Annotated in this window: 27 protein-coding genes and 6 pseudogenes; 17 read left to right on the top strand and 16 right to left on the bottom strand. The window is 63.2% G+C overall.

Annotated elements, in window-relative coordinates; all coding sequences use genetic code 11:
* Positions 1-98: 98 nt before the first annotated feature.
* The 4 genes from ABE459_RS17020 to ABE459_RS17005 all read left to right on the top strand — a co-directional run bounded on the left by ABE459_RS17020 (position 99) and on the right by ABE459_RS17005 (position 4,863).
* Positions 99-734 carry an RluA family pseudouridine synthase gene (locus ABE459_RS17020; protein WP_110996259.1) on the top strand — a complete coding sequence of 212 codons (636 nt, stop codon included), beginning with the start codon at positions 99-101 and terminating at the stop codon, positions 732-734.
* Between the two features lie 124 nt (positions 735-858).
* Positions 859-2,148, top strand: a complete 1,290-nt coding sequence (locus ABE459_RS17015; protein ID WP_258705907.1) for a M18 family aminopeptidase — start codon at positions 859-861, stop codon at positions 2,146-2,148.
* 349 nt (positions 2,149-2,497) lie between these two features.
* Complete coding sequence (locus ABE459_RS17010) at positions 2,498-2,665, top strand: hypothetical protein (protein ID WP_167409870.1); 168 nt, start codon at positions 2,498-2,500, stop codon at positions 2,663-2,665.
* A gap of 44 nt (positions 2,666-2,709) precedes the next feature.
* Positions 2,710-4,863, top strand: a complete 2,154-nt coding sequence (locus tag ABE459_RS17005) for a mechanosensitive ion channel family protein (protein WP_323833031.1) — start codon at positions 2,710-2,712, stop codon at positions 4,861-4,863.
* Between the two features lie 25 nt (positions 4,864-4,888).
* Here ABE459_RS17005 and ABE459_RS17000 read toward each other — a convergent pair.
* Positions 4,889-5,590, bottom strand: a pseudogene (locus ABE459_RS17000) (UTRA domain-containing protein); the annotation flags it as partial.
* A 327-nt stretch (positions 5,591-5,917) separates the two neighbouring features.
* On the opposite strand from ABE459_RS17000, the gene ABE459_RS16995 reads away from it, so the two are divergent.
* The 11 genes from ABE459_RS16995 to ABE459_RS16945 all read left to right on the top strand — a co-directional run bounded on the left by ABE459_RS16995 (position 5,918) and on the right by ABE459_RS16945 (position 22,806).
* On the top strand, positions 5,918-6,976 hold the full coding sequence (locus ABE459_RS16995; protein WP_258645393.1) for an ABC transporter substrate-binding protein: 1,059 nt from the start codon (positions 5,918-5,920) through the stop codon (positions 6,974-6,976).
* Positions 6,977-7,103: 127 nt separating this feature from the next.
* On the top strand, positions 7,104-7,910 hold the full coding sequence (locus tag ABE459_RS16990) for an alkaline phosphatase family protein (RefSeq protein ID WP_110996264.1): 807 nt from the start codon (positions 7,104-7,106) through the stop codon (positions 7,908-7,910).
* Complete coding sequence (locus ABE459_RS16985) at positions 7,907-8,746, top strand: ABC transporter permease subunit (protein ID WP_125857765.1); 840 nt, start codon at positions 7,907-7,909, stop codon at positions 8,744-8,746. The genes ABE459_RS16990 and ABE459_RS16985 overlap by 4 nt, the downstream gene beginning before the upstream one ends.
* Complete coding sequence (locus ABE459_RS16980) at positions 8,736-9,530, top strand: ABC transporter permease (RefSeq protein WP_125463042.1); 795 nt, start codon at positions 8,736-8,738, stop codon at positions 9,528-9,530. Before ABE459_RS16985 ends, ABE459_RS16980 begins: the two co-directional genes overlap by 11 nt.
* Position 9,531: 1 nt before the next feature.
* Positions 9,532-10,521 (top strand): ABC transporter ATP-binding protein, encoded by a 990-nt coding sequence (locus ABE459_RS16975; protein WP_110996267.1) that lies wholly within the window; start codon positions 9,532-9,534, stop codon positions 10,519-10,521.
* 13 nt (positions 10,522-10,534) lie between these two features.
* Positions 10,535-11,188 (top strand): HAD family hydrolase, encoded by a 654-nt coding sequence (locus ABE459_RS16970; RefSeq protein WP_125463040.1) that lies wholly within the window; start codon positions 10,535-10,537, stop codon positions 11,186-11,188.
* A 147-nt stretch (positions 11,189-11,335) separates the two neighbouring features.
* Positions 11,336-13,657, top strand: a complete 2,322-nt coding sequence (locus tag ABE459_RS16965) for a hypothetical protein (protein WP_323833029.1) — start codon at positions 11,336-11,338, stop codon at positions 13,655-13,657.
* A complete protein-coding gene (locus ABE459_RS16960; RefSeq protein WP_323833027.1) occupies positions 13,654-15,486 on the top strand; it encodes a hypothetical protein in 1,833 nt (610 codons plus the stop codon). The genes ABE459_RS16965 and ABE459_RS16960 overlap by 4 nt, the downstream gene beginning before the upstream one ends.
* 20 nt (positions 15,487-15,506) lie before the next feature.
* The gene (locus ABE459_RS16955; protein WP_323833025.1) at positions 15,507-16,469 is read left to right on the top strand and encodes an Ig-like domain-containing protein; all 963 of its coding nucleotides are present in this window, start codon (positions 15,507-15,509) and stop codon (positions 16,467-16,469) included.
* A gap of 26 nt (positions 16,470-16,495) precedes the next feature.
* Positions 16,496-18,184, top strand: coding sequence for a hypothetical protein (locus tag ABE459_RS16950; RefSeq protein ID WP_323833023.1), 1,689 nt, complete (start codon positions 16,496-16,498; stop codon positions 18,182-18,184).
* On the top strand, positions 18,181-22,806 hold the full coding sequence (locus ABE459_RS16945; RefSeq protein ID WP_323833021.1) for a hypothetical protein: 4,626 nt from the start codon (positions 18,181-18,183) through the stop codon (positions 22,804-22,806). The genes ABE459_RS16950 and ABE459_RS16945 overlap by 4 nt, the downstream gene beginning before the upstream one ends.
* A gap of 9 nt (positions 22,807-22,815) precedes the next feature.
* On the opposite strand, the gene ABE459_RS16940 is transcribed toward ABE459_RS16945, so the two are convergent.
* From ABE459_RS16940 to ABE459_RS16925, 4 genes are all read right to left on the bottom strand, one after another.
* Positions 22,816-25,074, bottom strand: coding sequence for an autotransporter outer membrane beta-barrel domain-containing protein (locus ABE459_RS16940; protein ID WP_323833019.1), 2,259 nt, complete (start codon positions 25,072-25,074; stop codon positions 22,816-22,818).
* A 217-nt stretch (positions 25,075-25,291) separates the two neighbouring features.
* Entirely contained in the window at positions 25,292-27,292 is a 2,001-nt protein-coding gene (locus ABE459_RS16935; RefSeq protein ID WP_323833017.1) for a hypothetical protein, read from the bottom strand.
* A gap of 111 nt (positions 27,293-27,403) precedes the next feature.
* Positions 27,404-29,344 carry a hypothetical protein gene (locus ABE459_RS16930; protein WP_323833015.1) on the bottom strand — a complete coding sequence of 647 codons (1,941 nt, stop codon included), beginning with the start codon at positions 29,342-29,344 and terminating at the stop codon, positions 27,404-27,406.
* 163 nt (positions 29,345-29,507) lie between these two features.
* A complete protein-coding gene (locus ABE459_RS16925) occupies positions 29,508-30,470 on the bottom strand; it encodes an NAD(P)H-quinone oxidoreductase (RefSeq protein WP_323833013.1) in 963 nt (320 codons plus the stop codon).
* A gap of 141 nt (positions 30,471-30,611) precedes the next feature.
* Between ABE459_RS16925 and ABE459_RS16920 the strand changes: the two genes are divergently transcribed.
* Positions 30,612-32,693, top strand: a complete 2,082-nt coding sequence (locus tag ABE459_RS16920; RefSeq protein ID WP_167409811.1) for a carboxy terminal-processing peptidase — start codon at positions 30,612-30,614, stop codon at positions 32,691-32,693.
* Between the two features lie 108 nt (positions 32,694-32,801).
* Positions 32,802-34,007, top strand: a pseudogene (locus ABE459_RS16915) (EAL domain-containing protein); the annotation flags it as partial.
* A gap of 200 nt (positions 34,008-34,207) precedes the next feature.
* Here the strand turns inward: ABE459_RS16915 and ABE459_RS16910 are convergent.
* The 11 genes and pseudogenes from ABE459_RS16910 to ABE459_RS16860 form a co-directional block, all read right to left on the bottom strand.
* Complete coding sequence (locus ABE459_RS16910; protein WP_110993079.1) at positions 34,208-34,576, bottom strand: hypothetical protein; 369 nt, start codon at positions 34,574-34,576, stop codon at positions 34,208-34,210.
* Positions 34,573-34,917 carry a helix-turn-helix transcriptional regulator gene (locus ABE459_RS16905; protein WP_125857761.1) on the bottom strand — a complete coding sequence of 115 codons (345 nt, stop codon included), beginning with the start codon at positions 34,915-34,917 and terminating at the stop codon, positions 34,573-34,575. Before ABE459_RS16905 ends, ABE459_RS16910 begins: the two co-directional genes overlap by 4 nt.
* Positions 34,918-35,016: 99 nt before the next feature.
* Positions 35,017-35,457, bottom strand: a complete 441-nt coding sequence (locus ABE459_RS16900) for a DUF1232 domain-containing protein (RefSeq protein ID WP_110993077.1) — start codon at positions 35,455-35,457, stop codon at positions 35,017-35,019.
* A 282-nt stretch (positions 35,458-35,739) separates the two neighbouring features.
* Positions 35,740-36,468 carry an FKBP-type peptidyl-prolyl cis-trans isomerase gene (locus tag ABE459_RS16895; protein WP_125463028.1) on the bottom strand — a complete coding sequence of 243 codons (729 nt, stop codon included), beginning with the start codon at positions 36,466-36,468 and terminating at the stop codon, positions 35,740-35,742.
* 247 nt (positions 36,469-36,715) lie between these two features.
* A complete protein-coding gene (gene pcaQ / locus ABE459_RS16890; RefSeq protein WP_125463027.1) occupies positions 36,716-37,648 on the bottom strand; it encodes a pca operon transcription factor PcaQ in 933 nt (310 codons plus the stop codon).
* A gap of 163 nt (positions 37,649-37,811) precedes the next feature.
* Entirely contained in the window at positions 37,812-38,276 is a 465-nt protein-coding gene (locus ABE459_RS16885; protein ID WP_323833011.1) for a hypothetical protein, read from the bottom strand.
* A 566-nt stretch (positions 38,277-38,842) separates the two neighbouring features.
* Positions 38,843-39,316, bottom strand: a complete 474-nt coding sequence (locus ABE459_RS16880) for a hypothetical protein (protein ID WP_323833009.1) — start codon at positions 39,314-39,316, stop codon at positions 38,843-38,845.
* A pseudogene (locus tag ABE459_RS16875) lies at positions 39,313-39,501 on the bottom strand (polymorphic toxin type 24 domain-containing protein); the annotation flags it as partial. The pseudogene ABE459_RS16875 and the gene ABE459_RS16880, both read right to left, overlap by 4 nt.
* Before the next feature lie 183 nt (positions 39,502-39,684).
* Positions 39,685-40,735, bottom strand: a pseudogene (locus tag ABE459_RS16870) (RHS repeat-associated core domain-containing protein); the annotation flags it as partial.
* 317 nt (positions 40,736-41,052) lie between these two features.
* Positions 41,053-41,277 (bottom strand): annotated as a pseudogene (locus ABE459_RS16865) (polymorphic toxin type 37 domain-containing protein); the annotation flags it as partial.
* A 63-nt stretch (positions 41,278-41,340) separates the two neighbouring features.
* Positions 41,341-43,873 (bottom strand): annotated as a pseudogene (locus ABE459_RS16860) (RHS repeat-associated core domain-containing protein); the annotation flags it as partial.

The following is a 43,873-nucleotide window of genomic DNA, read 5'->3' as shown; positions in this document are numbered from 1 at the left end:
TGGTACACTGTGTGGGAGGGGCCGGCCCGCGCTAGGCCCTTCGCACCCTCCCGCGGGGCCCCCCCGCTCCCACAATGCTTTGCAGAGAACGCCCGAACATGCCGCTGTCGAACATCCAGATCCTTCACGAAGACGCCGCCATCCTAGTGATCAACAAGCCGACCCTGCTGCTGTCGGTGCCGGGCCGTGCCGATGACAACAAGGACTGCCTGATCACCCGCCTGCAGGAAAACGGCTACCCCGACGCCCTGATCGTCCACCGCCTGGACTGGGAGACCTCGGGGATCATCCTGCTGGCCCGTGACGCCGACAGCCACCGCGAACTGTCGCGCCAGTTCCACGACCGCGAGACGGAAAAGGCCTACACCGCGCTGTGCTGGGGCCAACCGCAACTGGACAGCGGCAGCATCGACCTGCCGCTGCGCTACGACCCGCCGACCAAGCCGCGCCACGTGGTCGACCATGAGCAAGGCAAGCACGCCCTGACCTTCTGGCGCATCGTCGAACGCTGCGGCGATCATTGCCGGGTCGAGCTGACACCGATCACCGGGCGCTCGCACCAGTTGCGCGTGCACATGCTGTCGATCGGCCATCCGCTGCTGGGGGACCGCCTGTACGCCAACCCGCAAGCGCTGGCCGCCCATGAACGGCTGTGCCTGCATGCCTCGATGCTGAGCTTTACCCACCCGGTGTCCGGCCAGCGGTTGAAGTTCGAGTGCCCGGCGCCTTTTTAAGCTGCAAGCTTCAAGCTAGAAGCTGCAAGCTAAAGCCAAGGCAGGTCGCGTACACGCTTGCGCTGCTGACCGCCTTTGCTTGAAGCTTGCAGCTTGCGGCTTGAAGCTCGAATTGGAGTGACTTATGCGCGATGCCCTGAACGCCGGCCTGATTGAATTCCTCAAGGCCTCCCCGACGCCCTTCCATGCCACCGCAAGCCTCGTGCAGCGCCTCGAAGCTGCGGGCTTCCAGCACCTGGACGAACGCGACAGCTGGGCCACGGTGCCTGGCGGGCGCTACTACCTGACCCGCAACGACTCCTCGATCATCGCCATCAAGCTCGGCAAGCACTCGCCATTGATGAGCGGCATCCGCATGGTCGGCGCCCATACCGACAGCCCGTGCCTGCGGGTCAAGCCGCAACCCGAACTGCAGCGCCAGGGCTTCTTGCAGCTGGGCGTCGAAGTCTATGGCGGCGCCCTGCTCGCCCCCTGGTTCGACCGCGACCTGTCGCTGGCCGGGCGGGTCACCTTCCGCCGTGACGGCAAGGTCGAAAGCCAGCTGATCGACTTCAAGCTGCCGATCGCGGTGATCCCCAACCTGGCGATCCACCTCAACCGCACCGCCAACGAAGGCTGGACGATCAACCCGCAGACCGAACTGCCGCCGATCCTGGCCCAGGTGGCGGGCGACGAGCGCATCGACTTCCGCGCCCTGCTCACCGAGCAGCTGGCCCGCGAGCACGACCTCAACGCCGACGTGGTGCTCGATTACGAGTTGAGCTTCTACGACACCCAGGACGCGGCACTGATCGGCCTGAACGGCGACTTCATCGCCGGCGCCCGCCTGGACAACCTGCTGTCGTGCTATGCCGGCCTGCAGGCGCTGCTGAGTGCCGACAGCGACGAAACCTGCCTGCTGGTGTGCAACGACCACGAAGAAGTCGGCTCCTGCTCGGCCTGCGGCGCCGACGGCCCGATGCTCGAACAGACCCTGCAGCGCCTGTTGCCCGAAGGTGACGCCTACGTACGCACCGTGCAGCGCTCGCTGATGATCTCGGCCGACAACGCCCACGGCGTGCACCCCAACTACGCCGACAAGCACGACGGCAACCACGGGCCCAAGCTCAACGCAGGGCCGGTGATCAAGGTCAACAACAACCAGCGCTACGCCACCAACAGCGAAACCGCCGGGTTCTTCCGCCACCTGTGCATGGCCGAGGAAGTGCCGGTGCAGAGCTTCGTGGTCCGCAGCGACATGGGCTGCGGCTCGACCATCGGCCCGATCACCGCCGGCAACCTGGGCGTGCGCACGGTCGACATAGGCCTGCCGACCTTCGCCATGCACTCGATCCGCGAGCTGTGCGGCAGCCATGACCTGGCGCACCTGGTGAAGGTGCTGACGGCGTTCTACCGCAGCCGCGAACTGCCCTGAGACCGCGTCGCCCTCATCGCCGGCAAGCCGGCTCCCACACAATGGACTTGCACGTCCGCTGTAGGAGCGGCCTTGTGTCGCGAAAGGGCCGCAACGCGGCCCCAGGATTTCAGCGTGAAAGCAGAAATCGCCGGGGCGCTACGCGGCCCTTTCGCGACACAAGGCCGCTCCTGCAAAGACAGTTGCGCCCACAATTACGGCATTGCCTTGAGGGTGGCACGAACTCTGTGGGAGCTGGCTTGCCAGCGATGAGGCCTGCATTGGCCAGCACCTGCCCCCGGTCAATCCGCCTCGCTGGCAAAGCGCTATGCTTGATACATGGCCCATCAAGCACAAGGATTGCCGCACCATGTCCCCGTTCCTGTCGCTGTTCATCCCGGTATTCGGGTTTCTCATGCTGCTGACCATCGGCTTCAGCCTGCGCGAGCGCAATATCGGCGTGCTGATGATGTGGATCGGCACCTTGGGCATCTTCGGCCTGACCTGCTGGAAGATCCTGGAGAAACTACCCACATAAACCTCTACACTCGGTCAATCGTTTGACCTGAGGTAGATTTCCCGGTGCCTGCCCTCCTGCGTTGCCTGTTCCTGCTGTTTCTCCTGTTCGTCACCCCGGTGCACGCCGCTGGCCTGCCGAGCCTGCTTGGCTCCAGCACGCCCGCCCAGCCCGAGGCCACGGAGCCGCTGGGCAAGTCGCTGGACGAGGTGATCAAAAACCTGGAAAACGACCAGCAGCGCGCCAAGCTGTTGGCCGACCTGAAAAAGCTGCGCGACGCCAGCAAACAATCGCAGCCCACCGTCGAACAAGGCGTGCTCGGCCTGATCGGCGGCGCCCTGCATGACTTCGAAAAGCAGTTCAGCGGTGACGCCAGCCCGTTCAACCGCTGGGCGCAGGAAATCAGCCAGGCCCAGGATGAACTCACCGCGCTGATGGTGCCGGTGCACCAATGGCCGGCCATTCTCTTCGGTTTCGCGGCGGTCATCGCCGTATGGAGCCTGCTGGCCTACGCCTTCAACTGGATCGGCCACCGGGTGCGGGTGCGCTTCGGCCTTACCGAGGAACTACCGCAGCACCCACGCACCTGGGACCTGGTCAGGTTTGCCCTGCGCAAGCTCGGGCCGTGGCTGGTGGCACTGGTGTTCACCGTCTACCTGAGCTTCGCCCTGCCGCCGTCGCTGGGTAAATCCATGGCCATGGTGCTGGCGTATGCGCTGGTGGTCGGCACGCTGTTTTCGGCCATCTGCGTGATCGCCTTCTCGCTGCTCGACGGCCCGCACCGCCACCGCGCCCTGCACATCCTGCGCCACCAGGCGTTTCGCCCGCTGTGGCTGATCGGCAGTTTCGCCGCGTTCGGCGAGGCGATGAGCGACCCACGCCTGACTACCGCCCTGGGCAGCCATCTGGCCCATGGCCTGGCCACCCTGGCCAACGTCTTCGCCGCGTTGTGCACCGGGCTGTTCATCCTGCGCTTCCGACGCCCGATCGCCCACCTGATCCGCAACCAGCCGCTGAGCCGGCGCCTGACCCGACGCACCCTCAGCGACACCATCGAGATCCTCGGCAGTTTCTGGTTCATCCCGGCGCTGCTGCTGGTAGCGGTCTCGCTGTTCGCCACCTTCGTGTCCGCCGGCGACACCAGCACCGCCCTGCGGCAATCGCTGATGTGCACGGTGCTGGTGGTGGTGTGCATGGTGCTCAACGGCCTGGTGCGTCGCCACGCCGCCAACCCCAAGCGCGCCAACAAACGCCAGGCGGTGTACACCGAACGGTTGCGCAACTTCGGTTATGCCCTGGTGCACCTGTTCATCTGGCTGGCCTTCATCGAGTTGGGGTTGCGCGTGTGGGGCCTGTCGATGATCGACTTCGCCGAAGGTGACGGCCACGAGATCAGCCTGCGCCTGCTGGGCCTGGCAGGCACCCTGATCGTCGCCTGGCTGGTGTGGATCCTGGCCGACACCGCCGTGCACCACTCCCTGGTGCGCTCGCGCCGGGGCCAGGCCAACGCCCGCGCACAGACCATGATGCCGCTGATCCGCAACGTGATGTTCGTGGCGATCTTCATCATCGCGGTGATCGTCGCCCTGGCCAACATGGGCATGAACGTCACGCCGCTGCTGGCCGGTGCGGGGGTCATTGGCCTGGCCATCGGTTTCGGCGCCCAGTCGCTGGTCGCCGACCTGATCACCGGGCTGTTCATCATCATCGAGGACTCGCTGGCCATCGATGACTATGTGGATGTCGGCGGCCACCTCGGCACCGTGGAAGGCCTGACCATCCGCACCGTGCGCCTGCGCGACATCGACGGCATCGTGCATACCATCCCGTTCAGCGAGATAAAGAGCATCAAGAACTACTCGCGCGAGTTCGGCTACGCCATCTTCCGTGTGGCGATCCCCCACAACATGAACATCGACCAGGCCATCACTTTGGTTCGCGAAGTCGGCCAGAAGCTGCGCAGCGACCCGTTGATGCGCCGCAACATCTGGTCGCCGCTGGAGCTGCAGGGGGTAGAGAGCTTCGAGTCGGGTTCGGCGATCTTGCGGGCGCGGTTCAAGACCGCGCCGATCAAGCAGTGGGAGGTGTCGCGGGCGTTCAACCTGGCGCTGAAGCGCCAGTTGGACGAAGCCGGTCTGGACCTGGCGACGCCGCGGTTGTCGGTGCAGGTGGTGACGGCGGGGGGTGGTGGAATGACTGAAGGGAATGCCTCCAGCTAGAGGCCATCGCGGGGCAAGTCGCATCGGCGCGGATGCGGATCGCATCATGCCGCCAATACTCCAGGTCGCAATCGATCAGATGCCCACGCTGGTCGCTGTTGACCCGGGTGATATGCAGCCCTGGGCTGCCCGCTGACACTTTCAGCGCACCGGCGGCCTCCACCGGCAAGGCGGTCGGCAGGATCTCGAAACACACCTGGCCGTACTGAATGCCGTATTCCCGGCCATAAATCTCGGTCAGCGACTGCGCCAGGTCCTGTTCGAGAATCCCAGGGAAGTAGCTCGGGTTGAGGTAATGCTCGGCATACAGCACTGCCCGCCCGTCGATCCGCCGTAAACGACAGATTCGCACCACGCTGGACAACGCCGGCAGGCGCAAGCGCGCGCAGATGGCCGCCGGGGCCGGCTGCAGCCGCGCCGACAGCAGCTCGGTGCTGGGCAGCCGCCCCTGGTCCCGCACCATCGCATGGAAGTGGCTACGCTCGATCAGGTCGTAGGTCAGTCGCTCGGGCGCAACGAACCAGCCACGCCGCTCCTCACGGTAGATCAGGCCCTGGGCCTCCAGCTGTACCAGTGCCTCACGCAGGGTGATGCGCGTGGTGTCGAACACTTCGCTGAGCTTGCGTTCGGCCGGCAGCTTGCCACCCGGCGCCAGCAGGCCGTGTTCGATCTGCTCCTGCAGGGCATGGCAGATGGCTGTTACCGCTCGCGGTGGCGTCGCTTGCATCAAAGGTTACCTATCTGGACTAGTCCAGCCCCAGAACAGGGCATATGGAGCGTAGTGCAAGCCTAGTCACGGCTGATGAACATCCTGTGACAAAGGCTTTTGCCGGGGCTTGCCAGAACCGGGCCAGCCCCCGTGAATCAAGGCTTTCGATCTGGTCTACGCTGTATTGCCAGGGCCTGCGGCGCACTACCTTGGCCCGCCCCTTACATCAAACTGTCACGCAACCGGCCTACCTTGGCTCAAGGTTTGCTGACCTAGACCAACGGTTGGCAGGCACCGCTTCATCACATAACAACGATTGCAAGGCACCCACCCAAGGAGCTTCGGATGAAAAAGTTGTTCATGGCGTCACTGCTCGGTTCGGCCATCGCGTTCTGCACCACGGCCATGGCCGAAGACCTCAAGGCCCTGGAAGATGCCGCCCGCAAGGAAGGCACGGTCAACAGCGTGGGCATGCCCGATGCCTGGGCCAACTGGAAAGGCACCTGGGAAGACCTGGCCAGCAAATACGGCCTCAAGCACAGCGACACCGACATGAGCTCGGCCCAGGAAGTGGCCAAGTTCGACGCCGAGAAGGACAACGCCAGCGCCGACATCGGCGACGTCGGTGCCGCCTTCGGCCCGATCGCAGTGACCAAGGGCGTGACCCAGCCCTACAAGCCAAGCACCTGGGAGCAGGTGCCAGCCTGGGCCAAGGACCAGGACGGCCACTGGGCGCTGGCCTATACCGGCACCATCGCTTTCATCATCAACAAGGACCTGGTCAAGGAAGGCGAGCGCCCCACCAGCTGGCACGACCTGGAAAAGGGCAAGTACAAGGTCGCCATCGGTGACGTCGGCACCGCCGCCCAGGCCGCCAACGGCGTGCTGGCCGCCGCCATCGCCTACAAGGGCGACGAGAAGAACATCGAGCCGGGCCTGCAGTTGTTCACCAAGCTGGCCCAGCAGAAGCGCCTGTCGCTGGCCAACCCGACGATCCAGACCATCGAGAAGGGCGAGATCGAAGTCGGCGTGGTGTGGGACTTCAACGGCCTGAGCTACCGCGAGCAGATCGACCCCAAGCGCTTCGAAGTGCTGATCCCGTCCGATGGCACGGTGATTTCCGGCTACACCACCATCATCAACAAGTACGCCAAGCACCCGAACGCGGCCAAGCTGACGCGTGAGTACATCTTCAGCGATGCCGGGCAGATCAACCTGGCCAAGGGCCACGCCCGGCCTATCCGTGCCGAGCACCTGAAGCTGCCGGCAGACGTACAGGCCAAGCTGCTGCCCAACGAGCAGTACAAGGCTGCCCAGCCGATCAAGGACGCCGCGGCCTGGGAAGCGACCTCCAAGGCCCTGCCGCAGAAGTGGCAGGAGCAGGTGATCATCGAGATGGAATAAGCACTGTCAAACCTGTGGGAGCGGGCTTGCCCCGCGATGGCATCAGCCGCGACGGCGCCGTAGCCTGAGCAAGCGCATCGCGGGGCAAGCCCGCTCCCACGAGGCCCTGTATCCCTTGGGAGCGAACATGCAACACAACGTCATCCTGGTCCTGCTCGACGGCCTCAACCATCAGGTCGCCCACCACGCCATGGGCCACCTGCACGCCTATGTCGAGGCCGACCGCGCCGCGCTGTACCGCGTGGAATGCGAGCTGCCGTCGCTGTCGCGACCGCTCTACGAATGCATCCTCACCGGCGTGCCGCCGATCGACAGCGGCATCGTGCACAACAACGTCAACCGCCTGTCCAACCAGCGCAGCGTGTTCCACTACGCCCGCGAGGCCGGGCTGGGCACTGCGGCGGCGGCCTACCACTGGATGAGCGAGCTGTACAACCGCTCGCCGTTCGACCCGCTGCGCGACCGCCACACCCACGCGCCCAAGCTGCCGATCCAGCACGGCCTGTTCTACTACGCCGACCACTACCCCGATTCGCACCTGCTGGCCGATGCCGAATACCTGCGCCGGCGCCACGCACCGAACTTCCTGCTGGTGCACCCGATGAACATCGACGACGCCGGCCACCGCCATGGCCTGGACAGCAGCCAGTACCGCAACGCAGCCCGCAGCGCCGACATTCTGCTGGCCGACTACCTGCCGCGCTGGCTGGAAGAGGGCTACCAGGTGCTGGTCACCGCCGACCACGGCATGAACAACGACCGCTCGCACAATGGCCTGCTGGCCGAGGAGCGCGAGGTGCCGCTGTTCGTCTTTGGTGACGGCTTCAGCCTGGACCCTGCGGCCAAACCGCTGCAGACCGAGCTGTGCGGCACCATCTGCGAGCTGCTCGGTGCTGCGCACGACAAGACCGTCTGCCGGGAGCTGCTCAAGTGAATGCAAGCCCCCGTGGCCGCTACCTGGCCCTGCTCTGCCTGCTGCCGTTCGCCGTGTTCTTCATCATCTTCCAGATTGCCCCACTGGCCTGGGTGGCGATCAACAGCCTGCAAAGCGAAAGCGGCTGGGGCCTGGCCAACTTCAGCAAGGTGTTCGCCTCGAAGTTCTACCTGCAGGCGCTGCAACGCAGCCTGGAGATCAGCTTCTGGTCGAGCCTGTTCGGCATCGTCATCGCTACCCTGGGTGCCTACTCGCTGCGCCGGGTCGACTCGAAACTGCGCGACTTCGTCAGCGCCTTCGCCAACATGACCAGCAACTTTTCCGGGGTGCCGCTGGCGTTCGCCTTCATCATCCTGCTGGGTTTCAACGGCGCACTGACCTTGCTGCTCAAGCAGATGGGCCTGCTCGGTGACTTCAGCATCTACTCCAAAACCGGGCTGATCCTGGTGTACACCTATTTCCAGATCCCGCTGGGGGTGCTGCTGCTCTACCCGGCCTTCGACGCCCTGCGCGAAGACTGGCGCGAATCCGCTGCGTTGCTGGGGGCCAACCACTGGCAGTTCTGGCGGCATATCGGCCTGCCGGTGCTCACCCCTGCCTTGCTCGGCACCTTCGTCATCCTGCTGGCCAACGCCCTGGGCGCCTACGCCACGGTCTACGCCCTGACCACCGGCAACTTCAACGTGCTGCCGATCCGCATCGCCGGCCTGGTAGCCGGCGACATCAGCCTCGACCCGAACCTGGCCAGCGCCCTGGCCATGGTGCTGGTGGGGTTGATGACCCTGGTCACGGTGGTCCATCAATGGCTGCTCAAGAGGAGCTACCATGCGCGCTGAAAAAACCGCCAGCGGGCTTTACCACAAGCTGGTGGTCTACCTGCTGTTCCTGATCCTGCTGCTGCCGCTGGCCGGCACCCTGCTCTACTCGCTGGCCACCAGTTGGTCGGCAACCCTGCTGCCCAGCGGCCTGACCTTCAAGTGGTACATCGCGCTGTGGAGCGAGCCGCGCTTCCTCGCCGCCTTCGGCCAGTCGCTGCTGGTGTGCGTGGGTGCACTGCTGCTGTCGGTGGTGCTGATCCTGCCGCTGTTGTTCGTGGTGCACTACCACTTCCCCCGGCTCGACGCGCTGATGAACGTGCTGATCCTGCTGCCGTTCGCGGTGCCGCCGGTAGTGTCGGCGGTGGGCTTGCTGCAGCTGTACGGCAGCGGGCCGATGGCCATGGTCGGTACGCCGTGGATCCTGATCGGCTGCTACTTCACCGTCGCACTGCCGTTCATGTACCGGGCCATCACCAACAACCTGCAGGCGATCAACCTGCGCGACCTGATGGACGCCGCCCAACTGCTGGGGGCCAGCACCTGGCAGGCCGCGTTCCTGGTGGTGCTGCCCAACCTGCGCAAGGGCCTGATGGTGGCGTTGCTGCTGTCGTTCTCGTTCCTGTTCGGCGAGTTCGTGTTCGCCAACCTGCTGGTGGGCACCCGCTACGAGACCTTGCAGGTGTACCTGAACAACATGCGCAACAGCAGCGGCCACTTCAACAGCGCGCTGGTGATCTCCTATTTCGCCTTCGTGCTGGTGCTGACCTGGGTCGCCAACCGTTTGAACAAGGACAAGACCTGACATGAGCTTCGTCAGCGTACAGAAACTGCAAAAGAGCTACGCCGGCAGCCCGGTGTTCGAAAACATCGACTGCCAGATCGAGCGCGGCGAGTTCGTCACCCTGCTCGGCCCCTCGGGCTGCGGCAAGTCCACCCTGTTGCGTTGCATCGCCGGGCTGACCCCGGTGGACAGCGGCCATATCCTGCTCGACGGCCACGACATCGTGCCGCTCAGCCCGCAGAAACGCGGGATCGGCATGGTGTTCCAGAGCTACGCGCTGTTCCCCAACATGACCGTGGAGCAGAACGTCGCCTTTGGCCTGCGCATGCAGAAGGTCAAGGCCGAAGAAAGCCAGGCACGGGTGCGCGAAGTGCTCGACCTGGTCGAGCTGGGCAGCTTCGCCGGGCGCTACCCGCACCAGTTGTCCGGCGGCCAGTGCCAGCGCGTGGCGTTGGCCCGCTCGCTGGTCACCCGCCCGCGCCTGCTGCTGCTCGACGAGCCGCTGTCGGCGCTGGATGCGCGCATTCGCAAGCACCTGCGCGAGCAGATCCGCGCTATCCAGCGCGAGCTGGGGTTGACCACCATCTTCGTCACCCACGACCAGGAGGAGGCGCTGACCATGTCGGACCGCATCGTCCTGATGAACCAGGGGCGCATCGTCCAGAGCGGCGATGCCGAAACCCTCTACACCGCCCCCGTCGACCTGTTCGCAGCGGGCTTCATCGGCAACTACAACCTGCTCGATGCCGACAGTGCCAGCCGCCTGCTGCAGCGCCCGGTGGCCAGCCGCCTGGCGATCCGCCCGGAGTCCATCACCCTGGGCGTGAACGGCGAGCTGGACGGCGAGGTACGCAGCCACAGCCTGCTCGGCAATGTCATCCGCTACCGCGTGCAGGTGCGCGGCGTGGAGCTGGTGGTGGATGTGCTCAACCGCTCGGCGGCCGACCTGCACGCCGACGGGCAGCGTGTATCCTTGTCGATCGACCCCACGGCGCTACGGGAAGTGGCCTAAGGAGATTCAACCCATGGCATTGGCAATTTTCGATCTGGACGAGACCCTGATCCACGGCGACTGCGCGTCGCTGTGGAGCGAACAGATGGCCCGGCTGGGCTGGGTCGACGGCAAAGCGTTCCTCAAGCGCGATCATGAACTGATGGAGGCCTACGGCAAGGGCCACCTGGCCATGGAGGACTACATGGCCTTCAGCCTGGAGCCGATCGCCGGGCGCACCCTGGAAGAGGTCGAGCACCTGGTCGAGCCTTGGGTCGAGGAGGTGATCGAGCCGATCATCTATGGCGATGCCTGCCGTTGCATCGCCGAGCACCGCAAGCGAGGCGACCGCATCCTGATCATTTCCGCGAGCGGTACGCACCTGGTGGGGCCGATCGCGGCGCGGCTGGGGGTGGACGAGTACCTGGCCATCGAGCTGGAAGCGGTCAACGGCGTCTTTACCGGCAAGACCCACGGCGTGCTGACCTACCGCGAGGGCAAGATCACCCGTTTGCTGGAGTGGCTGGACCAGGAGCAGGAGAACCTGGAGGGGGCGAGTTTCTATTCCGATTCGCGCAACGATTTGCCGTTGCTGCTGAAGGTGGATCATCCGCATGTGGTGAACCCGGATGCGGTGTTGCGTGAGCATGCGCAGATCAATCACTGGCCGATCCTGAGCTGGTCCTGAACCCGTCGTTCGCCGGCTTGCCGGCGAACGGAACGACGCAGAGAGCCACGATACAGCCGCCGCCACCTAGCATTTTTGCCAGTTGTCACTGCCCCGTGCAGGGGCTTTGAATACGTCCACTTGCCCACCGCCAAGAAGGACGTTGCCATGAACCAACCCCTGTTCGGCCAGGCCGGCCCAAGCGCCGACACGACCTATATCTACCCGCACGCCGGGCTCAACCCAGATGACGTGATCGAGATCCTGGCCGATGGCAGGGTCATAGGTTCGCATGTGGTGGATCGACACTTCAGCCGCACCACCCTCGCATTGCGGGTAAAGCACGCCATCGTTCCCCTGGGCACCATCCCCACCAACTTCGCCCTGGATAACATCGAGATCCCCGGGCATACCGAGAATGATCGCCTGCCGGCCGGCACCTGGGGCATCAACCTGGGCGCGGCCAAGGAAAACTTCCCTCACGATGGCTTGCAGCTGTTCATCGCACCCTGGAGCAACATGGCTGTTGGCGACAGCGTGAGCATCCTGCTGGATGACAGCTTGGTGGCCCAGCGGGCCATCGGCAGTGCCGCCGAGGTTGACCAGCGCGTCACGGTGTTCATCAAGCCCGAGCGTCTGACAAGTGGTGCCCATGAGATCAAGTATCGCGTCACGCGGCTCGGTGGCTCACCGGAAGAATCCGTTGCGCAAGCGATCCTCATCAAGCTCGAGCGCCCGGGGGGGCAGGACCAGGACGGCGATGTTCCGGGGCACTCGGCACTGATCCTCAGCGTGCCACAGGAGATCATCGATGACGGTGTCGACAAAGCCCAGGCCGCCGCAGGCGTGACGCTCACCGTGCAACCCTACCTCCATATGGCCGAAGGCGATGACATCCGCCTGTCCTGGGGCGGGATCTTCGTCCACCACGTGGTCACTAGCGCCGAAGCGGGGAGCGCGATAGCGATCAAGGTGCAAGAAGCCACCATCCTCGAGGCCGGGGACTCCGACAGCCTGGCACTGACCTTCGAGGTGTACGACCTGGTGGACAACCGCTCCGAGGACTGGGCGGCGGAAACCCGGATCCTGGTGGACACCGGCGAGCTTCGGCTCGATACGCCAGTCATCGTCGAATCCGACTATGACAACGAAACCGGACGCGAATCCCTCGACCTCGTGAAGCTGGGCAACAACCCAGTTACCGCCAATATCTACATCCCACGGAAGCGGGCCGGCAGCATCGCGATAGGCGACAAGATCGTCATGCAGCTGCGTGGTACGACAAGCGATGGCAAACCGGTGAATATCGAGTACCCGGAAGTGGAAGTCATTCGCCTCGGTTACATTCTCGTCGCCTCACTGAACAACACAGGCGTACGCCAACTGGCCAAGTCCCAAGCCATCTTCAGCTACCGGGTCATCAAGAATGATGGCTCTGCGGGCCTGCAGTCCAAGGGCCTGTTCGTCGCCGTGGTCGGTGAAGTAGAGCGCCTGGCCGCCCCCTATGTGGTTGAAGCCGTGGGCAACGTGATCACCCCACCGCTGCCGCAGGCCACCGTGATGATCCCATGGGATGACAGCATGGCTGTAGGACAGGTCATCGTGCTGCAGTGGCTGGGTACACGGCCGGACCTGGGCACTTACCTGCCTGACCTGGGCTTCCACACCATCAGCAGCAATGAGGCAAATCTCAAGCAAGCCATCCGCTACCCGGTAGCAGGTACCCATCTGACCCCCATCGACGGTGGCAAGCTGGAGCTCTTTTACCTGCTGTACAGCGATGCACGGCGCCTGGACCTGGTGAGCCGCGAATCGCTGCACACACCTCAGTTCCTCATTGGCGAACCACGCGGTGAACTGCCCGCGCCCACGGTGACGGAAGCCCAGGGCGGGGCCCTGGATCCGGGCTTGGCAGAGGCCACGGTCGTTGTTCCCGCGTACGGTTTGATGGCGAACAGGGACGAGGTGCATATCGTCTGGGAAGGCTCGATCAACGGTAACTACGTGGACTACACCGTTATCAACCAGTTCACCGTCGGCAAACCTGTCGAGTTCTACGTCCCAGGCACGCACATCGCCCCCAACGAAGGCGGCACGGTCAAGGTTTCGTACTGGGTCAAGCGCGCCGCGGGCGGCACCAGCAATTCCGACTTCCTGACCCTGCAAGTGGGCGAGCCGGTGGGTGGAGAGCTGGAAGCACCGTCGATCGCACTCATCAAGGATGGCGTGCTCAACCTGGAAGACATCACCGGCACCACCGTGACCGTCGAGGTACCCAGGTGGCCTGGCATCGCTGTCGGGGACGGCCTGGTCGTCGACTGGGCAATTACCGGCAGCGTGGCAGAGACAGTTGCCAGGTCCGTATCCGGAAACGACTTGGAGGGCACCGCGCCCGTCAAGCGCAACTTCAAGAAAACCACGGCGGAGCAATCGGTGGATGCCGATGTAAGCGTGACCTACACCGTCGAGCCATTGGTTAAATCATCATGACGCCCCTTCGCCGGAACCTGCACTCCAAGCCCCTGCAGTTCAGGGTCAGCCGCGGTGCCGCGCCAAGCCTGCTGGCCCCGGTCATCGTCGAAGCCGAGGACGGCAAACTCGACCCGGCCAAGGTGCCCCAGGGTGCCACCGTGCGTATCGGCGCAGAGGCGTTGATCAAGGTCGGTGACAAAGTGGTGCTCCAATGGCGCGGCAATCCTGGCCCTGGCACCCAAGTCCTCGAGAAGACCGCGACGGCCGATGGCCAGCTCGAGCTTATTGCCCCCCATGCCTTGGTCCTGGCCAACGATGGCGCCCTCGTGCAGCTGGACTACAGCATCGTGCGCCAGGCGGGAGGCACGGATGGCCCCTCGGCAACCGCGGCCTACGATGTCAAAAGCGACCTGGTAACCGGCTCGTTGCGAGTCATGGGGGCGCGCTGGTCACGCGGTTCCTATCGTGCCTCGGGCAACTGGCGGCTGCTGAGTGCCCTCGACGCCAATACCGGCAAGCCATTGGCCGCCCAATGGCAGTACGCCGGCGATACCGGCTGGAGCGCGCCGAGCACCACCTGGCGCGACACCGACCCGAGCCGTTTGCTGCGGGTGCAGACCGCCAATGACCTGGTCATCCTCAATACCCCCAACCTGATCGGCAATGGCGTGGACACCACCACCACTGGTGAAGCCGCCTTCGTCGCTCATCGTGACAGCGGCGACATGATCGGTTGGGGCAACCCGGGCTATGGCGGCAGCATACCGTCGAGCATCATCACCATGAACGACATCAACGAGGTCAGTTGCACGGGGTCGGCCTTCGCCGGACGCACCCACAGCGGCCAAGTGGTGGCCTGGGGCAATGCGGCACAGGGAGGCGTCAGCCCAGTGCCGTCGCGCACCTATACCCAGGTTTGCGGCAACAGTGTTGCGTTCGCGGCAATCAACGACCTAGGCGCGGTGGTGGCCTGGGGCACGGCGGCAGCCGGTGCGACCGTGCCGGACCCGATCAAGGTGCTCACCGACCTGCGCAGCCTGGCGGTAACCGGCACCGCCTTCGCCGCGATCCGCCAGGCCGGCGAGGTGGTGGCCTGGGGCAACTCCGCCAACGGCGGCAGCGTGCCCAGCGAGATCGGCGGATTCCGGGATATCAAGGAAGTGCTCGGCGCCAACATGGCCTTTGCCGCCTGGCGTGGCAATGGCCGGCTGGTGGCCTGGGGCAGCGCGACTGCCGGTGGTCAGGTACCTGGAGAGATTGCCGCGCTCACCGATATCGTCGAGCTCAGTTGCGCCAATGCCCAGGCCTTCACGGCACGCCGCGCCACCGGTCAGGTGGTGGCCTGGGGCAACGCCAGCTATGGCGGCACGCTGGACAGCATCATCGGCGGCTTCACGGACATCGTTCATGTGGTGTCCACCTGGCAGTCGTTCGCCGCATTGCGCGGCAATGGCCATGTCGTCGCCTGGGGGGGCGTCGAGGGCACCGGTGGCGTAGTGCCTCCCGCAATCGCTGCGCTGGACGACATCATCCAGGTTGCCGGCTCTTCGAAGGCCTTCGCCGCCCTGCGCAAGACCGGCCAGGTGGTGGCCTGGGGCCTTGCCGCCGTGGGCGGAACACTGTCTGCCGAGGTCGAGCAGTTGACCAACGTCATCGCCTTGTATGCCAACAGCCACGGCTTCGCCGCCCTCACGGCCGACAGCCGCGTGATCACCTGGGGCCAGGCCGCCGGTGGGGGCGACAACACCAGCGTGCGGCCTCTTCTCAACGGCAAGGTGTCGTACCTGGCCAAGCCCGAGGCACTTGGCCGAGCCATGCAAGCTTGGGCAACACGCAAGCAGGGCTGAACTCGACCGAGGACAACAGCATGAACGTCGAATGGATCAGAAGGCTGTGGCTGTGGCTGACCAGCACCACGGTACCCAGCCCCAGCGGCCCCCGCGCGTTACTAGCACCCGAGGTCGTCGAGGCGAACGGCGACAAGCTGGATCCACGGGATGTGCCTGCCACAGGCGCCACGGTGCGCCTGCCTGTATGGATCGGCATGGCCTACCGTGATCGCGTGGAACTGACGGTGAGCGAGCACACCGATTACACGGTGGTCAATCAGGGCATGGTCGATCGCGGCGAGCCTCCTGTGTTCTACGACGTGCCCAAGGCGCTGTTCGTCGCCGCTGCCGGCGCCACGCTGGATGTTGCCTGCCAGGTAAATTTCTACGCGGGCGGGCAGGATACCGCAGTGCTGACCCTCATCGTCTCCGGCGGTTTCGACCAAGCCGCGCAGTTGGACCTCACCGGCAGCGGCTACCTCTCCATCGCCGGACACCCGCCGCCCACGGTGCCGGAGCAAGCCCGCATGCGCCGCGCCGCCGACTGGGGCCGCGCGCCCTATACCTACGCCAGCAGCGACGCAGACATCGCACAGGTAGACGCCAATGGCGAAGTGACTGCCCTGGCCAACGGCACCTGCCGCATCACCGCCACCGACAGCAGCGCGCAGACGCAATCCTACAGCCTGACCATCAGTGGCATGCGGGTGGTGCATTTTGTCAGCGCCTCGTGCGACTGGGCCGGCATGCAGGCCGCTTGTACCCAGGCTGGGCTTGCCCAAGTGACACGGGACGATTTCAAGGCGCTGTGGCAGGGCTACTACCCACAGACTGGGCCTGTGGCCAGCTTCGCCGGCTGGCTGAACTATTCATTCTGGGCCGCGGACTCATTGGGCGCAGGAACCGCCTGGGCCTACGACCTCAATGGCACAGACGTCAACGGCAATGCCAGCGGCCACGACACCAGCACGATGCTGCAGGCCGTTGGCCTGGCCAGCTGACGCCCACCAGCGAGCGAGCCTCCACCATGAAAGGTCTTACCCTACCCCTGGTGCTTCTGGCCACCGGCGTCATGTTGCTCGGCGGCTGTGCCCGACAAGCCACGCCATTGGCGATGCCAGGCAGCGCGCCTGTTGCCGCCACCTGCCGGCAACAGGGCACCTGCGCGGTCACCGGCCCGGAAACCGCACAGCTGCTGAACAACCGCTACCGCGCCACGGTCAACCGTTGCGCGGTCGACAAGCCGGCCTGGCAATGCACTGGCGTATTGCTGATCGACGCCCCCGGTACAGGTGCCTTCTGGCAACACGATGCCGCAGCCACGGCACGCGGCAGCCGACGCCTGCACTTTTTGCGGGCGGACCTGGGCAGCGACAGCCTGCCGAGCAGTCATGGCGCGATACTGGCCGATCTGTTCAGCGCCGCGAGCCAGGGCAAACCTTACGAGTCGCTGTGCAGCCACCCCCTGCCGACAGCGGATGCTCCGGCGCGTCCCAGCATGGGTTGCGCGCCGGTCGCTGCACGGGCCCTTGCGGACCTGGGCTCATGCGCAGCCTTGGGCGTCGACGACGCCACCAGCTGGGTCGCGCACTTCCAAAGCCAGGGCCAGGATGCCGCGAAGCAGTGTGCCTTCAATGCCGAGAATGGCACGCAATTTCTCTCCACCCTGCAAGCCCACGAGCAGCTTGGCGAGCGGCGCGACAAACCGGTCGAGGTGCTGCTGCGCAACTGGGACGCCCAGGCCCCGACGCGGCTGGCGATACAGGCGCTGGTCTACGATCGGCACACCAAGGGCGCCTTGCTGGCCGCCCAGCAGGACCAACGCGCCTGGTTCGACGCCACGGGCGACTGGCTGCCCGTCTTACGCATGGACCTCGCCCAACCGGCCGACCAGGTGTTCGGCTTCGACCTGCAGGAGCAGCTGTACATCGGCTACCAGGTGGCGCAGCAACTGATGCAGCGCTTCGCCAACGCCACCAGCACCTGTGCCGATGGAAGCGCCGCGTTCAACTGCAACGGGGTGCTGTTTCGCTCCAACCTGGCGACCACCGCGTTCCACGCCTGGGACCCGAGCCCAGGCTCCATTGCCAACAACGGTGTCTCGTTCTCCTATGCGCGCAGCGATGTGGACATACGCTCGGTGTTCTCCCGGCCCTACGGCTTCACCTTCCGTGAACTTGGTGCCCCGATGGCGTACCGTCCCACCTTGCGCTGCGCCTATCCCTACAATGCCGGCACCTCCGGCAGCCCTGACCCCTGCACGTTCCGTGGTGAGTGCGAAAAGCTCGGCGTTCACAGCGTGGAGCAGTGGAAGACTCGTTATGCAAGCACACCAGGCCAAAGCTGTGCGTTCAGCAATGCACCCGCTCAGTTCCAGCTGAGCATCGATGTCAGGCGGGAACTCCCCAACCGTACCGACTGGAACGAACTGATGATGGCGGCCTGGCCTGTCGGCATTCCCCAGCGATTGCCCATCGACGCCCTGTACTACCTAGGCGACAGCACGGGCTTACCCCAAGCACAGTTCATCCAGCGTGACTTCTATGACCAGACCCAAAGGTTCCTGCCCGTGGTGCGCATGACCCTTGGGGCCGGCGACACCTTCTCCTATCGACCCGCCGACCAGCTCGCAGCGGGCGCTCCCGCTACCACGACGGACTGCTCGCCCCCTCGCGCGAGCGTGCCTACTTCCAGACACGAGGAGCCTTGCCCATGAGCCAACCTCCCCTGAACCTGTTACCGCCACAGGACTCCGACAACCTGCCCCTGGCACTTCGCCCGTTGTTGATCGCCAACATGCCATCGCCCGTGCACGACGCCGATGGCGGGATCAATCTGCAGATGGCCACGCAGTTCCCCCAAGGGCTGCTGGTGCTCATCGACCCTTACCTGCGCATGCAGGCTGACGACAGGCTGGAGGTCGTTTGGGATGGGCAGGTGCTGGCCAGCCACACGGTGGTGGCGGGCGAGGAAAACACGCGAATCGTGCTGTTCCTGCCACTGCCCGATGCCTGGACGGCCCAGATCCTGCGCAAGCTGGTCCGCGCTCGGGCAAGCCATCTCGGGCAACTGCTCCGGCTGGTTTGTCGCCTCCTCGACGGACAAACCGATCGGATCGGGCAAGTACTCGAACAACTGACTACTGGCGAACAACCGCAGGACAGCTGGGCCGAGCAGGTGCTGTACCGCCTCACCCGCAACGGCACCGCCACGCCCGAGGACTCGATCGCCCTGCGCCTGCGCATCAAGCTGGACCTGCCGGGCGACTATGACCGTGACCCGCATCTGCCAGGGCACTCGCAATTGCCCGCGCCCAAGTTGCCGCAGGACGTGGTCGACAATGGCGTGGATGCTGCCTGGGCGGCGCGCGGGGTGCCCGTGGAGGTGGGCTGGTACGACAACCGCGCGGCGTGGGATGTGATCGAGTTGCACTGGGGCAATGTGCCGCTGCTGCATACGGTGAGCGAAGCCGAAGCTGGCGGACGTGACCCGGTCATGTTGAACGTCGACCAGGCGACGATCCTGGCCGCAGGCGACAGCCCCAGCCTGCTGGTGCACTATCAGGTGCGCGACGAGGTGCTCAATTTCTCCGAAGACTGGTCGCTGCGCACGGTGGTGGGCGTGGAAGCCGGCGCCTGGAAACTCGATGCGCCCTTCGTCAAGGAGGCCCCCAACGATATCCTCGACCTGAGCGTGCTGGGCGATGCCGACGCCACGGTGCAATTGGTGGCCCGCGCACCTACCTTCGCCTACGGCGATACAGTGACCGTGACTTGGTTGACCCTGCTCAACGACCAGGAAATCGCCAGGGATACCGTTGCGCAAACAGTCGTGAAACTGCCGGACGTGGTCGAGGTGCCAATCCCCAATCAGGTGGTCCGCCAGGGCGCCAAAGGGCGTATCGTCGCCTCCTATGTGCTCACACCGGTCAATGGCGACCCGCCGCTGTCCTCCAAGCGCGCCAACATCCGCGTCGTCGGTGATGTGCCACTGCCCGCGCCGTCGATCTTCGAACTGATCGGCGACCGTCTGGATGCCACACTCGAGCGTGCCCACGCGGTGATCCCGGCCTACGAGGGCATGGAAGTCGGTGACGCGATCAACATCATCTGGCTCGGCTCCCGCGCCGACGGCACCCCGCACCTGCACGAAGTCGTCCACATCGTGTCGAACAACGAAAAGGGCAAACCGATCTACCAGGGTGTGACCGCCGAGCACATCGGCCTGCTGGCCGGTGGCAGTCTGGACCTGAGCTACCAGGTAATGAACGATGCAACGGCCCTGCAGGCGACCCGCCAGTCCTCGCACCTGAAGGTGGTGATCGCGCCGTTGCCCGCCCAACTGCCGGCGCCTACGGTGGATGAAGCCGCCGACGGTGTGCTCGACCCCGAACTGCACCCCGGCGACGTGACCTTGCGCGTCAGCTACTCCGGCACGCTCAAGGGCGACATCCTCACCTGGTACTGGCTGGGCGACGATGCCAACGAGGGTAGCGCCAACGACTGGATCCCCATCACCACCTCGAACGCGGGCAAGCCGGTCATCTTCCCCATCGTCCGCCAACTGATCGAGGCCAACCTCAACAGCACCGTGCGGGTGCTGTACACCCTCAAACGGGCCAGCACCGGGCAGTTCGAGTATTCAGCCGTGCTGAACCTGCTGATTGGTCGACTGATTGGCGACCTGCCCCCCCCAGTGGTGGATGAGGCGAGCAACAACCAGCTCGACCCGATGCAGGCCAGCACGGGCGTGACGGTCACCGTCAGGTATCCGAGCATGGAGCTCGGCGACCTGATCACCCTGAGGTGGCTGGGCACGCCGGGCAGCGGCACGCCGCCGGAGCAGCAACTGCCCGCCAGCGCCTCGGGCCAGGTGCAGTTCAAGGTACCGGCCACGGTGATCGGCGCCAACATCGGCCAGCAGGTGACGGTGGCATACGTGGTCAAGCGCAACAGCCGCGAGAACCTGTCGGACCCGACTCTGCTGACCATCACGCCCATCGCCGATGAGCACCTGCCCACCCCGGCAATCCCCCAGGCTCAGGCGAACGTGCTCAACCTGGCCACATTTGCCGGGGATGCGCGCTGCACGGTCGCACCTCCCTGGCCCTTCATCATCGCAGGGCAGCGAGTTTGGCTGTTCCTGGAGGGCAGAAACGCAAACGGCGGCCCACAGCGCATCGACCTGCTCGATGGGGCACCATTGAGCGCCACACAAGTGCGTGACGGCCTTGACCAGCCGGTGCCGCGCGCCAGCCTCGCCCTGCTCGGCCAGGACACGCCCCTCATCGCACGCTGCAAGGTTGGCTTCGCCGACAATGCCGACGAAACGGGCGCGCAGCCCTTGCCGCCACGGCCCTATACCTTCAAGGCCCACCACGACTGGGTGGTACCGGTGATTACCCGGGTGGAGGATGCCGACGGTGTAATCGCCGATGGCGGCAGTACCTTCCAGAACCGGGTCACCCTCACAGGCACCGCGACCCTGGAATCGCAGGTCGAGCTGTTCGACGGCAATCAGTCCAAGGGGCCGGCCCAGGCCGGTGCCGACGGCCGCTGGAGCCTGGTGCTGTCAAGCCTGGCGCCCAAGGCCTACGTGCTGACCGCCCATGCCCTGGACGGCAGTGGTCACATCTCGCAACCGCGGCGCTTCGAGGTACTGGAGAACCTGACCCCAAGCATCATTGCCGTGCGCGACAGCCGGGGCAACTTGGCCAACGGCGGCACCACCATTGACACCTCCCTCACCCTCGACGGGCTTGCCAGCCCCGGGCGCCAGGTCGAAGTGTTCGACGGCACGGTGCCCAAAGGGCGGGCCAATACCGATGCCATTGGGGCCTGGACCCTGACGGTGTCCGGCCTCACGGTGGCCACGCATGCCTTCAAGGCCAAGGCACTGTATGGCACGGGCAACGAGTCCAGCCTATGGCAGGTCATCGTCGCGGCCACCGTCACCCCGACCATTGCCAGCGTGCGCGACTCGCGGCGCGAGGTACCGGCCAATGGCTATACCGTCGAGCAGAGCGTTACCGTGACAGGCACGGGAACTGCCAACCTCGAGGTCGAACTGTTCGATAACAACCAGTCCCGAGGCACGCTGACAGTGGGTACCAACGGGCAATGGAGCACTGTCCTGCAGAACCTGGCCCAGGGAGCCCACCCACTCAAGGTGCGGGCCCGTTATGGCAGTCAGCCCGAGTCCGGCCTGCGGCAGTTCAACGTTACGGCCGACGTGGCGCCGAACATCACACGTGTGGTCGACCCTCAAGGCGCCAGCGTGGGCAACCAGGGCAGCACCTATGCCACCACGGTGACGGCGTCAGGCACAGCGGCCCCCGGGCAGGAAATCACTCTGTTCGACGGTACGGCCAGCAAGGGCACCGCCTCTGTCGATGGCAACGGTAACTGGAGCCGACAGGTGACTGGGCTCTCTATTGGCAGCCACGCGCTCAAGGCACGGGCTGTGTATGGCAGCGACAAAGAGTCCGGGCTATGGTCGTTTACCGTGAAGGCGGCGGTCGCGCCGACCCTGACCAGCGTGCGTGACTCGCGAGGGGAAGTGGCCAACGGCGGCTCGACCACCGATACCAGCGTGACGGCCTCCGGCAGCGCGGCAGCCAATGAACAGGTCGAGGTGTTCGACGGCAACACCAGCAAGGGAACGACGACAGTGAACGGCGCCGGCAACTGGAGCCGGGCCGTGACCGGCCTGGCAATTGGGGCACACAGCCTCAAGGCAGTGGCACGGTATAGCGATGGGATGTCATCGAATACACGCAGTTTTACCGTCAGGCAACCCTTCGCGCTGGACCCGTCCACTGTCAATCTCAGCGGCCGGGTGTACCTGCTTCCAGGGTATCCGCACCTGGCCCCCGCCCCCTGGCCTACGGGCACCACATACAGGCGCGTGCCCAGTAGCGGCGTCGCGCCTTACTCCTACACCTCGAGCAACCCTCTGGTAGTCAGTGTCGATGCCAATGGAACCGTGACATCCCGGGGCAATGGCAGCGCCTCGATCACGGTGAGGGACAGCCAGGGCAACTCTGGCACCTATGCGGTCATTGTCAGCAACGTGATTCACGTCATCGGCCTGGGCAACGTCACCTTCACCAATGCGAGCAACGCCGCAGCCAGTCAAGGTAAGCGCTTGCCCAACCTCGATGAACTGAACCAGATCTACGCCGCCTATGCTGGGCGTTGGCCAATGGGCGACCGCCTGTATTGGTCCACGACGGCTGGTAGCGGGATCAATCGCCGCCGCTGCAAGAACCTTGTGACAGGAGGCTGGCAAGACCTGAGCGCAGGCTGGGGTTCGTATGCAAACGCCGTTGGTATATGAGCGTACGGACTACCAGCTGTACCGCAGCCCCAGGTTGACCCCATACGGCTGCTCGATATGTTCACCCTTGGCGTAGTCCAGGTCGGCGTGCACCGAGAACCGCTCGGTGAACGCCACCGCTACGCCGGCGCCGAACTCGGCGCGTGAACCGGACAGGTCATTGTTGAACGGGTTGTCATTGACCTCTACCCGGTTGGCCTTGGCGAACTCATGGGCCAGCGCCACCTTCACATAGGGCTGCAGCACGGCGCCGCCTTCCAGGTGCAGGTTGCGCCCGACCACACTGCCGACTTTGCCGAGCACCGAACGGGTCTGTTCGCCTTCGGCCTGCATGCCGTTGTCCAGCCCATAGTCCTTGCCCTGGATCACCACCGTCGACAACTGACCGAATGGCTCGACGAACCAGCCATCGGCCAGGACGATGTGCCGACCGAACTCCACCGAACCACCCAGGCCGACGTTATCGTAATCACCCTTGGCGCGGGTATCGTCGCTCATGCTGACCTTGGCCTTGTTGTGGAAGCGGTTGGCCTTGAGCACGGCGTCGAAGTAGTAGCCACTGGCCGAGTCGAGCCAGGTGGTGTAGAGGCCTGCGTAGTAGCTGTCGACGCTGCCCGAAGTGCCGCGCGACACATCCAGGTCGGAGCGGCTGTGGCCGGCCAGCACGCCCACCAGCCATTGCCCGTCACCCCAGGGAAGCGGGGCGTCGGCGCCGAGTGAGAAACCACTCTGCACCTGGCTGTAACCCAAGCCCGACAGCGGCGAGACGTCGTACTTGTTGCTGTACGAACGTGCCCAAGCGCCGGCCTTGCCCCCGTTGAAGCGCAATTCGCCCATGCGGGTGCGCAGCGAGGTCAGCTCGCCGTACCAGACGGTGGGTGCGGTGTTGAACAGGGCCAGTACCGAGCGGGTACTGGGGCTGATGGTTTTGCTGCTCGGATCGAGGAACCAGTCGTTGCCGCCAGCGCCATTGGCCTGGGATTGCAGCTGGTAGGAATAGGTGCCCACGTCCACGGGCCGGTTGCCGCTCAAGGCGAAGGTGGCATCGCCGGCAGCGGTGCGCACCAGGGTCAAGGCCTGGGGGTTGGCAGGATCGACGCCGGAGCCGGCCACCTGCAGGGTGTGGCTGCCGGTGGCGGTACCGGTGACATTGAGCATATCGTGCTGGTTGCTGGCCCAGTCCACGTCCATCACGAAGGTGCCGTTGCCCGACAGATTGGCCACATCGAGCTGGTAGAACTGGCTGGCCGAACCAAACGTCACGATGCCGCCATCGAGCGCCAGGTCTTCCACCTGCTGGCTGTCTACCAACGTCCAGTTGGCGCCACTGGCGATGGCGACCTCGCTTACATTCTGCAGGCGGCCGGTCAGGACCGCGCCGCTGCTCAACGCCACAGTGGCAGTGCTGCCCTGCTCGACCAGTACGTCGCCTGTCAGGCTGCCGCCGGAAAACGCCAGGGTGGCGTCGCTGCCCTCACGGACCTGGAAATCGCCAGTGAGATCGCTGTCGCGCACCGACATGTCCACTCCCGAGGCCTGCGAGACATCCAGCAGCAGGTCGTTGGCGCCCGACAGCGAGCTGCCATTGGCCAGCGTGACCTTGGCCTGGACACCGCCTACCACTGCGATTGCCGCACCGTTCTGCCCCACCACCGAGGCGCCGTCGAGCGCCAGGCTGAAATCACCGACGTTGTTGCTGTCGCGCGAGATGCTGACCCCGTTCTTGCCGCCGGTAATCACCGTTCCGGCCATGGCCATGACGCTACCGCCGCGCAGGTCGATACCGTTGGCCGTAGCATCGCTGCCAGTCACCTGCGTGTTAGCGAGGATCAGGGTGCTCAGGCCCGTCACCTCGGCGCCCCCCTCGGCCCCGATGATCGTGCTGTTGCTTACCGACACCTGCGAGCCGGTCGTGCCCGCGGGCGTGCGGCTGACATTCAGGCCGATGAAGTCGCTGGAGATGCTGCTTGCGTTGATGGTCGCGGAGCTTTCGCTGACCATCACGCCATAGTCCGTGCCACCGTTCACGGTACTACCGCGCATGTCGAGCGAGGAACCTTCGGTGATGGCGATCGACTCGGTCACCGCGCCCGGCTGGCTGTTGAGGGTCGACTGCCCGCGGACCAGATAGAACGTCGGTGCGGTGGTCGAGTCGATGGTCAAGGTGTCGCCATTCTCCACGATGGCGGCGATGGCAGTGGTGGGTAGCAGCAACCAACAGGCCGTGATACCTGCCTTGACCCGCTTCGCGTACCGTTCATTGCTCATCTTGCCCTCCTCAGGATGTGTACTCATGGCAGGTGTTTGCCTAGCAAGGAAAAGCGCTGAACTCTACGCAGAAGTGAGCCGGCACAATGCAGGCCTCCCCCTTCTTAGCAGTAGGAATTTTCACCAGTCTCGTGAGCACTCCATTCATCATCCCCCTTGCTGCGCATGGCCGAGGCAGGCGCTTGCCGGCCTCGGTCATCCGCTTCCTGCTGGCTGCCTATCGACCTTTGGCAGCCAATCTACGTTTAGCCGCCACGCCGAAACTCAAAGGGCAAGTTCCTCCACCGGGCACCGCCATATATACCCGCAGCAAATCACGGGTCGCAGTGATGGGGAATCCGTCGAACACCACCTGGTAGGTCACACTGCCCCAACGATCGAGCGTGTTCAGCACGGCCGGGGAGTAAGGCACCAGCACGCTGAATCCGTTGGCCGCCTCATCGGCAGTTGGAATCTTGGTGACATTCTTTTCCTCGGTACCAGGTTTGGGTGTGGAGCCCGCGTCATCCTCCCACCCCTGATAGGTGAAGGTTAACGTCTTGCCTTCCAGCTTCGGCTCCCCGCCCTGCACGCGCACCTCCAGCCCCCAGACGCCTCCGACCTGGCGCAGAGAACTGCAGTTGAGCACTTTGGGCTCCAAGGGATCTGAGGGATCCTCGGAGTACCAATGAAGGAAGCTCACTGCCGGCAAGGTGGTAGTGAGCACATTGACCGAAACCTCCGTGATCGGTGAGCGGTTGCGGTTGAGGTTGTCGGCGTTGCTGATTTCATAGCGCACCGGCAAGGCTGCGCTGTTGCCCTTGGCTTCGATGTCGGCCCAGGGGATGGTGAAGGTAACGTCAGCGCCTGGAGCTTCGTTGCCAGTGACGTCATACGTGGCGACTTCCTCGCCAGCCCACAGCAGGTGCATGATCTCGCCCGCTGCCGCGCCAGCGTAGAGTGGCACCGTGGCCGTCGCATCCTCACCGTTGTCGCCGGGCTCGAGCTTGTTCGGGTCGGCGGTATTTTTAGCTTGCACAGTCACCAGATCCAGAGCCGGGTTACCCACCCCTGGATCTGGGTCTGGGCCTGGGTCAGGGGGCCCTGCCACGGTCAGGTCGACTTCCACTTCCAGGCCGACAGCCTCCGGAAACACCCTTCCCTCCCGAATCACCTCATACGTCACCTTCGACGTCTTCGGCCCTGGGCTGGGAGGCGTGTCGCGCACCATGATGTATGGCACGGTGGCGAACAAGGGGAAACTCCCTGGGATAACGGGTAGCCGTCCAGGAACCGCCTTGCCATCCCAATAGACCTGGATCAAGTCCTTGCTCAAGGCATTGTCATAGGCCTCGATTTCCACCCCGACGCCCGCGATGGCATCGTTCAGATCGATGCCTTCGGCATCATCCGCTTGCGGGACCAACGGCGGTTTCAAGTTGTCGGGTGCCAACGTCAGAACCACATCGACGATCTTGATAGATGAGTCCGGACCGGTGTTACCCGTGCGATCGCTCAGGTTGTAATAAATCAGGTACTGGCCCTCCTCCCCTTTGAAATGCGCCTCGGGGAGAGTTGCCACGATCGGGTCGGTAACGTCACTGATCGTCAGCGAGTCGAGGAGCGCACCCGGAAATTTCTTGCCAACGAAGACTTCGACCTTGTCCTCGAGCTTGATTTCCTGGTAGGTGGGAATGGTGATCTCCACTTCATTGCTGTTGGCGTCCAGATACTCTCGGGTAATGCCGTCCGCCACCTCGGGCGGCAAGATAACATCCGCCCCTTTGACGCCCAGGTTCGGAGCCACGTTGTCGACGAAAACGGACAAAGTTTCCGAGTCGCCGCCATTGCCGAAGATTGTCGCGCGGTAGCCCAGCTCATACCTGCCATGGGCGCTGGTACTGCTCGCCGGTAGCGTCAAGGTGAGGGGAAAATCAGTCGGATTTAGCGGAAAAGTGCGGTTCACACCGGTCCCCACGCTCTGCCCATTCCAGCGCAATTGGATACGCACGATGTCGCCCGCAGTGCCCGTGATGTCGAAGAGCGGGACCTGCACAGGGAGCGGCACACCATGCGGGCGCGGCAGCATGTTGGGTTCATCGCCAGGGATGTCGGGCAGCAGGGGGGTACTGAACGAAGGGACCGGCATTACCAGCGTTGCGCGCATGTAGCGCTTGTTCTCGTACGTCGTCCTGGCTTGCGCAGGGGTCGGGGAAGCAGTGGGTGGAATTCTGGTCATGGTTGTCTCCTGTCAAGAACGATGACCCTGACTGGCACTTGGAAAAAGTGCCGACCACACAGGTGATGGCTATCTATGGTTGCTATCGCGTATGGGCTGGTTTGCGCTTTGCTAACCTCCTTCTCCTGGTGTCTGGGTACCCGCCCCCAGGCAAAGGTCCAGGTCGGGCGAGCAGACCTCTCCGCTGGGCATCTTGCGCATGATCTTGACGACGTCGATTTCGGAGACGCCAACACTGCCGTCGGTTTTCAACAAGCGGTACTGGGCAGTGGCAGACGCGTTATCGATCATCGGCGCGATCAAGGTGTCATAGGGCAGGATGAGAAAATCGACGGCGCCCCCGGCAGTGGCAACGCGCTTGCTGAACGGGGCCGTGACGCCAGGGATGGGCGATGAGCCGTTCAGGTTGTCATGGCCCTGCCACACCAGTTCGATGATATCGCCGACACTGAAGCGCGGATCGCCCTCCACCCGCACGTTCACGCCCTCCCACAACCGCGGCCTGCTGCAGCAGTTGAGGTAGCCGTAAAGCGTCGCATCGGGAAACACCGGCGCCTTGAGCCCCTGGATCACCTCCACCGCCACATCCACCAGGGTGGCCCGCGACAGTTGCTGGTTGACGCCATTGTCGGTCCCGTACCAGACCGGCAGGGCGCGGTCGTTGGGCTGTTGCTCAATCACTGCCCACGGGACCTTCAGGTCCACGGGCTGGCCGGCCACATCGCCTGGCTGAACACTGTAGCGGTCGACCGGCGCAAGCTGTCGGCCCCAGTACAGGCTCAGCAAATCACCGGGCTGCGGATCGTTGAACAGCGCCAGCTTGACGATGGCGTCGTATCCATGGTCGACCGGCTTGAGCACGTTGGGTTGATCGGAGACGGCGCCACGGATCTCCACCTTGTCGAGCAGGGTATTGAGCAACGCTGGTGCATTGGGGTGGTCCTGCCCCGCCACGGTCAGGTCGAAGGGCACGGAAATCGACGGTGACGGCAACAGACGGGTGCCATGACGTACCTGATAACTGACCACGGCATCGCCAGGGCCCAGGCCAACAGCGGTCAGCGCCGGCCACGGCACGAACGCACGCAATGGAAAGGCAGCCGGATCGACCGCCAGCGCCTGCAAGGGCGTACCGTGCCAGTCGATGATCACCCACTGCTGGGCATCGGCGTTGTCATAGGCGTCGACCTCGACGGTCACCCCGCCCTCGCCCGAGGCGCCTTCGCGGGCATGTTCACGGTCGATCAGACCCCGGGCGCTGAGCGGTACCCGAGGTGGTCTGAGGTTCGCCGGAGGGGGTTGCAGGCTCACCTCCAGCGCTGTCACGAGGGACGCATCGCCCTCGTTGCCCGCCAGGTCGCGCAGGCGATACCAGAGGAAGCGCTGCCCGCTGCCGGACGCGCGGATGGCCGCTGCGTCGTAGTCCACGAACAACTCGCCGCGGTCGATGTCCTGCTGGCTGAACTCGCGCTCGTCGATGGCCGGCTCGTTGCCTGGCGGTGGGTTCACGGCGGACCAGTAGAAGACCGCTCGGTCGCGAGCTTTCAGGCCCACGTACGTGGGTACCTCGCAACGCAGCCGGCCATTGAGCGCCAGGTAGTCCTCGGTCAGTTCGCCCACCAGGTCGGCAGGCAGTACCAGGGGATCGGGCGACTGACCGTCGTTGGGTGGCAACCTGTCCACCGTGATGGTGCGCTTGAGCGATTCGGTGAGATTGCCCAGGCGGCTGACGGTGTAGGAGAGGTCATGGACCCCGTGCTCCAGGTAGCGACGCGGTACATGAACCGTTCTCTGGGCCGAGGGAGGTGCGAAGGTATATTCACTGACCGCGACGAAAGGCGCGCCTGAGAACCGCCAACCGACCTGCACTTTGTCCGAGAGCTGTGGGTCCATGGCCCATGGCGCAATGATCACTTCGAGGTCGTTGCTCAGCGCCGTGCGTGGCAACAACCCATCAGCGTAGGGGTCACCGTTCTCGTCACGGATGATGACTGGAACATCCGGTGTCGCCAGGTCCGCTTGTAGCCACTGCACTTCGCGTGTGTCGCGCATGTCCGCTCCCATTCACCAGGCACGATGCCCACTGGGCCTCCAGAAACCTGCTTGCTGCGAGCGATTCAAACGCTTATCCAGGTATTAGCCTACTGACAAAAATGCTAGGTGGAGACTTCGACGTCACCGGGCAGGGCTGATGGCCAACCCTGCCGGCATGGGGTCAGGCCAGCGCCGGATCGATCACCAGCACCAACTTGCCGGACACCTGGTTGCTGGCCAACTCCGCAAAGGCGGCCTCGGCGAAGGCGACCGGGTAGGTGTCTACCAATTGAGGCTTCAGCCGGCCTTCGCTGAACAACGGCCATACCTGCTGGCCCAGTTCACTCAACAGCTCGGCCTTGAACCCATCATCGCGGTTGCGCAGGGTAGAGCCGGTGATCTCAAGGCGCTTGCCCAGCACCAACGCCAGGTCCAGCTCGACCTTGCGCCCACCCATCAGGCCGATGATCACCCAGCGCCCGTCGCGGGCCAGCAGCTTGAGGTTGAGCGGGCCATAGCCGGCGCCGACCGGGTCGAGGATCACGTCGAACGGGCCAAGCTGCTCGAGCTCGTCGAGGTTGGCATTGCGCACCACGCCACCGGCGGCACCCAGAGCCTCACAATAGGCCAGCCGCTCGGGCGAACCGACACTGACCCAGACCGGATTCCCAAAGGCCTTGCACAGCTGGATCGCCGCCGAGCCCACGCCGCTGGCGCCGGCGTGCACCAGCACCTTCTCGCCAGCCTTGAGGCCACCCAGCTGGAAGATGTTCAGCCAGGCCGTGGCGTACACCTCGGGGATCGCCGCCGCTTCGTGCAGGCTCAGACCTTCGGGCACGGGCAACACGTGGCGGGCATCGACCACCACCTCCTCGGCCATGCCGCCGCCAGCCAACAAGGCGCAGACCCGATCACCCACGCGCCAGTCGGCACCGGCGCCCACTTCTTCGACGATGCCGGCGCACTCCAGGCCCAGGTACGGGCTGGCACCCGGCGGCGGTGGATAAAGGCCGGCCTTTTGCAGCAGGTCGGCGCGGTTCAGCCCCGCAGCGGCCACTCGAATGCGCACCTGCCCTGCGTCACAGGCCGGGCGTTCGGCCTCGACCCAGGCCACATGTCCGTCAACGCCTTGCAATGCCTTCACAGTGCCTCCATAGTTGAATCATATGACTGAGCCTGGGATCAACGTCCCAGGCTTTTTGCAGTATTTTCCCGGTTTCATGGAACCGGCGAACGGAAAAGACGGCCTACTATGCGTGATCAATTGCCTACACGTCGAATCAGCATGAAGCATTTCCTCCCCAGCACCGCCCTCGCCCTTGTCATCGGGCTTGGCAGCCTCACGCTCGGTGGCAATGCGGCCGCCGCCAACAAGTGGGACAGCCTGCAGCCGGACCGTGACGAAATCGTCGCCAGCCTCAACGTGGTCGAGCTGCTCAAGCGCCACCACTACAGCAAGCCGCCGCTGGACGACGCCCGTTCGGTCATCATCTATGACAGCTACATCAAGCTGCTGGACCCTGCGCGCAGCTACTTCACCGCGGCCGACATCGCCGAGTTCGACAAGTGGAAGACGCAGTTCGACGATTTCCTGAAAAGCGGCAACCTCGACCCCGGTTTCACCATCTACAAACGCTACCTGGACCGTGTGAAGCAGCGCCTGGACTTCGCCCTGGCCGAGCTGAACAAGGGCGTCGACAAGATCGACTTCACCGTCAAAGAAGACCTGCTGGTCGACCGCAAGGACGCCCCGTGGATGAAGAACTCGGCCGAGCTCGACGACCTGTGGCGCAAACGCGTGAAGGATGAGGTGCTGCGCCAGAAGATCGCCGGCAAGGACTTCAAGCAGATCCAGGAAACCCTGACCAAGCGCTACAAGAACCAGCTGGCGCGCCTGGACCAGACCCGTGCCGAAGACATCTTCCAGGCCTACATCAACACCTTCGCCCAGTCGTACGATCCGCACACCAACTACCTGTCGCCAGACAACGCCGAAAACTTCGACATCAACATGAGCCTGTCGCTCGAAGGTATCGGCGCGGTGCTGCAGAGTGACAACGATCAGGTCAAGATCGTGCGCCTGGTGCCGGCAGGCCCTGCGGCGAAAACCAAGCAGGTGGCCCCGGCCGACAAGATCATCGGCGTGGCGCAAGGCAACAAGGAAATGGTCGACGTGGTCGGCTGGCGCCTGGACGAAGTGGTCAAGCTGATCCGTGGCCCGAAAGGCTCGGTGGTACGCCTGGAAGTCATCCCGGCGAGCAATGCGCCGAACGATCAGACCAGCAAGATCGTCTCGATCACCCGTGAAGCGGTCAAGCTCGAAGAGCAGGCAGCGAAGAAGTCGGTGCTCAAGCTCAAGCAGGACGGCCGCGACTACAAGCTGGGGATTATCGAGATCCCGGCCTTCTACCTCGACTTCAAGGCCTATCGCGCCGGGGACCCGGACTACAAGAGCACCACCCGCGACGTCAAGAAGCTGCTCACCGAGCTGCAGAAAGAGAAAGTCGACGGTGTGGTCATCGACCTGCGCAACAACGGCGGTGGCTCGCTGCAGGAAGCGACCGAGCTGACCAGCCTGTTCATCGAAAAAGGCCCGACCGTGCTGGTGCGCAACAGCGACGGCCGCGTGGATGTGCTCGAAGACGAAAACCCTGGTGCCTTCTACAAAGGCCCGCTGGCGCTGCTGGTCAACCGCCTCTCGGCCTCGGCCTCGGAGATCTTCGCCGGCGCCATGCAGGACTATCACCGCGCACTGATCATCGGTGGCCAGACCTTCGGCAAGGGCACCGTGCAGACCATCCAGCCGCTCAACCATGGCGAGCTCAAGCTGACGCTGGCCAAGTTCTACCGGGTTTCCGGGCAGAGCACCCAGCACCAGGGCGTGCTGCCGGACATCGCTTACCCGTCGATCATCGACACCAAGGAGATCGGCGAAAGCGCCCTGCCCGAAGCCATGCCGTGGGACACCATCCGCCCGGTGATCAAGCCGGTGGCCGACCCGTTCAAGCCGTACCTGGCCCAGCTCAAGGCACAGCATGAAGCGCGCAGCGTCAAAGATGCCGAGTTTGCCTACATCCGTGACCGCCTGGCCCTGACCCAGAAGCTGATGGACGAGAAGACCGTCAGCCTCAACGAACAGGACCGCCGCGCGCGCCACGACCAGATCGAGGCCAAGCAGCTGGCGCTGGAAAACATCCGCCGCAAGGCCAAGGGCGAAGAACCGCTCAAAGAGCTGAAGAAAGAGGACGAGGACGCGCTGCCGGCCGAGCCGGACGACACCAAGCCGGAAGACGACGCCTACCTGTCGGAGACCGGGCGCATCCTGCTCGACTACCTGAGCTTGAGCACTTCGGTGGCCAAGCACTGAGGTGATGGCAATTTAATGTGAGCCGTCATCAAACAGTCATCTGGCTGTCGTGAAATAGAAGGGCCGAGCGTGAAAACGCCCGGCCTTTTTCTATTCAGGAAGCAGTCCATGACCGTCACCGAACAGCTCAGCGCACTGAGCGCCATCCTGGCTCAACGTAGCGTGCACAGCCTGTTCCAGCCGATCGTCTGTCTTACCGAACGGCGCATTCTCGGCTATGAAGCCTTGAGTCGCGGCCCCTCCAACAGCCCGCTGCATTCGCCTCTGAACCTGTTCGCCATCGCCCGCCAGGCCGGGCGCCTCAGCGAACTGGAAGTGCTGTGCCGCGAAACCGCCTGCCGGCGTTTTGCCGAGCAGAACCTTGAGGGCAAGCTGTTCCTCAACGTCTCCCCCGAGTCCTTGCTTGAACCGCACTACCCGTCCGGGCGCACCCTGAAGATGCTCGAACAGGTCGGCCTGTCGCCCAGCCGGGTGGTCATCGAACTCACCGAGCAGACGCCCACCGAAGATTTCCAGCTGCTGTTCAACGCCCTGCACCATTACCGCGACATGGGTTTCTCGATTGCCCTGGATGACCTGGGCGCCGGCTATTCAAGCCTGCGCCTATGGTCGGAGCTGCGCCCGGACTACGTGAAGATCGACCGCCATTTCATCGACGGCATCCACCAGGACCCGCTCAAGCGCGAATTCGTCGGCTCGATCCTGCAAATCGCTCGCGCCTCACGCGCCCAGGTGATCGCCGAAGGCATCGAACTGGCAGAAGAGCTGACCGTATTGGCTGAAATGGGCGTCGAGCTGCTGCAGGGCTATCTGCTTGGCCGCCCTCAGGAGACCGCTGCGCGTGAATGCTCGTTCCTGCCGCCCCTGGCGCCGGGCAACCCTGGGGCGTTGAACGAAGACAGCGCCGACCTTGGCGCCCTGCTCATCCAGCAGCCGGCGGTGCCCCTGGAAACCGCCACCCAGCAAGTGTTGGAAGCCTTCCGCGGCCAAGCCAACCTCAATTCCCTCGCCGTGCTGGACCGACAGGGCAAGCCCTGTGGCATCGTCCACCGCCATTCGTTGCCCGAAGCCCTGCTCAAGCCTTTGGGCTGCAACCTGTTGGCAGCCACGCCGGTCAGCCAACTGATGAGCAGGGACTTTGTGGTGGTCGAACGTGGACAATCGCTGCAGCAGGTCAGCCGCCTGCTTACCGGCCGGGCGCAGCAGCGCATCGAGGAGGCGTTCATCATTACCCAAGGCGGCCGTTACCTGGGGCTGGGGCGAGTGATTGACGTGCTCAAGCTGATCACCGAACAACAGAGCGAGCGGGCCCGCGATCAACGCGCCTGTTGCTAGATGGGCCAGCGCATGTGAAAGCGACTGTTTTGTACTGACTGCATTGCGCCCCTCAGATACAACGCTTGGCGTCAAAGCGGCGCGCCGCCTGCTTCGCGGGTAAACCCGCTCCCACAGAAGTTACGCAGCCCTTGTGGGAGCTGGCTTGCCAGCGATGGGGCCGGCACTGCCGACCTGTTTCACGCCTCTTCCGGATACCGGTACTCGAATACCCGCACCACTTCCGAGGCATGCCACGACGCCGCCTCCATGCCATCCACCGGCCCGTTGAACCTGCCCAACCGCTCTACGCACTCGAAAAAACCGGTACGCGGCAGGCGGCTGGCGCCCTGGCTGATCACCAGCGAGCTGCGCAACGGCTGCTCGGCACGGGCATCGAGCAGCGCCAGGTATTCCAGGGCAGCGGTCAGTGTCTGCATGGCCGGGCTGGGTAGCTGGAGGCGTTCGAGCAATGCACGGTAAGTGAGCAGGTGGCGTTGTCGGCGGGCCAGGTCGAGCTCGGTCAGCAGACTCTCCCAGTGCTGACGGCTGATCCTGACCTGGCTCATGACGGCTCGCTCCAGCCACCAATGCCCAGATGCCAGGCCAGGCTGCGCAGAATCGCTGCGTCAGGGCGGCGCTCGCCGGCCTCGATCATCGCCAGGTAAGCCGGGCTGATGCCCACCGTGCGCGCCAGTTGCTCAGGGGGCAGGCCCTTGGCCTGACGCAACGACGCCAGCTCGTCCAGGGAGCGCAGGCTCGCGTTCTGCGTTGTGCTTTCGACAGTGTCGCTGTTGCCTGGCGCCGCGGCAGGTGCCTGGCCCGCAGCGGCCAGCAGCGCCTGATACTGCTCCCAGGGAACCACTGCGTACTCGGGCTGACCGTCCCGGCTGATGACCTGAATACCCATACAACCCCCTTGACGTTGGATCACGGCATGTAATCCCTAGGCATAACGCTTATGCCAATTATATTACCAACCTCGGGGGTCTGTGCGCTCGCTGCTTATTCAGCGGTTGGGGCGCTCCAGGCGCAGCGCCTCGGGCGTGTCCGGCAAGCGCTCGACCACCCGCAGTTTCTCCGGCGCCTGGCTGTCGCGCCAGGCCCTGAAGCGGCTCAGCTCATCGGCCACGGTCTTGAGCACCCAGCCGAGCACGGCGATATCGTCAAGCAAGCCCACTCCCAGCAACCAGTCGGGGATCGCATCCAGGGGGCTGACGAAATACAGCAGCCCGGCGACGATGGTCACCAGCGCCTTGGGGCTCACGGCGCGGTACTCGCCGCGCCACCAGGCCAGGCACAGGGCCTGCATCAGCCGCACATCCTCGCGCAGCTGGCCAAGCTTGGGCCCCTTGCGCGCAACCGCGAACAACAGTGCCGGTAAACGGCCACGGCTGAGCAGGCGCTCGGCAAGCGGCAGAAAACGGGCGAAATTCCAGGGAGCGCTCATGCAACCTCCAGAGCAACGGACAGTTATCCACATTTATTGTGGATAACCTTGTGAACAGGACCGCCTTGGCGCCGCTCGGTGCCCGCCTGGCAAGGGCCGGGCACGGATCGGGCGTTTTTTACACAGTCGTTTCAATCGCGCAAACGTTTTGCGACAACCCGTCGCAGGATCACCTACGGCATTGCTTGCGACAGTGAAGGACGCCAGCGGTTCGCGTCAACCACCGGCAAAAACGACGACGCCCCGTCGAAACGGGGCGTCGTTGTACAGCAAAGGTTGCGCTTACTCAGCCTGGGCTGGTTCGGCGTCCTGCTTGCTCGGGTCTTTGATGCCCAGCAGTTCCAGGTCGAAGACCAGGACCGAGTTGGCCGGGATCAGCGGGCTCGGGCTCTGGGCGCCGTAGGCCAGCTCAGCCGGGATGTACAGCTTGTACTTCTCGCCGACATGCATCAGTTGCAGGCCTTCGACCCAACCCGGGATCACGCCGCTGACCGGCAGGTCGATGGGGGCGCCGCGCTCGACGGAGCTGTCGAACACCTTGCCATCGATCAGCTTGCCTTCGTAGTGAACGGTCACTACATCAGTCGGCTTTGGCTGCGGGCCATCGGCCTTCTTCACCACTTCGTACTGCAGGCCCGAAGCCGTGGTGACCACGCCAGCCTTCTTGGCGTTTTCTTCCAGGAACTTCTTGCCGGTGGCGGCAGCTTCTTCGCTGGCCTTGGCCAGGCGCTCTTCGGCGCGCTTCTGCAGGGCGGAGAAGGCCTCGACCAGCTCTTCGTCCTTCAGGCGCTGTTCTTTCTTGCCAACCGCGTCCTCGATACCTTGGGCGACAGCTTTCGAATCCAGGTCGTCCATGCCTTCCTGAGCCAGGCTCTTGCCCATGTTCAGGCCGATACCGTAGGAAGCTTTCTGTGCCGGAGTCTTCAGTTCGACGCTGCTGGTCTGGGCGTCGCAGCCCGCCAGCACCAGACCTACCAGGGCAACCGCAGCCGCCAGACGAGTTTGTTTCATGCTGATTCCTTGTTCATGCGCCAGAGGGGCAAATCAGGGTAAAGCCGCGAGCTTATCAGGCGGCCACGACCAATGGCTACCGGCATAGGAGCCAGGAAAGCCCGATAAGTTCCGGTATTGAAACTGCTGATGTCACGGCACAGGGCCGTGCAGTGCGAATTGCGTCGAAGGTGAAGTGCCAGATCGCCATCACGCCCCTCGATCCAGTGCCTTGCAAAGGGCCCCGAGGCCCCGTGCAATGGCCCCTTCAGGGGTACAGGCCGTCCCGGTACTGCCCGGCCACCTCGCGCAGTACTTCACACACCCACTGCGCGGGCAGGCTCGCCGGCAAGGCGGCGTTGCGGCAGATGCCCACCGAGCCGCCGGGCTCGCGCACGCCCAGGTCCAGCTCGGCCAGTTCGTTACGGCGCAGGTCGAGCAGCACCGCGTCGCGCGGCGCCACCCACAGCGCATCGCTGCCCAGCAGGTAACGACGGCTCAAGGCCAGCGACAAGGTTTCCAGGCGTTGTGCCGGCAGCGGAATACCGCACTGCACGAACAGGCTGTCGGCGTGCTGGCGAATGGTGGTGCCCTGGGGCGGCAGCACCAGCGGGTAAGCCCCCACCTGCGCCCGCTCCACCGGCGTACTGGCCAGCAGCGGGTGGCCCGGGCGCACCACCAGGGCCATCGATTCGCTGTACAGGTGCTCGAACGACAGGCCCTGGATCTGCGGGCTGTCGGTCATGCGCCCGACCACCAGCTCCAACTCGCCAAGGCGCAGTTGCCCGAGCAATTGCGCGCTGACCCCGGTGACCACGCTGATCACCAGTGCTTCATGGCGCTGGTGCAGGCGGCACAGCACCTCGGGCATCAGCAGGCCCTCGACCGTCGACAGCACGCCGATACGCACCTGCGAGGGCGTCCTGGCATCGCCACGCACACTGCCCACGCCATCGCGCAGGGCCTGCACGCTGGGCCCGGCGTAACGCATGAAACGGGTGCCGGCGGGGGTCAGGGTGACGCCCAGGTGGGTGCGCTCGAACAGCCGCGCTTCGAGCAGGTCTTCCAGTTCCTTGAGGGTCTTGGAGATGGCCGGCTGGCTGATGGCAAGCACATCGGCGGCACGGGCCAGGCTGCCCTGCCGGGCAATCTCCAGGAAGCACAGCAGGTGGCGGAACTTGATGCGGGTGTCGAGGTTCATGCGAGGCAGTGTATCTGTAGGTGTCGGCGCGTGGGAAACGGCGATTGCCGTGGGAGAAACTGTCGGCTGGTGAACAGCAACCTTCGCCTTGGCCCGGCTTTGCCAGGCTTCGCCAGCATCGATACTTCTTGGGGCGGCCGGTGTCGCCCCCTATTCATTGCACCTATGCTGAGTCCCGATCAAGATTCAATCCTAGCGCTTTACATTGTTCAACCAAGGTTTCGCTAAGGACATGCATGAACTTTATGTAATCTGATTTGCTTATGTCCAATAGAAGCAGATCTTCTCCCTCCCAAAGTCTAACCACCATGCTCTCGTGGTCGTCAATTCTTACAAATCCTACAAAGTCACCATCAAAACCTTCTACCCCAATAGGCAGAAAGGAATTTCTTATGTCCGATTCAGCTTCTTGTATTTTAGCTTTCAGCTGACTGACAGTTAATCTTATTGGCTCGTTAACTTCCACTCGTTTAAACAAGTCCTTGATGGCGCCATCTAGAGCTGCGACCAGCATTAGCTGGCCATAGTCACCGACTGTTACATCGCCAAAAATCAAACAGCACTGTGTGAAGCAAACACTTCCATCATCGGATTTGAACGTATCAATTTTAGCCTTAAGCCCAACCATATTGTCACTCTGAGCTACCGTTTTCGAAATGGAAGTGCTCTTGAGCTGCGGACGAAAACTCCTGTATAAAGACAGAAGACTTTTCTTTCTCACTCTTTATACAAAAGTGCCCGTTTTTTTACTGCCCAATCGTACACAGAAATGCCAACAGGATATTTGGTGAGCACACCGCTCAGGCCATTATTTTTATCCACTCCTCTGCGCCACCTAGCTCCAAAAATACTGCAGATGGGAATCGCCCTTCTGCCCCGTTAAAAACCCAAACTTCTTTCATGATGTGTTCCTTTATCTCTATACGTTCAGGTTGGTCGCAGCACGGGCAGTCATCGGGTGATTTTTGGCACCTATTCCAACGCTGGATTTTATCTACGCTACGCCTCAAGCAAGCAATGCACAATGCGACCGGTGTCGCCTTCTTCGCGCGGCGGTAAGCTTTCCCAGGCCAAGGTGTCGCATGAGTAGGCCAGGGCTTTCTATGGTTGTGGCGCGGAGATTAATTGCAAGTTTTGTGGCTTTAATATGGCTGCGACAAGAGTTTGAACTTAGGTCTTAACCAATGCCTTGCTTTATGCGCTGAACTGGCAGAATGTTATTGATGGACCATAGTCATCAATATTATTTTCGACAAATATCGCAAACTTCTTTTCAGGGAACCTATCACGCAAAATCAAACCCCAAGAGTACTTCAGTAGCGCCGACAGCCTTAGAAACACTTCATCTGACACATTACCCGGACACCCATCATACATATCATAGAGCAATGTATGATTCATGCTTTTCTCTATAATTGAAGTGCATTCTCCTTTTTTTCTCAAGGATAGATAGGTGGATTCATTGAATGAAAGTTCAAGAAACACACCGTCGTCGACGCATAGTATGTCGGGCAATAGCAACTTGCTTACGACCAAAGTATCCTCCGGGTGGCATTCACTACGAAGGTATGAGAAAAGGTTAAGACCTGATGGGTTTTCCCATTGCTCTCGCCATGACTCATACTTCTCCAACCTTCCCAAGTCCGGAGTGGAATGAAGTTTATTCATGGTATTTCCTCTGCAGTTGCTGGGCGCGGCGGCAATTTTGAGGATGGTGAGTTTACTCTGACCACCCCATTTGGCAAAGTATTCCTACCATACTCTAGTACGTGGGGCGTTGGCACGCCACCGTGGGCAGCACCGGTAACGTCTACACGCTTCAGAATACGGCCGTGCTCATCATAGGTTGCATAACTTGTGATATTGCCCTGATTGTCGGCTCTGTATAGTGTTCCATTTGCAGGGCCTCCTTCCAAGTTGAACCGACCTCTGGTTTGTTGGGCGCGCTCCAGTGGACCGCCTCTCAGATCTGACTGATTTCGTGGTGTTACCGTATTGCTTGGTCTGTTTCCTGTGATATCGCAATTGCACAGGGAGGCAAGGCCCAGTGGATCAATGAATCCGGTAGGGTTTGGGGTATATGCAAATAGGTTTACTCCCCCCTTATAGCTGATGGGGTCTTTGCATATGAAGCGACCTGAGTTCGGGTCGTAGTATCGATAGCGATTGTAGTGCAGCCCCGTCTCATGGTCGTGGTACTGCCCCTGGAAACGCAGCGGGTTTCCCAGGCCCTGCTGCTTGGCCCACGCCGAGCGCTCTTCGCGCACTTCGCCCCAGGCCTTGTACTGTCCCGTCCATGCAATGCGGCCCTGCTCATCGGTGAGCTCCATCGGCGTGCCGAGGTGGTCGCAGTGGTACCAGGCGATCGCCTCGAACGGCTGTGGCTTTATCTCGGTATGCCACAGCGGATCCTGATCGAAGTCGTACTCGCGCTGACTCCAGTCCGGCACCTTGTGCAGCCGGATCGGGCTCTTGCGCAGGGCCTGGGCAACCGGCACGAAGCTGCCCGGCTCATACAGGTAATGCACCGTACGCCCGGTATCGCCTTCATCGAGAGGCGGTGAGCTTTCCCAGGCTAGCGTGTCACCATCCCAACCGAACAGGGTGAAGCCACAGCCGAGTTCGCGCTGGCGCTTGGCCCGTTGCAGCTGGTTCCAGCCGGTGCCCGCCTCGGGGCGATCCCAGAAATGCGCCACCGAATGCTTGTGCAGGCGTCGGCCCAAGGCGTCGTAGCTGTAGTCAACCTTGAGCTTGTCGTCGTTGTAGCTCGCTAGCCGGTCGAACAGGTCCCAGGTGAAGTGGGCATGGGAGCCGTTGTGCAGGCGGTGGATCAGGTTGCCGCGGTCGTCGTACTTGTAGTGGCTCCCGGCGTACTCGCGCAGCAGGTTGTCCATCAGTTTGTTACGGCGTGGATCGGCTTCCAGCGGGCGATTCAGTTCCTGAGCCTTCTGGTCCAGCAGGTTACCGGCCGGGTCGAAGGCGAAGGTTTCCACGCCCAGCCGGCTGGTGGCCCACTGGGTCGTACTGGTACTCCAACTGACCACGACGGCTGTCCTGGATGTATGTCAGTTTGCCCGCCGCGTCATAGTGGTCTCTTTCGCCTTTGCGAGTTATTAATTTTCAAACATGGACTTGTACCAATAGTAGTCACTATCCTTCATCCAAGCATGGCGACTTCCATTGGCGATCTCTGCGAGCGGTCTTAAGTTGACGCCGTATCTGAAAAATATCGATATAAGCTCCCGCATATTTTCTTTTGAGAGCTTCCGCTTGTCGATTTTTATATTTAGACCTCTCCCGGATCCACGAACTTCTACTGTGGCGGGATTAGAGGTGAGTCCCTCAAAGAAACGGACCTCATCTAAATTTGAAAAAAAGCTTGGGAGTTCTATGAGGATCTTCATTTATCTTCTTTTCCCACCTGGATAGACATTTTCGTATTCGCCTTTAGGTTTTTGAACGTCCCAGTGTGCACCTCCGTGAGCCTTTGACCCTGGACCTTCAGGGCCTGTGGGTACCCAAACGTCATCATGTTTGTCAACCCATCCTGAGCCTCGACCATCATCAAGTTTTACCCAAGTCTCTCCGAGCTTGCACTCACAGAAACCTTCGGCCTCTCCAGGTTTTCCCGGAGCTTTTGAGCCGTGCGGATCATGAGCATCCGCAGGAGGGCGCCGAACTTTGTACTTATTTTTTGCTAGACCTAATGGGTCAATCCAGAGAATCGGGTTGATAGTGTACTCAAATAAGTTAATTCCGCCGCTGTAGCTGATTGGGTCTTTGCATATGAAGCGACCTGAGTTCGGGTCATAGTACCGATAGCGGTTGTAGTGCAGCCCGGTCTCATGGTCGTGGTACTGCCCTTGGAAGCGGAGCGGGTTGCCCAGGCCATGCTGCTTGGCCCACGCCGAACGTTCTTCGCGCACTTCGCCCCAAGCCTTGTACTGTCCCGTCCAAGCGACATTGCCCTGCTCGTCGGTCAGCTCCATCGGCGTGCCGAGGTGATCGCAGTGGTACCAGGCAATCGCCTCGAACGCCTGCGGCTTCACCTCGGTATGCCACAGCGGATCCTGATCGAAGTCGTACTCGCGCTGACTCCAGTCCGGCACCTTGTGCAGCCGGATCGGGTTTTTGCGCAGGGCCTGAGCCACCGGCACAAAGCTGCCCGGTTCGCACAGGTAATGCACCGTGCGCCCGGTGTCGCCTTCATCGAGAGGCGGTGAGCTTTCCCAGGCCAGCGTGTCGCCGTCCCAGCCGAACAGAGTGAAACCGCAGTTCAGCTCGCGCTGGCGCTTGGCCCGTTGCAGTTGGTTCCAGCCGGTGCCGGCCTCGGGGCGATCCCAGAAGTGCGCGACTGAATGCTTGTGCAGGCGCCGGCCCAAGGCGTCGTAGCTGTAATCGACCTTGAGCTTGTCGTCGTTGTAATCGGCCAGCCGATCGAACAGGTCCTAGGTGAAGTGGGCATGGGACCCGTTGTGCAACCGGTGGATCAGGTTGCCGCGCTCGTCGTATTTGTAGTGGGTCCCGGCGTACTCGCGCAGCAGGTTGTCCATCAGCTTGTTACGGCGTGGATCGGCCTCCAGCGGGCGGTTCAGTTCCTGAGTCTTCTGGTCCAGCAGGTTACCGGCCGGGTCGAAGGCGAAGGTTTCCACGCCTAAGCGGCTGATGGCTTTGAGCAGGCGGCCTACCGGGTCGTACTGGTATTCCAGTTGGCCACGGCGGCTGTCGTGGATATTGGTCAACTGGCTGGCGGCGTCGTAGCGGTACTGACGCTTGAGCAGCGTGGACTGGCCATCATGGCTGCCCAGCAGTTGCTCCTGCAAACGCCCGGCCGGGTCCCAAGCCTGGGTTTGCATCAGCTTGTTGCCCTGATGCCGCACCACCTCGCGGTGCAGGTCATCGCGCTCATAGGCCAGCATTTCGTGCTGGTCGAGGGTCATGCCGAGCAGGTGGCCACTGCCGTAAGTCAACCAGCTGACCTTGTGGCCGTCCGGGCGAATCGTCGCGGTGCGCTGGTTGAGCGCGTCGTACTGGTGCTGCCACACCGCAACCATCGGCGTGCCGGTGGCCAGGTAGTACTGGTGCTCACGGGTCAGGTTGCCGGCTTCATCAAAGAACCATTGCAGCTTGCTGGCGGCGTTCACTGCCTGGATCAGTTGGCCGTTGCCGTCGTAGGCGAAGGTTTCGCTCTGGCTCTGGTTGCCCAGGCGGGCCGTACGCTCACTCAATCGGCCCATGGGGTCGAAGGTCAATTCGATACGGCGCTGGCCAACCTGGGTCGAGGCGAGGCGACCGCTGTGCGGGTCGTACTGGTAACGGGTGACCAGGCCATCGAAGCCGGTCTCCTGCAGCAGCCGGCCCACCGGGTCGTAGAGGAAAGTGGCCTTGCTCGCGTTCTCGTTTTCCAGGCCGATCAAGCGGCCAAGCTTGTCCCAGCGATAACGCAGGGTGTGTTCGTTGGCGTCGATGCGTTCGCTCAGCAGGCCTGCGGCGCTGTACGCCCAAGTGGTGCAGCGCTCGAGGGCATCGACATGCGCCAGCAGACGCCCTTCGGCGTCGTAGTTGAAGCGCTCCTCGGTTTTGTCGGGATGGGTGACCTTGGCCAGTTGTCCGGCCTGGTATTCGTAAGCGGTGGTGTGGCCCGCCGCATCGGTGAAGTCGGTCAGCTGGCCGAAGGCGTTGTAGGTCCACTGGCTGCGCTTGCCCGAGCAGTCGGTGTACTCAAGCAACTGCCCGGCGTCGTTGTAGGCGAGTGTCTTTTCGTTGCCCAGCGCATCCTTGATTGCCTTGACCAGCCCAGCCGGGGTGTAGGCGAACTCGGTCTTGTTGCCCAGCGGATCGACGCTTTCGACCAGGTTGCCGCGCTCGTCATAGTCGCGTAGCCACAAGCCACCCTCGGCATCGCGCAGTTTGATCGGCTGGTCGTAATCGTCGTAGCCGTAGTGCACCGTGCTGTGGTCGGCGCGGATGTGCTGCAGCAGGTTGCTGCGCTCATCGTAGGCGTAGCGGTCCTGGCTGCCGTCGGGGTGGACGTGGCGGATGACGTTCTTGCGCGGGTCGCGGAACAGCCATTCCTCACGACCATCCGGGTGGATCAGGCGGTAGGTGTAGCCGAGGGCGTCGTAGTAGTGCCAGGTCTCCTGGCCGTGGGCATCGGTGACATAAGTCAGGCGGATGTTCGGGTCCCAGGCCAGGCGGGTCTCGAAGCTGCCGTCGTCGGCCCAT

The sequence above is a fragment of the Pseudomonas sp. TWI923 genome (genome assembly GCF_039673365.1).
Classification (GTDB): Bacteria; Pseudomonadota; Gammaproteobacteria; order Pseudomonadales; family Pseudomonadaceae; genus Aquipseudomonas; species Aquipseudomonas sichuanensis.
Note: the sequence above shows the minus strand (reverse complement) of the source record. Positions and strands in the feature narration are given on the sequence as shown.

Bases quoted from the DNA above. Each gene is read 5' to 3' on its own strand.
- ABE459_RS16905 (WP_125857761.1), bottom strand. From the start codon at position 34,917: ATGGGTATTCAGGTCATCAGCCGGGACGGTCAGCCCGAGTACGCAGTG.
- ABE459_RS16980 (WP_125463042.1), top strand. From the start codon at position 8,736: ATGCGCGCTGAAAAAACCGCCAGCGGGCTTTACCACAAGCTGGTGGTC.
- ABE459_RS16935 (WP_323833017.1), bottom strand. From the start codon at position 27,292: ATGACCAGAATTCCACCCACTGCTTCCCCGACCCCTGCGCAAGCCAGG.
- ABE459_RS16900 (WP_110993077.1), bottom strand. From the start codon at position 35,457: ATGAGCGCTCCCTGGAATTTCGCCCGTTTTCTGCCGCTTGCCGAGCGC.
- ABE459_RS17010 (WP_167409870.1), top strand. From the start codon at position 2,498: ATGTCCCCGTTCCTGTCGCTGTTCATCCCGGTATTCGGGTTTCTCATG.
- ABE459_RS16955 (WP_323833025.1), top strand. From the start codon at position 15,507: ATGAACGTCGAATGGATCAGAAGGCTGTGGCTGTGGCTGACCAGCACC.
- ABE459_RS16885 (WP_323833011.1), bottom strand. From the start codon at position 38,276: ATGGTTGGGCTTAAGGCTAAAATTGATACGTTCAAATCCGATGATGGA.
- ABE459_RS16880 (WP_323833009.1), bottom strand. From the start codon at position 39,316: ATGAATAAACTTCATTCCACTCCGGACTTGGGAAGGTTGGAGAAGTAT.
- ABE459_RS16975 (WP_110996267.1), top strand. From the start codon at position 9,532: ATGAGCTTCGTCAGCGTACAGAAACTGCAAAAGAGCTACGCCGGCAGC.
- ABE459_RS16960 (WP_323833027.1), top strand. From the start codon at position 13,654: ATGACGCCCCTTCGCCGGAACCTGCACTCCAAGCCCCTGCAGTTCAGG.
- ABE459_RS16970 (WP_125463040.1), top strand. From the start codon at position 10,535: ATGGCATTGGCAATTTTCGATCTGGACGAGACCCTGATCCACGGCGAC.
- ABE459_RS16950 (WP_323833023.1), top strand. From the start codon at position 16,496: ATGAAAGGTCTTACCCTACCCCTGGTGCTTCTGGCCACCGGCGTCATG.
- ABE459_RS16930 (WP_323833015.1), bottom strand. From the start codon at position 29,344: ATGCGCGACACACGCGAAGTGCAGTGGCTACAAGCGGACCTGGCGACA.
- ABE459_RS17015 (WP_258705907.1), top strand. From the start codon at position 859: ATGCGCGATGCCCTGAACGCCGGCCTGATTGAATTCCTCAAGGCCTCC.
- ABE459_RS17020 (WP_110996259.1), top strand. From the start codon at position 99: ATGCCGCTGTCGAACATCCAGATCCTTCACGAAGACGCCGCCATCCTA.
- pcaQ (WP_125463027.1), bottom strand. From the start codon at position 37,648: ATGAACCTCGACACCCGCATCAAGTTCCGCCACCTGCTGTGCTTCCTG.
- ABE459_RS16940 (WP_323833019.1), bottom strand. From the start codon at position 25,074: ATGAGCAATGAACGGTACGCGAAGCGGGTCAAGGCAGGTATCACGGCC.
- ABE459_RS16910 (WP_110993079.1), bottom strand. From the start codon at position 34,576: ATGAGCCAGGTCAGGATCAGCCGTCAGCACTGGGAGAGTCTGCTGACC.
- ABE459_RS16895 (WP_125463028.1), bottom strand. From the start codon at position 36,468: ATGAAACAAACTCGTCTGGCGGCTGCGGTTGCCCTGGTAGGTCTGGTG.
- ABE459_RS16965 (WP_323833029.1), top strand. From the start codon at position 11,336: ATGAACCAACCCCTGTTCGGCCAGGCCGGCCCAAGCGCCGACACGACC.
- ABE459_RS16920 (WP_167409811.1), top strand. From the start codon at position 30,612: ATGAAGCATTTCCTCCCCAGCACCGCCCTCGCCCTTGTCATCGGGCTT.
- ABE459_RS16990 (WP_110996264.1), top strand. From the start codon at position 7,104: ATGCAACACAACGTCATCCTGGTCCTGCTCGACGGCCTCAACCATCAG.
- ABE459_RS16995 (WP_258645393.1), top strand. From the start codon at position 5,918: ATGAAAAAGTTGTTCATGGCGTCACTGCTCGGTTCGGCCATCGCGTTC.
- ABE459_RS16945 (WP_323833021.1), top strand. From the start codon at position 18,181: ATGAGCCAACCTCCCCTGAACCTGTTACCGCCACAGGACTCCGACAAC.